The organism is Salinisphaera shabanensis E1L3A (assembly GCF_000215955.2).
Classification (GTDB): domain Bacteria; phylum Pseudomonadota; class Gammaproteobacteria; order Nevskiales; family Salinisphaeraceae; genus Salinisphaera; species Salinisphaera shabanensis.
In genome coordinates, this window is record NZ_AFNV02000010.1 from 57,672 (window position 1) to 115,342 (window position 57,671).

Below are 57,671 nucleotides of genomic sequence, written 5' to 3' on the forward strand. Positions count from 1 at the left end.
CACAGTGCGTCGCGACGACGACATCGACGAGGCCTGGACCTATTCCCAGTCCGGCGGGCGCGGCAAGCGTGGCGACAACTCGCGCGTGATCGTCGAGGGATTCATCCAATTCGACTACGAAATCACGTTGCTGACGGTACGGCATGTCGACGGTACGAGCTTCTGTGCACCAATCGGCCACCGCCAGGTCGGCGGCGATTACCACGAATCATGGCAGCCGCAGGCCATGGCCGATGCCGCGCTTGCCGAAGCACAGCGCCAGGCCCAGGCGATTACCGAAGCGCTGGGTGGATACGGGTTGTTCGGGGTCGAGTTTTTCGTCGCAGGCGAACAGGTATGGTTTTCGGAGGTCTCGCCGCGGCCGCACGACACCGGCCTGGTCACGCTGGTGGGCCAGAACCTGTCCGAATTCGCGTTGCATGCGCGGGCGATTCTCGGCTTGCCGGTCCCGCAGATCGAACAGCGCGGGGCATCTGCATCTGCAGTGATTATCGGCGAAGGCCAAAGCCAGAGAATGCGTTATCACGGGCTGCGTGAAGCATTGGCCGAGCCGGATACCGAACTGCGCCTGTTCGGCAAACCCGAGATCGACGGCGCCCGGCGGCTTGGCGTCGCCCTCGCCCGCGGCCAAACCATAGACGAAGCCCGCCATAAGGCCCGTAATAGCGCCGAATCCGTACGCATCGATTACTGATTCGGCACGCAGCGAATAAGAAAAAAATACTTTCCTCTTTGCTGCGATTCATATGCGGGAAAGCTGCGCGTGCTTTATACTTTGGTCCAAGTTCTGTCGGGGGCGCGGTTCTCGCGTACACAACGCAGAGCTTCACTTACCGAACTCAAGGAGTCGAATATGCAAAAGAAACTGACCACCCTGCTGCTGGCCATGATGTTGGGCCTTGGCACGCTGAGCCTGGCCGCCTGTGACAACGATGGCCCCGCCGAGAACGCTGGCGAGAACATCGACAACGCCACGGACAACGCTCAGGACAGCATGGAAGATGCTGGCGAAGACATGCAGGACTCCATGGAAGATGCCGGCGACTCGATGGAAGACACCGCCGACGACAACAGCTAAAGCTGAAGTTGCCGCAATCTCGTATTGCGAGAAGCCCGTCGCGTAACGCGACGGGCTTTTTTTATGGGCGCTATTCTTCGGCTTTAATCAGCACGCATACGCCATGTCTTACGAACACGAAACAAGCGACACACGCGTCGCACTCGTTACCGGTGCGGCGCGCGGTATCGGCCGTGCCGTCACCCGCCGGCTACTCGCCGAGGGCTTTCACGTCGGCGCACTGGATAACGACGCCAACGCCCTGACCGATCTGCATCAAGAACTGGGCAAACCGTCGCCGTCGGCAGCTCGCCGGCTAGAAACATTTGCGACGGATGTCACCGATGAACCATCGGTAGAAGACGCGGTAAAAGCGCTTGCCGACATGCATGGCCGTTTGGATGTTCTCGTGAACAATGCTGGTATTGCAGATCCATTCAACGGGCCGATCGAATCGCTCGCGCTGGAAGATTGGAATCGAGTCATCGGCGTCAATCTGACCGGCTATTTTCTTTGCACGAAACACTGCACCCCGTGGCTGCGCCGTAGTGCGGGCGCCATCGTCAACATGGCGTCCAGCCGCGCCTATCAGTCCGAAGCCCAGACAGAAGCGTACGCGGCCAGCAAGGGCGGAATTGTCGCGCTTACCCATGCCCTGTCGATAAGCCTTGGACCCGAGATTCGTGTGAACGCCGTCGCACCCGGCTGGATCGACGTGCGCAACGAACAACCCGAAACCGATTCACCGGGCGCACTACGCGCGGTCGATCACGAACAGCATCCGGGCGGGCGCGTCGGTCGCGGCGACGACATCGCGGCGGTCGTGGCTTTTCTCTGCGGCTCGGAATCGACCTTTATTACCGGCCAGACGCTGATCGCCGACGGCGGCATGACCCGCAAGATGATCTACACGCATTAGGGCCGTCCCAAGGTTGGCCGGGATGGTCGATTGTGCGCAATGCTTGTTTTCATCGGTTATCGCCCGTAACGTTCGGCAAGACACCAACACACTAGGAGTGCGGTATGCCCGTTCGCAAAGCTAATGCGCAATGGCAAGGTGATTTGAAATCCGGCAAGGGCGACATGTCGCTCGAAAGCGGTGCTTACGAAGGCCAGTTCTCGTTCAAGACGCGTTTCGAGGACGGCACGGGCACCAACCCTGAAGAGCTTATCGGAGCCGCGCATGCCGGCTGCTTTTCGATGCAGTTCTCGGCAATGCTCGCGGAAGCGGGGCATACGCCGGACTCAGTCAAGACCGAGGCGAAAGTGCATTTCTCGGTCGACGACACGCCCACGATCGAGCGTATCGAGCTGATCACCCGCGGCAAGGTGCCGGGCATGGACGACGCCGAGTTCAAGGATGTAGCAGCCAAGGCCAAGGACGCCTGTCCCGTGTCGCGACTGTACAAGGGCGCTGAAATCAGCCTGGACGCCGAACTGCAAGGCTGATCTCCCAGGTCTGCCTAAACGCTGTAAAGAGCCGGGCGATGCCCGGCTTTTTTTTGCGCCAACCACCGCTGCCAATAGATAACCTTCCTCGTGACGAGGCTCGACCCGGCACGCCACCGTGAAGCAATCGACTGGTTTACCCTCGACGAAGTCGTCGCGACGAAGGTTCGCCCTTAATTTCCGCGACTTAGCCGGCTTTAGCCGCGGCGACATCGCCAACCACGCGCGGGCGATGCAAACCAGCCGGAACACATTTTCACGCCCGCCCGGCCGCTCGCTAGACGCGATCCACGCCTGGGCATGAAGGCTTCGATCACAAATCGACCTCCGATTTTGTGGCGACAGGCATTGTTTTTTTCCAGATCGTCGCAAGGTCTGGTCGTTCATACGCGAAAAAAAGCAGAGCAAGCCAACATGGAAGCCAAGCAGGACAGCGTCGTAAGCATTCATTACGTGCTGCGCGACACGGACGGCGAAATCATCGATCAGTCGAGCGAAGGTCAGCCGCTGGCCTATCTCCACGGCCACGGCAACATCGTTCCGGGTCTGGAAAAAGCGATCGAAGGCCACGCCCAGGGCGAAGAGGTCAAGGCGACCGTCGACCCCGAAGAAGGCTACGGCCCCTATCGTGAAGAGCTGGTACAGAAGGTCAGCCGCGATGCATTCCAGGGCGTCGACGAACTGGCGCCGGGCATGAGCTTTCGTGCCGAATCGGACGCCGGCCCCATGATCGTGACGGTCAAGGAAGTCGAAGGCGAAGAAGTCACCGTCGACGGCAACCACGTGCTTGCCGGTCAGACGCTCGACTTCACCGTGAACATCGAAGAAGTTCGCGAAGCCAGCAGCGAAGAGATCGAGCACGGCCACGTGCACGACGGCTCGACCCACGGCTGATTGTCGCAACGGCGTGGACGCGCGAACGCAAGCCGCAAGGCCTGCGATACGTTTTTCAGTTAATACATAGGTGATGCCTTATGGCCGATCCCGTACTTCTGATAACCGGCGCCTCCAGCGGCATTGGCGCGGCCACCGCGCGTCACGCCGCGGCCAATGGCTATCGCGTAGCGTTGGCTGCGCGATCGGCCGACAAGCTGGACGCGCTGGTCGCCGAACTCGGCGCCGACTCGGCGCTGGCACTTGAGTGTGATGTGACCGACAAGGCCTCTCAGCAGGCCATGGTCGAACACACACTTGAACGCTTCGGTCGTATCGATGCGGTTTTTGCCAACGCCGGTATCGGCGGGCGGCCGGGCGGTTTTTGCGGCGCCGACAGCGATGTCTGGAAGGATATGATCCTGACCAACATCTACGGTGTGGGCCTGACCATTCAGGCCTGCGCTGACGCGCTCAAGGAAAGCCGTGGGCATCTGTTGATCACAGGTTCGGCCGCTGGCCGCACCACGATCCCCGGTTCCATGTACAGCGCGACGAAATGGGCGGTTTCCGCAATCGGCTACGGCGTGCGCGAAGAGCTGCGTGGCACGGGTATTCGGGTCACGCTCATCGAGCCCGGCATGGTGGATACACCGTTTTTCGACGAACAGCCGGATCACGCACTAACGGATCAGGATATCGCCGAGGCGGTGTTATTTTCGTTGTCGCGCCCGGCAAGCGTTGACGTTAACGAAATTCTCGTGCGTCCGACACCGCAAATCGATAATTGATCGGTTGAAGCATATCCACCAAACCGTAAAAAAACCGGCGCCCTCAGGCGCCGGTTTTTTTATGGGCAACAGCCCGCAGCCAAGTCAGACCGCTACTCGACCAGCAGGAATCCCGCAATCCAGCCCGTACGGCCATCGTCGAACCGAATACGCCGCCAGTCTTTTTCCCGGCCGGTGACCATCACGCGCTCGTTGCGCTTGGCCTGGAACTTGACGCCGTTTCCCGTTGACGGGCCCGAGCGGACGTTAACCACGTCGCCGCCGATATAACGTGTCGGCCCGGTTTCCGGCACGCCTTGCGGCAGCGCGGATTCCGACTCGTCGCCGCTGGGCGGTGCTTCGCTGGCCTGCGCCGGATCGTTATTGGCCATGGCGCTGTCGTTGGCCATGGGAGCGCTGCTGCCGGCCAGCAGGAAATCGGCTACCCAACCAACGGTATAATCGTCGCCGAAAACGACCTGCGCCCATTCGCTGCGCGTATCGAGCACGGCGACACGTGTATTGCGATCCGCCTGACGCAGAACCCGACCGCGTGTGCTCGGTTTGCTGCGGATATTGACGTTATCGCCATCGATTCGCGACTGCGGCAGGTTCTGCATGATCTGCGGCAGATTTTTCTGGGCAGAGCCGTTGCCGGCCTCGGCCGCTTTCGCTGCCCAGCGCGCGGCTTCGGCCAGATCCTGACGTACGCCATTGCCACGAACGTACAACACCGCGAGATTGTTCTGGGCCGCCGGCTCGCCATGCTCGGCTGCGCGCTTGAACCATTCCGCGGCCTTGGCGCTGTCCTGCGGTACGCCGTGGCCTTCCTGATACATGATGCCGAGATTATGCTCGGCCTTGGAATAATTCTGGGCCGCGGCCTTTTCATACCAGTCGCGCGCCTGGGCATAGTCCTGCTCTACGCCATAACCTTCATCGTAGAGCACGCCCATGTTGTATTGCGCATTGGCACTGCCATTTTCGGCGAGCGGCCGCGCGCTTTTGAGAACCTGCGCGGCCTCGGCATCGCTGGGCCCTTGCTGGGCGATAGCGCTCGTGGCACAGGCCAATGCGCTGATAGCTATAACGGCAAGCCGTGCGATCGCTTTGTTCTTCATGCTCAATCCTTCCATCGCGGCCGAAAGGTCGGCCGCCTACCCCTCATTCAGAAACGCTTTTTACCAGACCCTGAACCGCGATCAAACAGCGCGCGCCCGGCAAGGCTTCCCCCCTTGGTGTTAAGTGCTCGCCGGCCGATCCGGCGCATGCACGCCGTAGCGTACACGAGCCCAGACATACATCGCCCCACCGCCGAGCATCCATACCCCGAAAATCAACCACTCCACCGGCAATAAAGCCGAAGGACTGCCAGGCAGATAAAGCACGACCAGCGCGATCGAAAGCACGATTGCAACTATACCGACGACTTTACCCGCGGGCACAACAAACGGCCGTGGCATATCCGGCTCGCGGTAGCGCAGAACGACGAAAGACGCGGCCACGAACAAATAGGCCAACACGATACCGAGCCCGCCCGCGTCGACCAGCCAGACCATCGCACTGCGCCCGAGAAACGGCGCCAGCGAAGTGACCACACCGATCAGCAGAATCGCATTGGCCGGCGTGTTGTAGCGCGGGTGCAGCTTGGCGAACATGCGCGGCAACATATCGGCATTGGCCAGGGCATAGATCGCACGCGAGCCGCCGATATAAAAGGCGTTCCAGCTGGTGATAATGCCGGCCATGCCCGCCAGAACCATCAGCTTGCCCGCCCACACGCTCGAAAACGCCGCCTGCATGGCATCCGGCACTGCGAGCGAATCCAGATCGATGCCATCCGGTGACAGCACATACCCGGTCGCGAAGATAATCGCGGCGTACCAGAACACGGCGAGCAATACCGAAAACACCAGCAGCCGGCCGATATCCCGATGTGGCAGATCGATTTCCTCGGCCGCCTGCGGAATCACGTCGAACCCCACGAACATGAAAGGCACCATCACGAGTACGCTCATGATGCCACCGGCGACGCTCGTATCGCCGGTAAACAGGGGCGTGAGATTGGCGCCTTCGCCAGTGAACAAGGCACCGGTCAGAAACAACAGCCCGACCGCGACGATCATCAGCGTGACCAGTTTCTGCACCAGGGCTGCCGTGCGAATGCCGATATAGTTAACCCACATCATCAGCAGCGACCCGGCAACACCGACCGCGACCCAGGTCGCTTCGACATCCCAGCCGGCGATCGTCCAAAGATGGCCAACGCTGTAACCGGGCAGAATATTCTCGACCACCGTGGGCAAAGCCACCGCCTCGAAAGATACGACGGTCATGTAGCCCAGTACGATCGCCCAGGTGCACACGAACGAGGCCAGATGGCCGAGCCCGCGGTAACTGTAGACGTGCTCGCCGCCAGCCTGGGGCATGGCCGCCGCAAGCTCTGCATAGGTCAGTCCGACCAGCACGATCGCGACACCGCCAATCAAGAAAGCCGACACCGCGCCCAGACTGCCCGCCGACGTGATCCAGGTGCCGGTCATCACGATCCAGCCCCAGCCGATCATCGCGCCGAATGCCAGCGCCAGCACATCCTTGCGTGCCAGAACCCGTACGAATCGAGGTGTTTCGCCGCTCATGGTCATGATTCCCCCTGGCCCTCGGGCCGTTCGACCGTATACGACTCCCCTGACACGCAGATTGGCACCGACTGGCCCGATCGGGCATAACACGCGGAACACGACGCCCAAACAGGCACAGACCCCTTTCAGATATGACGTTTGCCGTGGCGGGTTCCAGCCGCCACGAGCAATCACCAAGTGGCGTAGCGCCCTGTAGCGACCTTGCCGGCAAGCGAACGGACTCGGAAACAGTGCATTCATGTATTTGACAGTTACTGGTCAATACACATAGATTGACGCGCTCGAACTGAGCCTTCTGGTTCAGGCGCCTCTCGATGATCGACTGCCAATGCCCCCGACCCCTATTCTCTGGATTGGCGCACGCGTATGGCGCGCGGGCGCTCTGGCAGGCCTTGCCGGTCTGCTCTTGATCGGCGGCTGCGCGGTCGGCCCGGACTACGCCCGTCCCGATGCGCCCGACGATCAAGCCTATAAAGTCGACGGCGTCACGGCGGGCTCGATCTCGGACGATGACGACACCCCGCTCGACGCGCAGATGTTCGAACGCGCAGGCGCGGTACGTGCTGACTGGTATCGCGTATTCGAGTCGGAGAGACTCGATGCGTTGATCAAGCGCGCGCTGACCGACAGCCCGACGCTCGCTGCAGGCCGTGCACGGCTCAAATCAGCCCAGGAGGCGGTCACAGCCGGCAAGGCCGCGCTGCTGCCTCAGGTCGATGCGTCGGCGGGCGTATCGCGGCAACGCGCCAGCGGCATCGAGCTGGGTATCGACGATCCCTCGTTCATCAATACCTTCAACCTTTATCAGGGCCGGGTAAGCGCAAGCTACGATCTCGATATTTTCGGCAAGACGCGCCGCCAGATCGAGCAAACTCAGGCACGCCTGGATTTCGCCCGCTTCGAAGTACTCAATACGTATGTCACGCTGATCAATAACATCGTGGCGACAGCGATCGCCGAAGCCGGCCTGAACGCCGCGATCGATACCACACAACAGATCATCGACAGCCAGCAGCGCACGCTGGATATCGTCGCCAAGCAGGTCGAATACGGGGTGGCTATCGATGCTGACGCTTCGCAGATTCGTACCCGCCTGGCGCGAACACGCGCTTCTCTCGAACCCCTGCGCAAACAGCGCACCATCGCGGTCAATCGGCTGGCCGTGCTGACCGGTGCCCCACCCGGCCAGTTCGAAGACCCGCAGTTTCATATAGACGAACTGACCCTGCCTGCCACCTTGCCGGTGAGCGTGCCCAGTGCGCTTGTGCGCCAACGGCCCGACATTCTCGCCGCCGAGGCGATGGTGCATGCTGCCAGCGCCCAAATCGGTATCGCCGACGCCAGCCTGCTACCGAATTTCTCGATCGGCGCCTCCTACAGCCGCGAAGGCCTGAGTCTGGGCGACCTGAGCGATCCGATAACCGCGCTCTGGCAGATCGGCGCTTCGGCCAGCGCCCCTCTGTTTGCCGGCGGGCGTCTGCGCGCCCGGAAGCGTGCCGCACGCGATGAGTATGTGGCCACGCTCGCCGACTATCGCGCGACCGCCCTGACCGCATTCGGTGAAGTATCCAACAGCCTGCGCTCGCTCGAATCCGACGCACGGGCACTGCACGCGCAACAGACCGCCGCCGCGCAGGCGCAGCGCAATCTCGACACCGTACGGGCGCGGGTACGCAATGGCTCGGCGAGCTATATCTCGCTGTACACCGCCGAAGAGCAATACCAGGACACCCTGCTCGACGTCACCGACGCGCGCGTGACCCGCTATCGCGACAGCGCCGAGCTGTTCCGGGCGCTTGGCGGCGGCTGGTGGAACGCCAACGACCCGCTTGCCATGACCGACGCTGCCCAGGCGGCGCTCAGCGACTGATAGGAATGCCCATGGCCAACGCGCCTTCTTCGACCGAACACAATCGCGAACTGCCGCGCCGTGGCAACAGCCGGCGCAAGTGGTATCTGCTGGGCCTGGCCGCCGTCTTCGTACTCATCGGCGCCGCCTACGCGGCATACTACTTCATGGTGGCGCAGTTCTATGCACAGACCGACGATGCGTATGTCCACGGCAACCGGGTCATGCTTGCGCCGCAACGCGCCGGTACCGTCACTGCGATTTATGCCGACGATACCGACCGCGTCCGCGCCGGCGATACCGTCATCGAACTCGACGACACCGATGTCGACAACGCACTCGAAAGCGCCAGTGCCGGTCTTGCTCAGGCGGTACGCCACGTCCATCAACTGTTTGCACAGACCGACGAGCAGCGTGCCACGGTCGACATGCGCGAGACGCAGTTGGAACAGGCGCGACGCGACTACGATCGCGATCAGCAGTTGCTCAAGGTCAACGGCGTTACCCGCAAGGCATTCGAGCACAGCCGGTCGGATTTTCAACAGGCGCGTGCCGCGCTCAGCGCTGCCCGGCATCGCTTGACCGAACTCGAGGCACAAACCCACGGCACGACACTGCGTGGCCACCCAGCCGTTCGCGAAGCCGCAGCCAAACTGCGAGACGCCTATCTCGATGTACGCCGCAGCCGCGTGCCGGCGCCGGTCGACGGTTATGTCGCCCAGCGCGACGTGCAGTTGGGCCAACGTGTCGACCCGGGCAAGCCGATGCTATCGATCGTGCCGATCGACCAGGCCTGGGTGAACGCCAACTTCAAGGAAACTCAGCTAGCGGCCATGCGTATCGGCCAACCGGCCACGGTCTATTCGGACTTCTACGGCGACGAGACGATCTATCACGGCCATGTAGCCGGCATCAGTCCGGGCACCGGCGCGGCGTTCGAACTGCTGCCGCCCCAGAATGCCTCGGGCAACTGGATCAAGATCGTACGACGTGTGCCGGTACGGATCGTGCTCGACGGTGACGACCTCAAGCACCACCCGCTACGGCTGGGTCTGTCGATGCATGTCAGCGTGGACCTGCACGACACCAGCGGCCAACCGCTGGCCGAAGCGGCACGCGAAAAAGCCCGCCTGCGTACGGATGTCTATCGCCAGCGCGACGACGGCGCCGCGCAGATCATCGATCGCATCATCGCCGTGAACGACGGCGACCCATCAACGACCGCCCGCGCGCCGGCCCATACCATCGGTCGTCTCACCACGAGTCCATGAGCGCCGCCGAAGAAGCGAACGCGCACCCGCCACTGCCTGCCGGTGCACTGTTCGTCGTAACCCTGAGCCTTGCGCTCGCGGTCTTCATGAACGTGCTGGATGTATCGATTGCGAATGTGTCGATCCCGACCATCGCCGGCAACCTGGGCGTCTCCACCAGCCAGGGCACCTGGGTGATCACCTCGTTCGCCGTCGCCAACGCGATTGCCGTGCCGGTGTCCGGCTGGATGGCCAAGCGCGTCGGCGAAGTGAAGCTGTTCGTGTGGTGCACGATGCTGTTCACGCTGTTTTCATTCCTGTGCGGCGTATCCGGCTCATTCGTGATGCTGCTGGTCATGCGCGCTGCGCAGGGCGTGGTCGCCGGGCCGATGATCCCGCTCTCGCAAAGCCTGCTGCTGGCCAACTATCCGGCCGACAAACGGGGCTTTGCCAACGGCATCTGGGGCATGACCGCGGTGGTCGGCCCGGTGGCCGGGCCGATTCTCGGCGGCTGGATCACCGACAACATCAGCTGGTCGTGGATTTTCTATATCAACGTCCCGGTCGGCGTTTTCGCGGCTGCCGGAACGTGGTTCGTATTGCGCAACCGCGAAACCGAAACCCAGCGCCTGCCGATCGATCTGGTCGGTCTCGGCCTGCTCATCGTGGGTGTCGGCGCGCTGCAGGTCATGCTCGACAAGGGCAATGACGAGGCCTGGTTCCAGTCCACGTTCATCGTCGTACTGGCGATCACCGCAACCGTATTTCTGGCGTTTTTCGTGGTATGGGAGCTCACAGACGACAACCCGGTGGTCGATCTCAAGCTGTTCGGCCGCCGTAACTTCACTGTCGCTACGCTGTGCGTGACGCTGGGCTTCATGACCTACTTCGCCGGCGTGGTGCTGCTGCCTCTGTGGTTGCAGAACGAACAGGGCTATACCCCGACCTGGGCCGGCATCACCACCGCTTCGCTCGGACTGATGGGCGCGATCTTCTCGCCTATTGTCGGACGGTTGACCGACAAGATCGATATCCGCCTCATCGTCACCTTCGGCATGCTGCTGTTCGCCGGCCTGTCCTTTCTCAAGGCGGATTCGAACACCCAGATCAGTTTCCAGCAGTTGTTCCTCACCCGCCTGCCCTGGGGCATCGGCCTGGCCTGTTTCTTCATTCCGCTGATCACACTGTCGCTGTCCGGGCTGCCGCCCAGCAAGGTCGCCAGCGCATCGGGCCTGTTCAACTTCATGCGTCTGATCGCGCTGAGTTTCGGTACGTCACTGTCGGTCACGATGTGGGATCGACGCCAGGCTTTTCACGATCATGTCCTGTCGGCCCATACCTCGGCGACCGATCCGCTCACCCAGCAATGGCTCGCCCAGGCGCAGGCACAGGGGATGAGCGAGCAGCAATCATATGGGGCACTGGCACAGACCATTTCGGAGCAGTCGTTCATGCTCGGCCTCAACGAGATGTACTATCTCGCCGGCATCATCTTCATCGCGCTGACCGTGCTCATCTGGCTGTCGCGGCCCAACGACTGAGGCCCGCCCCTCGCGCTTGCCTTTGCCTTGCACGGTTCGTTTGAAAGCGCAGGCAAGGCCGCTACCCACTCCGCCCGAAAACCTGCGCCAAGATCAGGTAATGCACCAGAAACAGCTCGTGAGCGGCTGTCCATAAAGAAAAAATGTAAAACCGCGCACCAGCTGACACGACGATAAGCACGGCTCATGTCGCGACGAGACTCGTCTTTTCCCCGATGTTACTGTATAACTCCCGCTCACGAGTGGTTTGGCAGGACGCTCTGGTGGGGACCGGGCGCACAATTATGCAACTGCGAAGAAACTTTTCGCCTTCATGACAGGTCGAAGACGACTGTCGGGCGATGATTTCATCGTGCAAAAGCGCGAGAGACCGAGGGTATTTGATGCGTTGGTCGAATTTTTTGCGTGCCGGTACGCACGGCGCGCTGGGTATGAGTTTGTTCGTATGCATGGGCGGCAGCGTCCACGCGAATCCGTTCTCGCATGGCGCCGAGGCCGGACTGCATTCCACTGCATTCGATAGCGGCTCGGCGCTGGGTGTACACGCTTCGCGTCCGCAGCTCACTGATGAACTCGGCCCCGACGAACGTCAGGCACTGCTGGCCAAAAGTGCGCCGGAAATCACCCCCTGGCGCGAAATCACGGTCGAGTCAGGCGACTCTCTTTCACGCATTTTTGCCCGCGTCGGCCTGCCGGCCCGCGAGTTGATGGCGCTGGTTGCGCTGGGAGATACGGTCGACCCGCTCAAGCGGCTGCGCCCCGGCAACATCCTGGAATTGCGCAAGACAACGGACGGGCGTCTCGCAGAATTGCGCTTCAAGCTGGACGCAATCGATACGCTTTCGGTTGCGCGTACCGGCATCGATAGCGACGGCGCGCCCGGCCCGTTGCAGGCCGAAGTCGTACACCTGGATACACAGACGCGCCGGCTGACCGCCCGCGGCACGGTGGACGGCTCGCTTGCGCATTCGCTGGCCGAGGCCGGCGTACCTTCGGGCGTGGCGACCCAGCTCGCCCATATCTATCGTTATCGCGCCAACCTGTCCCGCCACATGCACTCGGGCGATCGCTTCAGCGTTGTCTACGACGCCGAATACGCCAACGGCGAACGTGTCGCCACAGGCCCGGTCATTGCCGCCAACATCACCACCGGCGGCCGCAGCATGAAAGCCTTCCGTGCGATCAACGACGACGGCGAGGCACGCTACTACGATGCCCAGGGCCGAGCCTACGAACCGTCGCTATCGCGTCACCCGGTGAACTACTCCCGTATAAGCTCGCCGTTCAACCCCAATCGCCTGCACCCGATTCTGCATATCCGCCGCCCGCACTGGGGCGTGGATATGGCTGCACCGCGCGGTACACCGATTCATGCGGCAGGCGACGGCGTGGTCAAATTCGTCGGCCGGCGTCACGGCTACGGTCGTGTTGTTCAACTGACCCATTTCGATGGCTATTCGACCCGCTACGGGCATATGTACCAGTTTGCGGATGGCCTCAAGAAAGGCGATCACGTCAGCAAGGGACAGGTCATCGGCTATGTCGGCGCAACCGGCGAGGCCACCGGCCCGCACCTGCATTACGAAGTGCGTTTGAACGGACGCCCGCATAATCCCCTGACCATGAAGCTGCCGGACGGGCATCCCTTGTCCAAGGCACGGCTCGCGGCCTACACCAACCGTATCCAGCCCCTGATTGCAGCACTCGACAATGTGCCCGACATGCCGCATACGCTCATTGCCTCGAGCGCAAGCGCGGACGCGCGGCATGGCTGTACGCAGGCAAGCACGGTGAACGCGACGTTTGCGCTGGCGCCGGAGAATTCACGCCGTCGCCATTCACTGGCCGATCTGTTCTGCGTGGTCTCGACCGACACCAACGCCTAGCACCCGCCGGCTGCGGCGGGGTCTGACCGCGGATCAGACCGGCGCCAGCCCCCGAACGCGGCGTGCAGGCTTCACGCCCGCGCTAGCGCGTTGCGATCAGCGCGCGGTCCGGGGTGCTGAAAAACACAGCGCCGGTCGACCCTGTTCCTCGTATGGCACGCCCGCGCTTGCTGCAAGCGCCTGCCGACCGAGCGTAACCGGCTCGAACTCCGTTTGGCGCGGTGCGCTCGTTCGAACCATCTGCCCGCCGACCATCGCGATCGGGGTACGGCTCAGCGCCGGGCCACGACGGTACAAGCGGCGCGCTCACCCCCGCTGCTATAACGACAGGCTTTGCTGACAGTCGGCCCCTGGCGAGCCGCTATCACCGCCGCCAGACCCGATTGCCCGCGTGCAGTACGCCTGAACAACACCCGCGCGTACTGCCCCCACAAAAAAACGGCTGTGTCGGCATCTCGCCGGCACAGCCGTTCGCCCGCACTAGGAGGGTCGGTCAGCTTTCAGTCTGCGATCGATTGCCTTCATCGTCGGCGTCCTCGAGATCCTCTTCGTCCCAGACATCGTTGAGAATATCGCGCGCCTCGAAGGCATCGGCCCCGACCGGCATCGATTCATGCTTCTCGTAAAGATCGAGCAGCATGCGGCGACGATCATCACGCAGCTCCTTCGCGAGCACGAAGACCATGCAATAGAGCACGAACACGAACGGCAACGCGGCGAGCAGCGCGCCTGTCTGCAGGCCTTTCAAGCCACCGGCCACGATCAGCGTCAGACAGATGGCCGAAATCAGCAGACCCCAGGACAGACGCTTGTACAACGGCGGCTCGAGTGAACCTTCGTCCGTCATCTGCGCGACGATATAGGACGCCGAGTCGGCCGATGTCACCAGAAAGACGAAGATCAGGCACATCGCCAAAATGGACAACGCGTTACTGAACGGCATCATTTCGAAGAAGGTGAACAAGGCCGAGGTGATGTCCTTGTCGGCAGCGGCCGTCAGCGTACCCGCCGCATCGCCGAACAGTTCCATATGCAGGCCGGCACCGCCAAACACGCCGATGAAGCCACAGGCCAGAAGCGGCGGCACGATGAGTACGCCCATCACATACTCGCGAATCGTACGCCCCTTGGAGATACGAGCCACGAAGGTGCCCACGAACGGCGACCAGGCGATCACCCAGGCCCAATAGAACACCGTCCACGTCGAAATCCAGTCTTCGCCGGTATCCTCGAACGGATCCATGCGCAGACTCATGGCAATGAAGTTCTGGATATAGTCACCAATGCCCACGACGATCGTATTGAGAATGAAGATCGTCGGCCCGGTGAACAGCACCCAACCCATCAGGCCGAGGCACAGCGCCAGATTGATGTTCGAAAGCCACTGGATGCCCTTGTCCAGGCCCGAGTAGCTCGAGAGCGTGTAGCAGCCGCACATCACGGCCAGAATGATGAATTTCCAGAGCGTCGTATCGGGCACGCCGAACATCTGGTTCAGCCCGCCGTTGATCTGGAGCACACCCAGGCCCAGCGATGTGGCCACACCCATCACCGTGGCTACGACCGCCAGGATATTCAGGCCGTCGCTGGTAGGCTGGCGGGCGGCCTGGGGCAGCTTGTCGGTCAGCGGTTGCACCACCGTCGAGACCAGCCCGGACTTGTTCTTGCGAAACTGAAAGTAGGCGATGATCAGGCCGACGATGGAGAATCCGGCCCACTGGCTGATACCCCAGTGAAAGAAACTGTACTGAATGGCATAGCGCGCCGATTCCGGCGTCGAGCCCGGCATATCGTCGTACGGCGGATTCAGATAATGCAGTACCGGCTCGGCCAGACCATAGAACACCAGACCGACGCCAAAACCGGCCGCCAGCAGCATGCTCACCCAGGAAAAGAAGCTGTACTCAGGTTGGCTGTAGGGCTCGCCCAGTCGGATCTTGCCGTAGCGGCTGAACGCCAGCCCCACGAGAAAGATCACGAATCCGAATACCGATAGCAGATAGAGCCAACCGAAGACGTGCGATATCGAATTCAGCGCGCTGTTGGCGAAGTTGCCGAATGCCTTCGGGAAACTCGCACCCACGACCACAAGGGCCAGAATGATAAGCGCGGAACCGGTATACACACGCTGGCTGCGCGATAGCAATTTACTCAAGAGACCCCCAATGGTCCGGTGTGGTGGCGCCCCTCCTTGGCAAGGCGGGTAGCCGCAACCACGCCGTTTGTTATGCACGAGTTGTCGTTCATTACTAGCACTTCATCCCAGGCCTCGCAAACGCTTTTGAACCGGCGGTAAACGCCACATCCGCGTTCGTGTGCACGCTCGCCGTCATCCAGGCCACAACCCCATCGGGGTGGCGTAACCACTTGGCCCGTGTCTTGCACGGTTAGAGGTTGGTTCTATCGTTACGAGACTATCAATGAAATATCGATTCGCAGGCGCCCTGGCGCTGTGTTGCAGCGCCATCACCGTGCACGCTGCAACCGACGAATTCGACGTGCTGCAGCCGCTGGCCGACAAACCCCAGAAAATGTCCTCCGGGGACTATGCCGGCAATTACTACGTACCCTCGACCACCGAGACCGTACGCTGGGGTTATCTGCCCAACAAGAGTGCAAAGCCGGTGTTGACCGTGCCCTCGGGCAGTGCAGTGACATTCGATACGATTTCGCACGAAGGCATCCTCGAAGATCAGGGCCGAGATCCCGTGGCATACTTCGCCACCAAGGATGTGGCGGAAGACGACGTGCTCGACGACGCGATCGCGATCACGGCCTCCGATCTGAAGCACGATTTCTTCAAGGACGGCCCGCATATCGTGACCGGCCCGGTGGCCATCGAAGGCGCCGAACCCGGTGACGTGCTCAAGGTAGAGGTCGTCAAACTCGAGCCCCGCGTGCCGTACGGCGTCATTTCCAACCGTCATGGCAAGGGTGCGCTACCCGGCGAATACCCCAGGACCGAGCCGAAAGCCAACCCGAGCAGCGAATACCCGGAACGCTATGCCAACGTTTCCACATTCGCGCCCATCGAGAAGGATGGCGATCAGTGGTACGGCACCCTCGATGCCGGCAGCGATAAGACCATTCGATTCCCGCTACATCCGTTCATGGGCATCATGGGCGTCGCACCGGATACCGCAGAACCGGTCAACTCGGTGCCGCCGTCACGCATCGGCGGCAACGCGGATATCAATGACCTCGGCGTAGGCAGCACTGTCTACTACCCGATCGAGGTCGATGGTGGCCTGTTCTATACCGGCGATAGTCATTTCACCCAGGGCGACGGCGAAGTCGCACTGACGGCGCTTGAAGGATCGCTGCGTGCGACACTCAAGTTGACACTGCTCAAGAGCGGCAAGGCGCAGCTGCCGGGCCAGCAGATCGACAAACTGCTGGGTGAAACTAACGACTACTGGATCACCGTCGGCCTCGATGAAGATCTGGACCTGGCGATGAAGGATGCCGTGCGTGAATCGATCCGTTTCCTGCATCAGCAGTACGGCATCGATGAAGCCCTCGCACTTGCCTATCTGAGTGCGGCAACCGACTTCGAGGTGTCTCAGGTCGTCGACAAGACCAAAGGTATTCATGCGCTGATCCGCAAGTCCGACTTCGCGGAATTCGACACCAGCCAGTAACACCGGCGGGTTACAACCAAGCCGACCGCGATACGAGATCGCGGTCGGCTTTTTTGTTCAGGTGCCGGCCGACAGCCGCATTAACATGAATATCGGTCCACGGCAGAGACCTGTTCATGAAGGCAATTCCCGCCCTGGCCGGGCCGCTTCAACGCAAGTCTGACGCTGTACGGCATCATGCTACGCAGCAACATCATTCCTGAATATTGAACGGCCGGGACTGTAAAAATCCGCTTTCGTGCCCAGTTATATGACAGCTTCCTTATCGGCATGAGCCTTGTTCCATGAAAGCTGATCTATCCGTTCTCGATCTCGTACCCGTGCCCAGCGGCATCCCCGCCTCCGACGCAGTACGCGCAAGCATCGACCTCGCACGTCTGGCGGAGCGCTGCGGTTATACCCGCTACTGGGTATCCGAACATCACAGCATGCCGAGCATTGCCAGTTCGGCGCCGGAGGTGCTGCTGTCGCGCGCCGCGGCGTTGACCGAACGAATCCGCGTCGGCTCAGGCGGCATCATGCTGCCCAACCATGTGCCGTTGCGCGTCGCCGAAACCTTTCAGACGCTGGAAGCACTCTATCCGGGGCGTATCGACCTGGGGCTGGGACGGGCCCCGGGTTCGGATGCACGGGCCAGCCGCGCACTCAGAGCCGCATCGGGCGAACAGTTCGCCGACTTGCTCAACGAAATGCTCGCACTTTCTCGCGGCACCCTGCGCCGTGGACATCCCTACGAAGGCGTAACCGTAAGCCCCAGCGATGTCGAACTGCCGCCGATCTGGATCCTCGGATCGAGCGGCGCCAGTGCCCATGTCGCCGGGTCGGCTGGCATGGGCTACAGCTTCGCCAGCCATTTCAGCCCGGTTCCGGCGGAACCGGCACTTAGGCGCTATCGCGGGGCATTCTCGCCCTCGCCGGCATTTCCCGAACCGCATGCGATTCTCGGCGTCTCCGTGATCTGCGCCCCCACCGATGAAGAAGCCGAGTATCTCGCGGCCACGGTCGACCTGATGTGGCTACGATTGCGCAAGGGCGAATTCCTGCCCCTGCCCTCGCCCGAGGAAGCACTGGCCTATGAATATTCGGAGATGGAGCGCAACGCGATCCTCGAAAACCGCCAGCGACATGTGATCGGCGGACCGGAATCGGTACGTGAACAGCTCGAGGCTCTGTGTGCCGACGGTGAACCGGACGAAATCATGGTGGTTTCGAATATCCATGATCCGGCCAAGCGGCTGCACAGCTACGAACTTCTCGCCCGGGCAATGCAATAGTGCCTTGGGGTATAATTAAAAAAACGCAAAATATAGAACGATATATCGGGATTATTTCCCCAAATTGCATTTCAATTAGCGCTGGCCGTTCAAAAGCGTCACAATACGTTACTTACGTTTAAATGGACCCGAACTATGGGCGCTTCTCCCGCACAAAACGAAGACAACGAACAGGATCTGCGCTTACTGGATGAGCAGCTGTGTTTTTCGCTATACACAGCCACACATCGCATTATCCGCGCTTATCGCCCGCTGCTTGAACCGCTGGGCCTGACCTATGTTCAGTACCTCGTTATGCTCGTGCTCTGGGAAAAAGCGCCCCGCTCAGTCGGCGAGTTGGGCAGTGAGTTACATCTCGACAGCGGCACGCTCACGCCGTTGCTCAAACGTATGGAACAAGCCGGCCTAGTCGTACGTGAACGGGATAGCGAAGACGAGCGCCGGGTGCTTATCTCCGTCACCGACGAAGGGCTTGATCTGCAGCATAAGTCCAGCGAAATACATGAGGCCATGCTCTGTCAGGTTGAACTCACACGGCCTGAAGCACTCGCGCTACGTGAGCGCATCATGGCACTTGCAGATACGCTTCGTCAGGCCTGACCACAAGATTAGCGCAATAATGCGCGTCTCGCTTTAAGGATATCTACGCATAGTCTCGATGCGCGCGCTCGCGCAGAATTGCGCGCCGCTTATCGACACAAGGCCGCCCAACCATGTGGCAGTGGATTAACGACAATGCGCAGGCGCTGTCTTTTTTCGCCAGTATCGGCACGCTAGCCGTCTGGCTTTTCTATGCGCATTTGCTTTATGCCGGTTTTCGGCGACAACGCAAGGCGCGAATCCTGATCAACCAGGGCTGGGGCCAGCAGATCGATTCGGTTTGCCTGATCACGAATATGAGTCAGGAACCGATCTATATTCACAGCCTAGCGATGACGATCCGCACACACGACGACGAGTACAGCGAGTCGATCACCGATTTCGACAACGCTCAGCCTCGCGATAGCGAAGACCGCCCACAGAACGTCACACGACAGGGCCCGTTGAACGCCGGCGAGCAGATGAACCTGGGAACGTTCCGCTCCATCATTCGCCAGACCGCCAAGCGGCACGATAACCTCGAGCCCGATGACGATCGCCCGATTCGAACCCTAAAAATCGATAATTTCAAGATTACCGTGATCGCCAGTTATGGCCCGGAGGGCGGCATCATCGGCGCCCAGCGCAAGTTCATCGTGTCGGGCCAGGACAACGAGTTAATGCGCCCTGCCGCGACGACGACCAAGCGGATGACCAAGCGTCACGCGCGCACGAAGTTGCAAGACTGGCTGGAACAACAGCTTTAAGCAATACCATAAAAGCCCCGCAGATCGCAGGGCTCGCGAGGCAAATTAGCAGCGCCCTTTCTTGGCCTGCCCAGGCGGGCAATGTTGGCCGCGATACTCATGGCGGTGATCATAGCCTCTTCGGTCGTTATCCGTCGTGATCGCCGCCCCGCCCGCTGCACCCGCAGCGCCGCCAAGAATTGCACCGGTACGCCCGCCGACTTCGTTGCCAATCGCTGCGCCAGCGGCACCACCCAGCCCGCCGCCGACTGCGGCGTCTAGCGTATCGTCATCCAGCGCGAACGCGGGCGCACTCAGACTCAATGCCAAAAGGCTGGCAACCGTCCAACGTTGGATGGCTTGGGTTCGCATGATTGAATCTCCGCGCTCTCGTGTTTTTAGGTTGCGGGCTATTAAACCACTGCGCCCTGAATGCATTATGAACTCTGCTCGCCGGGTCTGAGCGACCGGGCACGCTCAAGTCATTCGTGGCGATGTGAATAACGGAAAAAAGCCCGTCTGACGCAACGCGTCAGACGGGCTCTATAACAGGCAGCTTTGCGCTCGCTCTCTAGCCGAAGGCCTGTATCCCGGTCTGGGCCCGGCCCAGAATCAACGCGTGCACGTCATGCGTGCCTTCGTAGGTGTTCACCGCTTCCAGATTCATCACGTGACGAATGACGTGATACTCGTCCGAGATACCGTTGCCGCCGTGCATGTCACGCGCCTGGCGGGCAATATCCAGCGCCTTGCCGCAGTTGTTGCGCTTCATCAGCGAGACCATCTCGGGCGCCCAGTTGCCTTCGTCCATCAACCGGCCGAGTCGTAGACAGCCCTGCAGGCCGAGCGTGATCTCGGTTTGCATGTCGGCGAGCTTTTTCTGGATCAGCTGGGTAGCGGCCAGCGGACGCTTGAACTGCTTGCGTTCGAGCGTATAGCTGCGCGCGGCATGCCAGCAGAATTCAGCCGCACCCATCGCACCCCAGGAAATGCCGTAGCGGGCCTTGTTCAAGCACGAAAACGGGCCCTTCAGGCCTTCGACGTCGAGGCGGTTTTCTTCCGGCACGAAACAGTCGGAGAGCATGATCTGACCGGTGGCCGAGGCACGCAGCGAGAACTTGCCTTCAAGCTTGGGTGTTTCCATGCCGCCGAAGTCGCGCTCGACCACGAAGCCGTTGATCTTGCCGTCGAGATTGGCCCAGACGACGGCCACATCGGCGATCGGGGAGTTGGTGATCCAGTTCTTGGCACCGTTCAAGACATAGCCGCCGTCGACTTTCTTGGCCTTGGTGCTCATGGAGCCAGGATCGGAGCCGTGGTCGGGTTCGGTGAGACCGAAACAGCCGACCCATTCGCCACTGGCGAGCTTGGGCAGGTATTTCTGTCGAACGTCTTCGCTGCCGAAGGTATAGATCGGAAACATGACCAGCGACGACTGCACGCTCATCGCCGAGCGATAGCCGGAATCCACGGATTCGACTTCGCGGGCCAACAGGCCGTAACAGACGTGGTTGAGGCCCGCGCCGCCGTATTCTTCGGGAATGGTGGCACCGAGCATGCCGAGTTCGCCGAGCTCGTTCATGATCTCGCGATGAAAGATCTCGTGGCGGTTGGCTTCGAGCACGCGCGGCATGAGGCTGTTCTGACAATAGTCATGACCCGCATCGCGGATCATGCGCTCGTCTTCGGTAAGCTGCGCATCGAGCAGCAGCGGATCGGACCAGGCGAAATCTTTCATGAAGAGGCTCCATTCTTTCGTTCGATAAGCATGGCCACACCCTGCCCGATGCCGATACACAGGCTGATCAAGGCATAGCGGCCGTTAATACGTTCGAGCTGACGCAGACCGGTGAGCGCCAGGCGCACACCCGAAGCACCCAGGGGATGACCCACCGCGATGGCGCCGCCGTTGGGATTGAGACGTTCGTCGTCGCCGGACAAGCCCAGTTCGTGACAGCAACCCAGAACCTGGGCCGCGAACGCTTCGTTGATTTCGATCACGTCCATGTCCTTGAGCGTGAGCCCCGCACGGTCGAGCACCTTCTGGCAGGCGCCGACCGGGCCCAGACCCATGACCCGCGGTGGCACGCCGATTACACCGCCGGCGATGATACGCGCCCGCGGCGTCAGGCCTGCGGCAACGCCCGCTTTTTTCGAGCCCAGAATCAACGCACCGGCGCCGTCATTCACGCCCGAGGCATTGCCGGCGGTAATAATGCCATTGGCCACGATCGGCGGCAGCTTGGCGAGTTTTTCTGCCGTACTGCCCGGCCGCGGATGTTCGTCGGCATCGACGGTCAATGGCGGCTGCTTGCGTCCCTGGGGCACATCCAGTGGCATGATCTCGTCGTCGAAAAACCCCTCGGCGCGGGCGGCTTCGTAGCGCGCCTGCGACTGGGCCGCATAGGCATCGGCGGCCTCGCGGCTGATGCCGAAGTCGTCGGCGACGTTCTGGGCCGTTTCCGGCATGGCATCGGCGCCGTACTCGTCGAGAATCTTCGGATTGGGAAAGCGCGCGCCGATCGTCGAATCGAATACCGAAACATTGCGCGAATAGGCCTTGTCGGCCTTGGCCATGACGAATGGCGCGCGGCTCATGGATTCCACCCCGCCGGCGATCACCAGTGCACCTTCATCGACCGTGATTGCACGGGCGGCATCGACAGTCGCAGCCAGTCCACTGCCGCATAACCGGTTGACGGTCTGACCCGCCACCGACACCGGCAAGCCAGCCAGCAGGCCTGCGTGACGCGCCACATTGCGCGCGTCCTCGCCTGCCTGGTTGGTACAACCGGCGATTACATCCTCGTAGTCGTTGCGATCGAACGGGTTGCGTTCGACAAGCTGGCGAATGACCGCCGCAAGCATATCGTCCGGGCGAACCGGAGCGAGCACGCCGCCATGGCGGCCGAACGCGGTTCGCAGACCGTCGTAGATATAAGCGTCGAGCATGCCATCTCCATCAGCAGTCGCGACCGATACCGCATCGACAGCCGTGCGCGCCATGCGTTCGGCCTGCGACATCGTCTTTTCTTGTCGTGTTCTTGTAGGTTGTCGGCCTCGGAAAAATGCCGACGCGCGCTGGTCTGAGACAGAACGCCTGCTATACCAGCAGCACCAGCCATCGTCGGCTTTCCAGCCACCGAAACGGTGTTTCGAAAACCGCGAACAAGAATAGGCGGTGGTCGGTTACAACGCAACCACAGTACGCTTGTCGCGCACGCTCGCAACGTGCGTACGGTGTGACGCCGCTTCCTTGAAGCCGCATGAATTGACCGGAACACGAGCAAGGTCTACTTTGCTCGCACAACGAAATCGTGTTTTACGAACAAGCTGCTACACAGGAGGAGACTCATGGCCAATGCCGCGACCGATCATCCGTCCCGGATGACGCAAGAGGAATGGGAGGTCCGCAAAGATCTCGCCGCTGCCTATCGCCTGGTATCACTCTATGGCTGGGATGATCTGGTATTCACCCACCTGTCGGCTCGGGTGCCGGGGCCAGAACACCATTTTCTGATCAATCCCTACGGCTGGCTGTTCGACGAAATTACAGCGTCGTCGCTGGTCAAGGTCGATGAAGACGGGCAGATCGTCGACCCCGGTGCAACCAACCGCGTCAACCCGGCCGGCTTCACCATTCATAGCGCGGTCCATATGGCGCGCGAAGAAGCCGGTGCTGTTCTGCACTTGCACGCAGCTGACGGTGTGGCGGTCAGCGCCCACCCCGATGGCCTGTTGCCGCTGAGCCAGACCGCCATGCTTTGCATACCGCATATCTGCTTTCACGAATACGAAGGCGTGGCGCTGAATCTGGACGAGCGTGAGCGCCTCGTCGCAGACCTCGGCGATCACGACATCATGCTGCTGCGTAACCACGGCACGCTCACCGTCGGCAAGAACGTCGGCGAAGCCTTTACTTATATGTATTTCCTGATGAAGGCCTGCCAGATCCAGGTACGCACGCTGGCCATGGGCCCCGGGCATACCCCGTCGCAGCAGGCGCTGGACACCACCGCCCAGCAGGCGCAGAGCCTGGGCGCCGGCCACAAGCTGGCCTGGCCGGCGCTGATTCGCAAGCTCGAGCGTATGGGCAGCGATTACGCCACCTGAACACCCAGAACGCCAGCGAAAGCACATACCCCGGTTCGGCGATGAACCGGGGTTTTTCGTTTATACGCCGATCGCGTTCGTATTCAGCGGCTGCCGCCGCGCACTTGGGCGCCGACGCGCTATGCCGGCTGGGCGAAAACGCGCTGCAAACGCATGCCGCAGGCTTCCAGGCATTCGTGCGCCGCGTCCAGAACGCCGGGCATGTTGATGAAACCGTGGATCATGCCCGGGTAATGCAGGTGCTCGGCGTCGTTGCCATGGGCGCGCAGTTGTTCGTAATAGGCGATATCTTCGTCGCGTAGCGGATCATAGCCGGCGGAAATCACCAGCGCCGGTGGAAGTCCGCCGAGGTCGTCGGCATGCAGCGGCGACGAGTACGGATCGTTCGCGTCCGCGGGTTCACCACTGAAATAATGGTTCATGAACCAGTCGAGCAGGGGACGCGTGAGTCGGTAACCTTCGGCAAGTTCGGTGTGCGAAGGCTGACTGCGCGTGCGATCGGTGCCCGGATATATCAGCAGCTGATAGACGAAATCCGGTCCGCCCTCGGCCTTGGCTTTCAAGCAGGTCACGGTGGCCAGATTGCCGCCGGCGCTATCACCACCGATAGCGATACGATCTCGCTGTGCACCCAAGGCCTCGGCATTGTCGACGATCCAGTTCACCGCGGCCCAGCAATCCTCGACCGGCTCCGGATACGGATATTCCGGTGCCATGCGGTAATCGATCGAAATCACCATACAATCACCGTTCAAGGCGAGATGACGGCAGGGAATATCGTGGCTATCGAGACTGCCGATGACATAGCCGCCGCCATGGATATAGATCAGTAGCGGCAGCGCTTCGCCGGCCGGGTCGCGCGGTGTATAGACGCGCAGGCCAATATCGCCGCGCGGACTGGGCGCTGCCATATCACGCACATCGAACAGCTCAGGCGCACGGCCGCCGACAACGGCACAGCCCTTCTCGTACTGTATGCGCGCCGCCTGCGGCGATAGCGTTTCAAGCAGGGGCAGCCCGCTCTGCTCGGCTGCCTCCAGAAAGCGTGCCGCCTGGGGATCCAGTGTCATGGGTAGTCTCGATAGTACGAATGTAGATTACAGCTGCGCGGTTCATAAAACGGGTATCGGCCCTAACCGTTGCGTCGCAGAAACGATTCAATTGCTTTGGTTACTGGTCCCGGGTGGGTCAGGTTCGCGGCATGGCCGCCCCCAGGTACAACGACCCGTTCCGCGTTGGGCAGATGCTCCGCCAGCTGCTCGGCCCGGGCCATGGGTATGGCCATATCCGCATCGCCATGCACGACCAGCGATGGCTGCTCGATCGCGCCGAGTTGATCGGTAACGTCATCGCGCGAAGTCAGCGTATGGAAAGCCGCGAGCAGATTGTGCGACTGCCAGCCGCGCCATTTATGCTGCCAGTACGCGGTTTCTCTCGAACCCGTACCCAAGATTATGCCGGCAATCGTATCGGCAATTTCATCGGGCAAACCATGCGTCGCCCAGGTGTCGATCATCTGTTTGTAGCCCGGAAGATTGTCGGGATTCTCGAGCCCGGCCTGGGTATCTAAAAGTATCAAGGCGCGCACACGCTGCGGGTGGATCAACGCACAACGTAGCGACAGGAAACCACCTTGACTCATACCGGCCAGAGTCGCCTGCTCAACCCCCAGATAATCCAGCAAGGCGACGAGATCGTCGGCCGAGTCGTAGTAGCTGAACGGCGCCGGCGTTTCGCCGGTGGCAGTACACCCATGGGCACGTTGGTCCCAGGCAATGCAACGATAGTTGTCCTCGAAAGCTGCCACCTGCGGCGCAAACATTTCGTGATCCATCAGCAGGCCGTGCGAGAACACGATCACCGGCCGATCACCACCGCTGTCCTGATAAAAAACATCCTGCCCATTGACCGAAGCGAAAGGCATCAGACTCTCCTCTTTATTATCGCTAATTATTTAGCGTAATCAGAGACTAGCATCGTGCCTGTAAACACGCTTGCAGGTCTGACTGCAAAATGCACCTATGCCCCGCCACGCAAAAGGACAGTTTAGACAGGTTTAGACGGCAGATCCGCCTTCTTGCGCATTCGGGCCATGCGCAAGAATCCGGCGCTTAGCTAAGCATCGACCAATCCCCGCGCGACAACATCATCGCGCGCATTTACGGGTAGCGAAGCACGTCCTCACCGTGAAAACGCTGGCCGGTATCGACAAAGCCATGACGCTCATAAAGCCCCCGCGCGGCGGCGTTGTCCGGCGTGAGGCTGATCAGGATCGGCGCCTCGGGGCGCTCTTCCTTGAGCGTGTCGATAATCGCCTGTAACGCCAGGCTACCGTAACCGACGCCCTGCCAGGCGATATCGATCATGAAACGGGGGATATTGTAGGCCTGCGGCGCAGCGAGATACTCAGCCATCGCGAAACCGATGAGCGTTTCGTTCGCATAGATCGCATAAGGCGTACAACTGGGCTGCACGTACGCCTCAGCTAACGAATAGAGGTTGGAGGCTACGCGTGTGGCCTGTTCCTGCGACAGGCGCAAATGAATAACCTGCTGCCAGTTGCGTAAATCGACCGGCCGCAAGGTGACGCTTGGCATGGATTCGTCTGTGCTCATGACGTGGTTATTCCATCTCGGCAAAAGCCGAGCGATGAAATTCGGCGATCTCCGCGACTTCTTCCACGCCGGGCTCACGCACGGTTGCCGGCGCGGCCCCCGCCATGACTTCGAGTACACGATGGGTACAACGGGCCAGCGTATCCGGGTTGTAGCCACCTTCCAGGGCCATCACCAGCCGGCCGTCGCAATACTGGTCAGCCAGACGCTGGACAATACCGGCCATCGCGCTATAGCCGTCGTAGCTCATGTTCAGGCACAACTCGGTGCGATGCGCGTCCATACCGGCCGACACCAGAATCAATTCCGGCTTGAACCACTCGACCGCGGGCACGAGGATATTCTCGAACGCGTTGATGATCGCCAGATCACCGGCGTCCTCGGGCAGCGGCACGTTGACTGTCGTACCTTCGCCCAGCCCTTCCCCGATCTCCTCCATATCGCCGGTGCCCGGGTAAAAGGGGGCAGCCCGATGGGTGTCGAAGAACATCACGCTCGGATCGGCATCGAAGATGTCCTGCGTGCCATTACCGTGGTGTGCATCCCAGTCGATGATCAGCACGCGCTCGATATCCCATTGGAATTGAGCATGAGCCGCAGCGACCGCAATGTTGTTGAACAGGCAGAAGCCACGAGCACGCACCGCGTTGGCGTGGTGGCCCGGCGGGCGACAGATCACGAACGCCGACTGGACTTTCTTTTCGAACACCGCGTCTACCGCGGCAATCGTCGAGCCCGCCGCAACCTCGGCCGCTTCCAGGCTACCCGCTGAGACCGCCGTAGTATCCACGTCGAGCCATGCCTGCTTGCCTTCCAACTCATGCAGGTTTTCCAGATACGAGGTCGTATGCACCCGGCTGAGCTGCTCGCGCGTCGCCGGCTGGCCCGTGGTGATACGGACACCGGCTATCGGCTCGGCCTCGAGCAACTCCCTGACCGCTATCACTCGACCCGGGTGCTCGGGATAACTCCACTTGGCCTCCACGCCGAGGCCGTCGAGAATGCCGCGGATACGCTTGTCCATGCGCCCCGGGAGGAACTCCTCTTCGGCCTCGGGCCGATGCGAAAGCACCCGTTCGTCATAAATCACCAACACGTCACGATCGCCCACCACGGCTAGCACTCCTTGGTAAACATCGCCTCAGCGTAGCAGCCGCCGGCGTCCGCCCGCTCAGTTCGACATGCAGGGCGAGAAATAATTCGCGCCGACTAGGCCTGTTTCTCGGCTAATACATCGCGCATGGAAAACGCCACACGCATGGTTTCCAGTCGAGGCACCTCGACGTTCAGATGGTGCGCGATATCCACCACATTACCCAGGATCGCTTCGATTTCCATGGGCCGACCGTTGAGATAGTCCAGCGCCATACTATTGCGATAGGCGGGCATCTTGCGGGTTCCGGCAATGTTCTTGTCGATCGCGCTTTCCGGCATCGGGTAGCCGTCGGCGGCGGCCACGGCACAGACTTCGGCCATCATTGCCCGGGCCAGATCCTCGCCGCCGGGCGTATCCAGCAGCGTCACCGTATCCGCACCGCCGGCAAGCACCGACAACGGGTTGAACGGCGTATTCCACAGGCTCTTGCGCCAGCGCTCACCCACCACCGCTTCAGACAGCTTGACGTCGATACCGCCGGCCTCGAAGCGCGCGGCGATATCGCGACAATCGTCGGTGATGCCTTCGGGCCAAGCGCCCATGGTGAGTGCACCGAACGCCTTGTGCTCGATCTTGCCCGGCGCGACCCGGCTCACGGCGATGAACGCCAGACAGCTGATAACGGGATTGTCGGGCAAGGCATCGGCGACTTCGCGTTCGATATCGATACCGTTTTCGATCAGCACGATACGTGTGTTTTCGCCAACCCATGGCTTGATCAACGCGGCCCGGTCGATTGACGGCAGCACCTTCACGCAGCAGATCACGTAATCGGCTTCGTGTTCGGGCGTATCGCCGTCGCGATAAACGCCATCCGGCCGGTACGACAGATCGCCCAGCGGGCTGTCGATCTGAAAACCCTCGGCCTTGACCGCCTCATATTCCGACCGCAGCACCACGCTCACATGACAGCCGGCCCGCTTGAGAATCGCGCCATAGAAACTGCCGATCGCCCCGGCACCGACCACGACAACGCGTGTGCTTTCACTCATCGCAAATTCCTTTTCAATAACCGCCCGGCAATATGCCGGTCATCGAACCTGCCCGTCACGCCCTGCGTTCGAACAGACCGAAAATCTAAAAAAAACGGGCTGCCAGCGCCAGCCGACAGCCCGTGTTTCGCTAGCGCAGCATGCGGATCACGCGGCCGCGTTCTCCTCGACCAGCAGGTCGATGAGACGGTCCGTGTGATAGTTGCCGTCGCCCAGATAGTGGTCGATCAGCACGATACGCTTGGCGTAATGGGAAATGGACGATTCGTCCATCATACCCATGCCGCCGAACAGCTGGATCGCCTCCTCGGCCACGTGACGCCCGGCCTTGCTGACCATGGCCTTGGCCGCGGCCAGACGCTGGCGGCGCTCCGCGTCGGGCGCATCCAGCGAACAGGCGGCCCATAGCGCCAGCGAACGCACCTTCTCGAGCGAAATACGCATATCGACCATGCGGTGCTGCAGGGCCTGGAAGCTGCCGATCGGCACGCCGAACTGCTTGCGCTCCTTGATGTAGTCCAGGGTCAGATCGCAGGCCACTTCCATGGCGCCGGCGGCTTCCGCGCACAGGGCGATAATGCCGCGATCCAGCGCATACTGAAGCGGTGCGGCCGCGCCGCCCTCTTCGCCCACCAGTGCATCGGCACCAACCTTGACGTTGTCGAGCACGATTTCGGCAGCGCGGTGGCCGTCGAAGGTGGTATAGCCATCACGCGAGACGCCGTCGGCGTTGCCGTCGACCAGGAAAGCGCTCAAGCCGTTCTTGCCCGGATTGTCGCCGCTGCTGCGGGCGATCACCAGCAGCCGGTCGGCGCTGTCGCCGCCGAGCACTACCGCCTTCTTGCCGGACAGCACGTAGCTGTCGCCGTCTTTCTTGGCCGTGGTCTCGATCCAGAAGGGATCGTAGCGGCCGTTCGGCTCGTAGCAGGCCAGCGCATACTTCTGCTCGCCGGAGATGATCGGCTCCAGCGCGTCGGCCTTGGCATCGTCGCCGAGTGCGGCGTCGAGGAAGGTACCGGCCAACACCACGGTGGACAGATAGGGCTCGACCACCAGGCCACGGCCGAAGCCTTCGGCCACCACCATCAGCTCGGCACCACCGCCGTTGAAACCGCCGGCGGCTTCCGAGAACGGTACCGCCAGCAGGCCGAGTTCGGCGAACTGCGACCATACCTCGGGCGAGTAGCCAGTGTCGGATTTGATGATCTTCTCGCGCTGCTCGAAGCTGTACTGGTCGGCCACCACGCGGTCGACCATGTCCTTGAGCATGCGCTGCTCGTCGCTATAGGAAAAATCCATTGTCTATTCCTTTTCCTGCGGGCCGGACTACAGTCCGAGGATCGCCTTGGAAATGATGTTCTTCTGAATCTCGTTCGAGCCACCGAAGATCGACAGCTTGCGCAGATTGAAGTACGTGGAGGAGGCCGAGGCCGAGAACTCGGGGCCGAAGGCGTCTTCGCCCACGTCGAGGTCGGGGAACGGCAGCGCATAGGGGCCGGCCAGCTCGCGATAGAGATCCGAGATCTTCTGGCGCACTTCCGTGCCCATGACCTTCAAAAACGAGCTTTCCGCACCCGGCACACCGCCGGCTTCGGCCGCGGAGACCACACGCAGGTTGGTCATTTCGACCGCCATGAGTTCGAGCTCGAGTTCGACCAGACGTTCGGCCACACGCGGGTGCTCGATCAGCGGCTTGCCTTCAGCCTGCTCGTTGCGCGCGATCTGCTTGAGGTGTTCCAGCGCAGCCTTGGAGATACCCACGCCGGCAATACCGGTACGCTCGAAGGTGAGCAGGTACTTGGCACAGGTCCAGCCCTTGTTCTCTTCGCCGACCAGGTTCTCGACCGGCACCTTCACGTTGTCGAAGAACACTTCGTTGACTTCGTGCGCACCGTCGAGGGTGATCAACGGACGCACGGTCACGCCGGGGGTGTTTTCCATGTCCACGAGCAAAAAGGAAATGCCTTCCTGCTTCTTGACCGTGGTATCGGTGCGCACCAGCACGAAGATCATGTTCGCGTGCTGGCCCAGCGTGGTCCAGGTCTTCTGACCGTTGACGATGTAATGATCGCCATCACGCTCGGCGCGGCACTTCAGACTCGCCAGGTCCGAACCGGCGCCCGGCTCGGAATAACCCTGGGCCCACCAGTCCTCGCTTTTGAGGATGCGCGGGAGGTAGTAGTCCTTTTGTTCCTGCGTGCCGAACTTGATGATCACCGGCGCGACCATGTTCAGGCCGAACGGCAGGATCCGCGGCGCGCCGGCTTCGGCAGTTTCTTCTTCGAAGATATGCTTCTGAATCGGACTCCAGCCCGGGCCACCATGTTTTTCCGGCCAGTTGATCGCCAGCCAGCCTTTTTCATACAGCGCGCGCTGCCAGGTGATCATATCCTCGGGCGAGACATGCTCGGACGACTTCACCTTGTCGGAAATTTCCTTGGGCAGCTTTTCTGCCACGAAGGCGCGGACCTCGTCGCGGAATGCGAGCTCGGCTTCGTTATATTGAATATCCATTGATTACTCCGTAATACCCAGCGTTACAGATCGCCGAACTTGCGGCCTTCGCTGGCGAGCTTTTCGAGCAGGGCCGACGGCTGCCAAACCGGATCGCCCGATTCGTCGTAGAACTGTTTGACCTTGGCGTGGATCTTGTCCAGACCGACCTGATCGGCCCAGAACATCAGGCCGCCCCGATACACCGGAAAGCCGTAGCCGTAAATCCATACGATATCTACGTCCAACGGACGCATGGCGATACCTTCCTCGAGGATCTTGGCACCTTCATTGACCATCACGTAGAGGCAGCGTTCCAGAATTTCCTGGTCGCTGACTTCGCGGGTCTCGATGCCTTTTTCCTTGCGGTATTTCTCGATCTCCGCCATTGCGGTATCGGACGGACGCGGTGTGCGATCGCCTTCGGCATAGTCGAACACGCCGCCGCCGGTTTTCTGGCCCCAGCGTTCCTGCTCGGCCAGGGCGTCCATCCAGTCGCGCTCGGGCGCGTTTTCGGGGTCGTCTTCACGCAGCCCTTCGCGAATACGCCAGCCCACGTCCAGACCGGCCAGGTCGGCCATCGCGAACGGCCCCATGGGCAGGCCGAAATCGAACAGCACCTTATCGACCTGCGACGGCGTCGCGCCTTCATTAACCAACTTGACGGCCTGGGCCTGACGCTTGTGCAGGATGCGGTTGCCAACAAACCCGTTGCAGACACCGACCAGCACGCCGACCTTGCCGATGCGCTTGGACAGATCCATCACCGTAGCGATGACTTCGTCGGACGTGGCTTCGCCGCGCACGTTCTCGAGCAGCTTCATCACGTTGGCCGGCGAGAAGAAGTGCATGCCGATCACGTCTTCCGGGCGATTGGTCGACTGCGCGATTTCGTTGACGTCGAGCGTCGAGGTGTTGGTAGCCAGAATCGCGCCGTCCTTGCACACGCGATCCAGCTCGCCGAAGACCTGCTTCTTGACCTTCATGTTTTCGAACACGGCCTCGATGACGAGATCCACGTCCGACAGATCGTCATAGGACAGCGAGGTGCTGATCAACGACATGCATTTTTCGACCTGGTCGCTGGTCATGCGGCCTTTCTTGGCCGTCGCTTCGTAGTTCTTGCGAATCAGCGCCACGCCCTTGTCGAGCGCTTCCTGCTTCATTTCCAGCATCTTCACGGGAATGCCGGCGGACAGGAAGTTCATGGCGATGCCGCCACCCATGGTGCCGGCACCGATAATGCCGACCTGCTTGATATCGCGCTTGGGCGTTTCCTTGGAAATGCCGGGCACCTTACCCACTTCGCGCTCGGCAAAGAACACGTGGCGCTGGGCCGCGGATTCCGGTGAGTTCAGCAGTTCCGTGAACAGCTCGCGCTCGCGCTTCATGCCAGCTGCGAAATCCAGCTCGGTGGCGGCCTGAACGGCCTTGATGCAGTGGAACGGCGCGAGGAAGCCGCGCTTCTTGCGCGCAATCGACTGTTCGAATTCGGAGAAGACGTTGTCGCTTTCCTTCTCGACGCTCAGCTCACTGACCTTGCGCCGCGGCGCGCCATCGGCGACGAGTTTTTCGGCATAGGCAATCGCTTCGGCTTTGAGATCGCCGGAGACGACCTCGTCGATCACGCCCATGTCCTTGAGCTTGGCGGCCTTCATCGGCTTACCTTCGACGATCGCCTGCATGGCCGCCTTGGCACCAATCAGACGCGGCAGGCGCTGAGTACCGCCGGCGCCCGGCAGCAGACCCAGATTGACTTCCGGCAGGCCCATCTTGGCCGAGTCCAGCGCCACGCGATAATCGCAGCCGAGGGTGATTTCCATGCCGCCGCCCAGGGCGGTGCCGTGAACCGCGGCAATCAGTAGCTTGTCACTGTTTTCGAGAACTTGAACCACGTCCGGCAGACTCGGTTCCTGCGGCGGCTTGCCGAATTCGCGAATATCGGCGCCGGCCGGAAAAGTACGGCCACCGCCGATGATCATCAGCGCCTTGGCGCCATCATCGGCCAGCCCCTTGTCCAATGCATCGACAATGCCCTGACGCACGGCATGACCCAGCGCGTTGACCGGCGGGTTATCGACAGTGATGACGCCAATATCGCCATCGCGTTCGTAGGAAACCACTTCACTCATAACTACTCCTTATCCAATCTGTTACCGCACGCTTACGCACACGATGTGTTTATTCGTTATCGAACTCGCCGCGGGCCGGCTTACTGGGCCTGCGGCCATTCCTGCTCCTGCAACGCACGCCACATCAGCTTGCCCGTAGGCGAGCGCGGCAGCGTCTCGCTAATCTCGATCACACGCGGCACTTTATACGCGGCCATATTTTCCCGACACCATTCACGAATCTCGTCAGCGCTGGCTTCACCAGCACTGTTGAGCACCACGCAGGCTTTTACGCTTTCACCGCGGCGCGGGTCGGGTGTGGAAATCACACAGGCTTCGCGAATCGCCGGGTGACGATACATCAGGCTTTCCACCTCGGCCGGCCATACTTTGTAGCCCGAAGCGTTGATCATGCGTTTTACGCGATCGACGATAAAGAAATAACCCTCGTCGTCGTAGTAGCCGATATCGCCGGTGCGAAAGAAGGATTTGCCACCGAGATCGATGAACGCGGCCTCGGTCTCCTCGGGCCGGCGCCAGTAGCCGGAAAACACCTGCGGACCGTTGGTCACGATCTCGCCGACTTCATTAGGCCCGAGTTCGGTCAGCGCTTCGGTATCGATGATCCGTGAATCCACGTCAAATACCGGAATGCCCAGGCATTGCGCCTTGGGCGCATCGAACGGGTTGATATGCGTGCCCGCGATGGTTTCCGACAGACCGTAGCCTTCGATGTAATGCAGGCCGGTCAGGTTGAACAGCTTGTCCGAAACCGCGGCCGGCATCGCGGCACCGCCGCCGCCAATATTCTCCAGGCTCGACAGATCGTAATTGTCGATCTCGGGATCGGAGAGCATGTCGATCGCCATGGTGACGATATTGGTCCAGCGGGTGATGCGATAACGCTCGATGAGCTTCGCGGCAGTACGCCGCTCCCAACGCGTCATCAGAACGACCGTGCCGCCTATGTAGATGGGCGCATTCATGCCGTTCTGCATGCCGGTGACATGAAAATACGGCAGCGTGGCCAGCGACTTGCCTTCCGAGGTACTACGGCTCCAGTAAACACTGTGTACAGCGGTCGCCATGACGGTGCGGTGTGTATGCACACAGCCCTTGGGCGCGCCGGTGGTACCCGAGCTGTAGGGCAATACGCACAGGTCGTCCGGGCCGGCTTCGTGGACGCCTGGCTTATGGCCGGCATTCAGCGCTTCGGACCAGAGATTGGCGTCGTCGCGGCCGGTGGGCTGCGTTTCGGCCTTCACTTCGGCCGGCAGACCAAGATCGGTCGGCTCGGTGACGTACTCGCCGTAGTTGGCCACGATCGCCTGCTCCAGCTTGCCACTGTCCAGCAGCGGCGCTACGGCTTCGTAACGTTCCTGGCCACAGATACAGATCGTAGCGTCGGTGTCCTCAACATAGTGCTCGAGTTCGACGCTGCGATTCATGGGGTTGACCGGCACCACGGCGGCATCGGCACGCAGAATCGCATAGTAGCCAATCACGAACTGCGGTGCGTTCTGCATGAACAGCAGTACGCGATCACCGCGCTTGACGCCTTGAGCCTGCAGATAACCGGCCAGCGCACAGACCTGGTCGTCGAGTTCACGATAGGTCAGCGGCGTGTCGTAATAGATGATCGCCGGGCGCTGGGGATAACGCCGCGCCGAGATTTCGAGGTTTGTATAAAGGCTGGTCTGCGGCAAGCCCAGGGAATGCGGCAGGTTGGCAGGCCATGCGGCGTAATGCCGATCGAACATAACGGTCATCTCCTCGCTTTCCAGCGTTCAGCACTGCCGCACTCTTGAACGGTGCTTGGCAGGCGATGGTTTTGGCTGCCACAGACCAACATTGCATGCCGCTCGAACGAGTGGGAACACACAGCGCAGGTACTGGGCATCTTACAATTGAAATACTATTTCGTTTTTCAGCGGCTTTTTTACTCTGCGCGTTCGCTGATGTCCAGTCGCCACACACCGCGATCGGCGCCGCGTTCGAGCAGCGCCTCATCACAACGGCTACCGTGCAGCGGCGTAGCCGATACATAGCCGTCACGCAGGGCAACGACATCGGATAGCGGATCGTCGATCGTAGTCGTATCGCGGTCGAAACTCAGCCAGTGATAAACCAGCCCACGGCCGTCGGTACCCGCGATCAGACGCGGCGCGACGATCGTGCCCGTTGACTGACGAGTAAAACGCAGACCCTGGATTGCGTCGGGCGCCGACATCGGAAAATTGAGGTTCCAGCAGCAGCTTTCGGTGTCGTCCCGCGCGTCCCAAAGCCGCCGTATGGCATCGACTGCGAAGGCTTCAGTGGCCGAAAAATCCAGTGCGCTTCGATCGTGAAACGCCTGGCTCAACGCAATGGCCGGCAGTCCAAGATGATCAGCAGCCAGCACGGCGCCAGCCGTACCCGAGTACATCACCGAGTCGGAAAGATTCGCGCCCCAGTTGACGCCGGACAACACCAGGTCTGGCGGATCGTCGCGCAGCCAGTCGGCCATGGCGACCATCACGCAGTCTGCCGGCGTACCGGTCAGCGCATAGCGCCGTGTGCCGTATTCGGTCACCCGTAGGGGGTGGTGCATCGATATGCCCTGCCCCACGCCGCTCTGGTCGGTCATGGGTGCGACCACCCAGACCTCTTCGGCGACGGCGGCCGCGATGCGCTCGGCAGCAGCCAGCCCCGGGGCATCGACGCCATCGTCGTTGGTCAACAGGATTCGGCGTATCGGTTTCATGGCGTTCGGTCGCTGTTGAATATCGGCGAGCGCAGTCTGGCATGCGCATGTGTCGATCGATCAATCATGGGCACGCGCGACCGCCCAGCCGCGTTCGGCGATCAGGCCGGCACGCCGGCCGACGTTCAACGCATCGCTGTTGCTGGCATTGCCCTGCACCGCGCGCGCATAAACGCCCTGCAGAATCGCGGCCGTGCGAAATAGCGAGAACGCCACAAATACGGGCCAGTCGTCGATCGGTGACAGCCCGCGGGCCTGGCGATAGCGCTCGAGCTGTTCGGCTTCGGTGGGAATGCCGTGCGCCGCCAGATCCAGACCTTCGATACCGCGGACCCCGGCCACGCCATGCGGCAGGTGATACGGCATGCAGGCATAGGCCAGATCGGCCAGCGGATGACCGATGGTGGCCAGCTCCCAATCGAGCACGGCGGACACGTCGGTCGAGTCCGGCGCGATCAACAGATTGCCGATCCGAAAATCGCCGTGCGCGATTGCCGGCGTGGTGTCCTCGGGAATATGGTCGGTCAGCCACTGGCCGAGCGCGTCCATGTTCGGGTCCGTCTCGGTCGCCGAGGCTTCGTACTGCCCGCGCCAGCGTTTGATCTGACGTTCGACATAACCGTTCGGGCGACCGAACTCCGACAGTCCCACCGCATCGACATCCACATCGTGCAGTGCGGCCAGCGCATCGATAAGCCCGCGATAAATATCGCCGCGCTCCTGCGCTTCGAGCTCTGGCATCGCCGGATCGCCGAAAACGCGGCCGGGTACATAATCCATCACATAAAACGGCGTACCGATAATATCGGCATCTTCGCAATGGACATGCATGCGCGGCACGGGCACGCCGGGCGCGTCGGCCAGCGCCGACATCACCTTGTATTCGCGGTCGATACGATGCGCCGACGGCAGGATCTTGCCCGGTGGCTGCTTGCGCAACACATAGTGGCGCGGTGCATCGGTGCTGCCGGTGGTTAGAAAATAGGTCGGATTCGACTGGCCGCCCTGGAACTGCCGAATCTCGAGCTCGCCCTCGACGAGGCCTTCGGCACGAAGATACTGTTCGAGCGCATTCTGATCGAAGCGGTGCGCATCACGCACCGCCACGATTTCCGGCGCTCCGGCCTGACTATTTTCTGCCATGTTCAGCTGATCGTCTCGCCGCCGTCGGCGACGAGCGTCTGCCCGGTGACATAGGCACTGGCATCGGTTGCCAGGAATATCGCCACGCCGGCGATATCCACCGGCTCACCGATACGCCGTACCGGCGTACGCTTTTCAGCCTGTTCGAGGCGTTTCGGATCTTCGACCAGCGCCTTGGCAAAATCAGTACGTACCAGCCCCGGCGCGATGGCGTTCACGCGAATATTGCGCGGGCCCCATTCGACCGCCAGGTTACGCACGAGCGCGGCTTCGGCCGCCTTGGAGACGCCATAGGCGCCGATGACGGTATTGCCGCGCAGGCTCGCAATCGACGACAGCACGATCACGTTGCCGCCGCCTTGCTCGGCCATATCGGGCAGCACCATGTTGCACAACCAGAACGTGCCGCGCACGTTGGTTTCCATGATCTTGTCCCAGGCCTCGTCGGAGAGTTCGGCCGTGGTGCCATAGACGGGGTTGGTGGCTGCATTGCAGACCAGCACGTCGATCTGGCCATAGGTTTGTTTCGTCTTATCGACGAGATTCTGCAAGTCTTCTTTCTTGCCCACATGACAGGCGATCGCGGTGGCATCGTGGCCGGCGTTTCGTAGCTCTTCGGCTACGGGCTCGCAGGCCTCGGTCTTGCGGCTGGAAATCACGACCTTGGCGCCGTGCTCGGCCATCTGCCAGGCAATCGCTTTACCGATACCGCGGCTCGAGCCGGTGATAACGGCAACCTTGCCGTTCAAATCAAACAAATTGGACATCAAATTCTCCTGGCGTTACGAAACGCGCACCGGCCGCCCGAGGGCGGCCGGTACGCTGTGACCGCGAAGGCTTAACCGCGGGCTGCGCGCTGACGACGCAACTCGAGCTTGGCGATGCTGTCCAGATGCACTTCGTCCGGGCCATCGGCCATACGCAGGGTGCGCACGTTCGCCCAGGCCGAGGCCAGGAAGGTGTCCTGACATACGCCCATCGCGCCGTGGGCCTGAATGGCGCGGTCGAGCACGTTGAGCGCCATCTCGGGGGCGATCACCTTGATCATGGCGATTTCCTGACGGGCTTCCTTGTTGCCCACCTCGTCCATCATCTTGGCGGCCTTGAGCGTGAGCAGGCGCGCCTGTTCGATTTCGATACGCGAACGGGCGATGTTCTTGCGAATGGAATCGAACTCGGAGATCTTGCGGCCGAAAGCTTCACGGTTTTCCACGCGTTCGCACATGGCTTCCAGTGCCCGCTCGGCGATGCCGATGGTGCGCATGCAATGGTGAATACGGCCCGGCCCGAGACGGCCCTGGGCAATCTCGAAGCCACGGCCTTCGCCAAGAATCAGATTCTCGGCCGGCACGCGTACGTTGTCGTAATGGATTTCGGCGTGGCCCTTGGGCGCGTGGTCATAGCCGAACACATGCAGCGGACGCTCGATGGTCACACCCGGCGCATCCAGCGGCACGAGAATCATCGACTGCTGACGATGCTTCTCAGCGTTCGGATCGTTCTTGCCCATGACGATGGCGATCTTGCAGTTGCGCGCCATCGCACCGGAGGACCACCACTTGCGGCCGTTGACGATGTACTCGTCGCCGTCGCGCTTGATTTCGGTGGCGATATTGGTGGCATCCGAAGAAGCCACCGCCGGCTCGGTCATCGAGAAGCAGGACTTGATCTTGCCTTCGAGCAACGGCTCCAGCCACTGCTTCTTCTGTGCCTCGCTGCCATAGCGCTCGAGCACTTCCATGTTGCCCGTATCCGGCGCGCTGCAGTTGAACACGATCGGCGCGATCGGCGAACGGCCCATGATTTCGCACAGATGCGCGTAATCGTAATTGGAAAGCCCGGCGCCGTAATCGCTTTCCGGCAGGAACAGGTTCCACAGGCCTTCGGCCTTGGCCTTGGCCTTGAGCTCTTCCATGATCGGCGGCCAGGCCCAGCGATCCTCGGCCTCCTCGTGCTGTTTTTCGTACACCGGTTCAGCCGGGTAGACGTGTTCATCCATGAACGCGAGCAGCCGGGCGTGCAGATCCTCGGCCTGCTTGGATAATGCAAGCATGGTCTCTCCTCATTGTTGCAGGCTGTTGTGCTCGTACTCGTCCACCGCGCGGTGAGCGAGTAAAAGCGTGTTCTTGTACCGACAGGAAACTGACACAGCCACGACAGACCGTCAATTTAATGAAACCCAGTTTCGAAATCGGCATGAACGATCGTTCGGTTTCGCCACGTAATTCGGCACGGCGAGGCGTTGCGATCCCGTGATCGACATCGCCAACGACAGACCGAACGATCGTTCACCGAGCTCGACCATACGCGCAGTCGTGCCAAAAATCGACTGTTAATTGGTCAGTATGGGTCCAATTTGCCGCTGCACCATATTCTCGCAACAACAAGCACAGCGCGGCCGCCAAACAACACGGGCCTGACCGGCCCGCGCTAGCGCAGCCGCATATTCGCGTGTGCGTTACAAACGGCGTGAAGCGCGGTCACGCATCGATCGGTACGCCTTCCGGACCTTCACACCCGCGGCGCAACCGGTAGGTGCCCTCGCCGATAGCAAGGAGGCGCTCGTCGGCGTCGACGATATCCACCGTCGAGTTGAAGATGCGGCGCCCGCCGGCACGCCGCCGACCGATCGCGCGTACCACTCCGGCGCTGGCCTGGCCGGTGAAGGTTGTGGTCATCGATAGCGTGATGGCTTTGCGAATCCGCCCTGGATAAGGGCAATAACTGCCGGCAGCAGCGCCGGCTATATCGAGCAGCGTTGCGATAATGCCGCCGTGCAGTACCCCCGCGAGATTCAGATGCCAGTCCTGAATCTCGAGCTCGAGTACTGCGCGATCGGCGACCCATTCGACGAACTCGAAACCCAGATGCGCCGCAAAGCCCCGGTCATAAAGGGCATTCGCATCAGATAGCGAGAAATCCTGCGCCTCGGCCTGCTTCATATCATTCATCAATCAGTCGCCGCCCACCACCAATTGCTTGACCTGCTCAACAACCTGTTTGAGGCGTGGGCCGAGATTCTCGACCATGACCTCGCGAGTCAGGCGCTGGGCCGCACCGCCACAGTTGAAAGAAACCACTCGTTGGCCGTTCTCCAACACCAGCGGTACACCGACGCCACTGATATCCCGACTCCAGGTACGGTCGGTCATGCAGAAACCATAGCGCTCATAGTCGGCATAGGCGCGCTCGAGCAACGGTTCGATCTCGGACCAGGGCATTGTGCTTTCGGCCCGAATACGCTCGTAGTAAGGCTCGCGCGCCTGCGGTTCGTGGGCGGCAAGAAACGCCAGCCCCATCGAAGACAGCCCCATGGGCACACGCGAACCAACCTGCAAGCGCAGAATCAGTGGCCCCTTGCCCTGGCAGGCATGGGTATAGGTCAGGTGCGCACCTTCGGGCACACCGAGCGCAACCATGCAATCGGTCGCGTCGGCGAGTTCCTGCATGAACGGGCGTGCAATATTGCCCACGCCTTCACTGGCCAGGTAACGGTAGCCCAGATCGAGTACGCGCGGCCCGAGTCGGTATTTCTCCAAGTGCGGCATATACAGCAAATAGCCGAGATGGGTCAGCGTGGACGTCAGTCGCGATACCGTCGGGCGGGGAATTTCAGTGCGTTTGGCCAATTCCGCGTTGCCGAGATATTCCGCCGCATCGCCGAAACAGCGCAACAGTTCCAGGCCCCGCGCAAGCGCGGTGACATAGTTATGGCCCTTGGTCTCCGGACTGTCCGGCGATATCGTTTTTCGCATGATCTATGTTCCCCAACCACGAATTGCTATCGCGGCGTCTGTATTCGAACCCGAAACATCGGTTTTCCGATTCCCGCCCCGACATCGCCGCTGTTCATCGACGTCGAATTAAAAGCCATTGCCCCGATCGACCGACGCCGCGACATGCCTGATCGATCGCTTCGCCCCTCGGCCGGATGACACGATAGACATAACCGAGCGCATATGCCATAAGGAAAAAGTCGCATAGCAACAATGCTCTGCCGGTAGGTCGTATCCTGCCCCTTACACGAATTCATACCGTCGCAGTGCCGATCGTCTTGAAAACAGGCGAATGGGTGACGAATCTGACTGTAAAACCCAGCGGCAATCGAGAAATTAATCTTTTCCTATTTGGCTGGCAATTCATATCGCCTCATTTTTGCATGCGTCGTCAGCCCACCTGACGCGCAATGGCACGCGACAATCGCTGCAACGGCCAGAATGCAAAGATGAACAATAAGGCCAGCGCCATGAAGGCATAGTCGAAACCCGCTTCGAAAACCCGCTCCACCGGCTCAGCCGGATGACGAAGGCGGTAGAAATCGCTTGCGTACTGGGCCAGAACCGCTGACAGATTCACGCCCAGCGCACCGCCGATCTGGCGACCGAAATTGATGATCCCCGAGGCCCGGTCGAGCTGGGCCTCAGGGAGCAGGCTCAAACTTGCCGTGGTGATCGGCGGCATCATCAAGCCGACCCCCAGACGGCCGAACAACGCCCATACCACCAGCCACGGCGCGGCCGTCGGAATTTCGGCGGCTGCCAGAAGCACCATGCTTGCGACAAAGAAAACCAGGCCCGCCGCCACGATCGAGCGTATTGGTACGCGGTCGGTGAGATGGCCGGCGATAGGAAAGACAAACGCCATGGCCAGCCCCGCCGGCACCAGCATCAAGCCGGAAGCCGAGGCACTCATGCCGGCTGATTGCTGAAAATACAACGGCGCGAGATAGGTACTCGCAAATAGACCCGCCCCCATGACCATCGACAATACGAAGCCGCTGGCAAAGCCGGGGCTCGCCAACACGCGCAGCTCGAGCAGCGGCTCGCGTACACGTCGCTCCCATGCAACGAATACCACGGCGAGCCCGATACCGCCTGCCAGCGCAAGGTCGACCATCGGGTCAAATACGCCGCGCCGGTGCAACGATGCGATGGACCACAAAAGCGCAAGCAGCGACGCGCTCAGCAGCCCCACCCCCAGCCAGTCCAGCGACGCGCGGCGCGTACCGCGGCCGGGCAGAAAACGCCAGGCCAGACCCGCCGCGGCTGCACAGGCGGGCAATACGACAATGAACGTCGCCCGCCAGGAGAAACTGTCGACCAGTACGCCGCCCAGCGCCGGCGCGATCGCCGGCCCGAGGATCACGCCCATGCCGTAAATGCCCATGGCCTGGCCGCGCCGGTGCACCGGGAACACCTGAAAAATGGCGACCAATGCATGCGGCTGGATCATGCCTGCGGTCAGCCCCTGCCCCACGCGCGCAGCCACCAGTACGGTGAAATCGCCGCTGAGACCGCCGATCAGTGAAGCGAGGATGAAACCGCCCATGGCCAGTACAAAAGCGCCGCGCGAGCCAAAGCGTGCGGCGGCCCATGCATTGAGCAGCATGCCCACGGTCATCGCCGCGAGAAAGCCGGTCGCCAGCCAATGCACCTGATCCTGGGCGACGTTGAAGCGCGTCATGATCGCCGGTACCGCGACGTTGATGATCGTCGCCGCCAGCACCACCGAAAATGTACCGAGCATCACCGTGGCCGATACATACCACTTGTAGCGCGGACCAAAGCGTTCGCCTAGGACGGCATAGGTTCGTGCTTGCGACGCCGCAGCCACCGCCTAGTTTCGAGTCGGGTCAGCCGCCACTTGCACTAGCAGCTTGCCGCGGTTGCGTCCTTGCAACAGCCCCTGAAAAGCCGTCACGGCATTTTCCAGTCCCTCGACGATATCTTCCTGATAGCGCACATCGCCATTACGCACCCAGGCGCTCATGTCGCGCTGAAAATCACTGTAACGATGGCGATAGTCGAACTGAATGAAGCCCTGGACACGCAGACGTTTGACCAGCACCTGCCCCATGAACGCCACCAGCCGATCCGGGCCAGGCGGTGCTTCGCTGTCGTTGTAATGCGCGATCCGCCCGCATACCGGCATGCGCGCAAAGTCGTTGAGCAGGCCGCGCACGGCATCGAACACCTTGCCGCCCACGTTTTCGAAATAGACGTCGATTCCTTCGGGACACGCATCGCTCAGCTGTGCCTCGAAATCGTCGTCCTTGTAATTCACGCAGGCGTCGAAGCCGTAGTTTTCGACGACATGTCGACATTTGTCCGGCGCGCCCGCCACGCCGACCACACGGCATCCTTTGATCTTCGCAATCTGGCCGACTACCTGCCCGACCGCGCCGGCAGCCGCAGACACCACGACAGTTTCGCCCGCCTGCGGCTGACCGATTTCGTCCAGGCCGACATACGCAGTAAACCCCGGCATGCCGAGCACGCCCACGGCCGTGCTGATCGGCGCCGCGGCCGGATCCAGCTTGCGTACAGCCTTGGCCGCTTGGACGGCGTATTCCTGCCAGCCGCCATGGGCAAGCACATAGTCGCCGACGGCGATGCTGTCGTCGTTGGACTCAACGACTTCGCCGACCGTCGCGCCTTCCATGACCGCACCTTCGGCCACGCTCGTCGCATAGGACTTGGCCGCGCTCATGCGGCCACGCATATACGGATCGAGAGACATATAAATGGTCTTGACGAGCACTTCGCCCGGACCGGGGCTGGGCATGTCGGTTTCCTGCATCTGCAGGTGGGTTTCATCCGGCATCCCCTGTGGACGCTGGGCGAGAATGATCTGGCGATTGAGGGTCATGACGAAAGCTCCTGTCTATACCGACGTGCCGTACAAACTACGGCAGATCGTTCGAAACACGGGACACAAAGAAAACAGGGGCACCAAGTGCCCCTGTTGTGCGCGAGTGTCCCATCTAGGACTTATTCGGCGCCGATCTCGGAGACCTTGCGCAGGTCGACCTTGCCATCGACCACTTCCGCGATTTCGACATCCACGGCCAGATTGCCGCTATCGGTGATGTTTTTGACTTCGTACGGGTTGTGGTTGGTCGACACTGCGGACAGTGCCTGCGGGATCGCCGCACGGATAGCTTTCGCATCCTCGACGGTGCCAGCCTCTTCCATGGCACGGGCGACCAGGAACATGGCGAAGTAGTTATAGGCGGTCTCGGAGGTCGGCACGCCGTCGTGATCCTTTTTGTAGAGCTTCACGAACTCGGCCGCACCCGGGTTATCGGAATAGACCAGCGGGGTGACACCCACGGCCCCTTCGACGGCCTCCAGGCCACCCGCTACGTTGGCGACTTCATCGATCTTGGCCTGGTCCATGACCACGAAGCCACCCTTGAAGCCCAGCTCGCGTGCCTGACGCACGACCAGGCCGGTCGGCTCCGAGGCTCCGCCCACGAACAGCACGTCCGGATTGGCCGACAGCACCTTGCTCACGCCGGTATAGAAATCGGCCGACTTGTTGTAGTCCATGGGGTTGCTGGCCACGACTTCGCCGCCGGCCGCCTCCCAGCCAGGCACGAAGGCCTTGGTCCAATACTTGGCATAGTCATGGGTGGCATTGGCCACGCCCAGCTTCTTGCCGAAACGATCCATGGTCAGCTTGGTGAAGGGTTTCACGTAGTCGGTGAAGTTCGGCGGGATCTTGACCGTGAGTTCGTTGCCCTTCTCGGTCACCGACGGAATCGAGGTATAGGACATCACCAGAAAGCCGTCGCGCTCGTTGAACGCCTGTAACGCGAACGTGCCGCCGGAATGCGGCGTGAACACGACGGGCGTGTTGGATTGCTGCACGAGACGCTTGCCGTTGACTGCCGCACGGCTGGGCGAATACATATCGTCGAGGCTGACGATGTTGATTTCGTACTGGGTACCATCGACATCGATGCCGCCGTTACCGTTGATCTCCTTGGCGGCCATGCGCAGGCCTTCCAGCGTGTTCTCACCATAGAGCGCAGCACCGCCCGACAGCGGGCCGGTAAAGCCGATGTTCACTTTCTCTGCTGCCTGTACTGCACCGGCCATGCCCATGGCCAAAGCCGTGGCGACCGCGACACGGCGAACCGTTTTCATGAATGTCATCTTCTATCTCCCCTCTTTATATTCGGGTTGGTTTGCTACCACTCGTGGGTCACGAGATTCTTAGAATGTCTAGGCGCCGATATACGCCTTGCGTACAGCTTCGTTGCCGAGCATCTCGTCACGATCGCCCTGCATGACCAGCTTGCCGTTTTCGATCACATACGCACGGTTGGCGATCTTGAGCGCAGCGTAGGCGTTCTGTTCGGCCAGCAGCACGGTCGTACCTTCGGCATTGATCGATTTCACCGTCTCGAAGACCTGCTTGACCACCAGCGGGGCAAGCCCGAGCGACGGTTCGTCGAGCATCAGCAGCTTCGGCCGCCCCATCAGCGCACGCCCGACCGCGACCATCTGTTGCTGGCCACCGGAGAGCGAGCCGGCCGGCTGATCCTTCTTTTCCTCGAGAATCGGAAACATGGCGAGAATATGTTCGAGCGTGCGATTCATGCCGGCACGATCGCGCCGGTGCACATAGCCGCCCAGACGCAGGTTCTTGAGCACCGACATGCCTGGAAAGAGCTTGCGGCCTTCCGGACACTGCACCACACCGGCCTGGACCAGCGCAGACGGCTTACGGCCGGTGACGTCCTTGCCGTCGATAGTGATACGTCCGGCGGCCGGCTTCATCAGCCCGCTGATGGTATTGAACAGCGTCGTCTTGCCCGCGCCGTTCGCACCCAGCAGTACCACCAGTTCGCCGGCATCGATTTCCAGCGATACGTCGTCCAGGGCCTTGAAACTGTCGTATTTGGCGTCGACGCCCTCAAGCTTCAGCATCTTCTTTCCCCAGATAGGCTTCGATGACGACCGGATCGTTCTTGACCTGTTCCGGCGTGCCTTCGGAAATTTTCTCGCCGTGATCGAGCACGATGATCTTGTCGGCGATACGCATGATCATGTCCATTTTGTGTTCGATCAGACAGACCGTGATGCCGTGGTCGACCATCTTGTGAATCAGGTCGACCAGCCCATCGGTTTCTTCGGGATTCACGCCACCAGCTGGCTCGTCGAGCAGCACCAGCTCCGGATCGGTCGCCAGCGCCAGCGCAAAAGCGATGCGCTTGCGTTCTTCCTGACTGGTGTCGGCGATATAGCGATGGCCGATATGGGAAAGCCCCACGAACTCGAGCGTCTCGGCCGCTTTTTCACGGCAGCGTTTTTCGTCCGCCTTGAGGCGCTTGGAGTTAATGAGCACGTCCCATAGACGTGACTCGGTGCGCAGGCGATGGCCGACAATCAGATTATCGAGCACCGTCGATTCCTCGAACAGCATCGTGGTCTGGAACGTACGCGCCACACCCAGACGCGCGATCGAATCCGGCGACTTGCCGGCCAGATCCTGGCCCTTGTATTCGATCACGCCTTCGGTGGGCGGCATCGCACCAGCGACGAGATTGAAGAACGTCGTCTTGCCGGCGCCGTTGGGGCCGATAATCGCGTTGATCTGGTTGGCGCCGAATTCGACGCTCACATCGTTGACCGCGGCCAGCCCGCCGAAGCGCTTGGTGAGATTGCGGATACTAAGCATTGTTACGCGCCTCCTTCGAATCCGCGCCGTGCGGATCGGACTGTTCGACTCGTGACTCGCGCGTCTTGCGCGGCGCCTGACGCGCCATACGTCGTCCGCGCCAGCCCAGGAACGTGCCGACGATGCCACGCGGGAAGAAGATCACCAGCAGCACCAGCATCGGCCCGAAGACGATCATTCGATACTCTTCGAGCGACTGCACCGCCTGGGTCAGCCAGGTGATGACCAGCGTGCCCAGCAGCGGGCCCATGAGCGTGCCGATACCGCCGACCAGCAGGTAGGCGATCATGTCGAAGGTATGGATGAAGTTTGCCTCTTCGGGACCGATGAAGCGCACCACGCCGGCATACAGGCCACCAGCGGCTGCGGCATAGACCGTGGAGATCACGAACGCCAGCACCTTGTTGCGCATCAGGTTGATGCCCAGCGACTGGGCCAGATCGTCACTGATACGAATCGCCCGAAACGTGCGCCCGAGCAGCGACTCGGAAATACGACGCGTCAGCCAGATCGCCAGCGCCAGAAAGGCCAGCACCAGGTAATAGAACGGAATGGTCTGGGTGAAATCGACCAGCCCGAAACCTTCCGGGGGCGCGATATTGATGATGCCCAGCGACCCGTGCGTCAACGCCTCCCACTTGTCGATCATCAGATAGATGATGTAGCCGACACACAGGGTGAAGATCGCGAAGTAGTGCTCCTTGAGCCGTAGCGACACGATACCGACCACGAACCCGAACACCGCGCCGAACAAACCCGCCGCCAGGAACGCCGGCCAGAACGGCCAGCCATGGTCGACGGTAAGAATCGCCACAACGTAGGCGCCGATCGCAAAGAAGCCACCGTGCGCGAGATTCAGCTGCCCGCAGTAACCGGTAATGATATTCATGCCATAGACGGCGATCGCCCAGATGAACGCCAGCGCCATCACATAGATGTGGTACTCGTTATCGGTGACCAGCGGAAAGATGACCGCCAGGGCCAGCAGCAGCCAGCGCATGGTCGAGCCGAGCAGAAAATCGATTGCGCGGTTCATTAGCGCACCCCCTTGGTGAACAGGCCGGTCGGCTTGATCGACAGGATCACGACCAGAAGCACGAAGGCGATGACGTCCTTATAGGTGCTCGACAGATAGAAGCCACCGAGCGCTTCCGAGAAGCCGATGATCAGGCCACCGATAATCGCGCCCGGAATACTGCCCATGCCGCCCAGAATGATGATCACGAAGGCCTTGAGCAGCACCAGATGCCCCATGGCCGGATAGACCAGATTGATCGGCGCGAACAGGCCTGCCGCGACGGCGGCCAATGCGCCGGCAATAGCAAAGGTCATCATCGCCACGCGGTTGGCATCGATACCGACCAGAAACGCGCCTTCCCGGTTCTGAGCCATGGCCACGATGGTCGCGCCGGTCATCGTCTTTTTCAGATACAGATGCAACGCGCCCATCAGCGAAAACGCACCGACGATGATCAACAGGCGTTGTGCCGGCAACGTCAGCCCACCCAATTGCAGGATCTGGTTATACGGCGAGGCGATACGACGGAAATCCGCCCCCCAGTACATCTGCACCACCGCTTCGAGAAACAACAGGATGCCGATCGCCGCGATCTTGTCGTGAATGGGCGGCGCATGGCGCAGCGGATGAAACACCAGCCGCTCGCAGATGACCGACATCGCGGCCACCACAACGGCCGCGGCGGCGATCGCGACCCAGTAATTCAGGCCCAGGTCCGCCATCGTGAAATAGCAGACATACGCACCCACCATATACAGCGCGCCGTGGGCGAAATTCGGCACGTGCAGGATGCCGTAAACCAGCGTCAGCCCCAGGGCGACGAGCCCATAGATGCTGCCGAGCGTCAGGCCGTTGAGAACCTGTTGAAGGAACAAATCCAAGACGGTCTCTCCCTATTGAGCGAACGGTGGTCAAAACCCGTGCGTTAGCCAGACGGCATGCACGACAGATAGAACAAGCCGGCGCACATCACGACGGCCGAACCGAATCAACAAAACAAAGGGAAGGATTGAGGGCCACGCACAGGTTTGCCGGCAGCGGCAGAAAGCCAAACAAGGGCAAGGCGTGCATAGCCCGCCGACGCGAATGCGTCAGCGACCGCGTATCGACCTGACGATCGGTCATGCGGTGATCTCCTCCGATTGTAAGCGCCGAACTTCCGGTGACGTTTGTTTTTGCGATCTTGGTCGCACGCCCCGGCGGCATTTTTTGTTTTCTCGAAGTCAAAGCTGCCACGGCCTTACACCGCCGTCAACAGGAAAATGAAACTTCATTTCACTTGGCTGGTGCAGCGATCCAGCCAATCCAAGCTTCTGAAAAAGACGGCAAAATCGACAAGCGCTTTAATCACGTGGCCTTGGCGATCGAACGTTCGTCCGGTGGCTTCAGACACCGAGTCCGGCAACACTTAGACCAAAGCACAACAGCCAGCTATCAGGCGCTGGTCGACCGGCCCCTGATCAAGCGACGGCCGCGCAAGAGCACCCGTAATACGCAGCGTACGGCGCTCAAGCCGTGACCAGCTGTACGCTCGAATCCGTCCCACCGGCGCGAGAGTTTTTGCGGTGCCGGATCGTTCAAATCAAACCTCGAGCCATTCGCGCCGGACAGCGTCATCGGCCTCGAGATCGGCCGGCGTACCTTCGAACACGATCCGACCGTGGCCCATGACATGGACCCGATGGGATACCCGCATGGCAATACTCAACCGCTGCTCGACAAGTAATACCGATATGCCCTGCTCGGCAATCTTGAGCAGAAAGTCGCCGACCTGCGACACGATCTGTGGCGCGAGCCCTTCCGTGGGCTCGTCGATCATGATCAGTTTGGGATCGCCCATGAGCGTGCGACACATCGTCAGCATCTGCTGCTCGCCACCCGAGAGCAGATTGGCTTTCACATCGGCACGCTCGGCCAGGCGCGGAAACAAGCGATAAGCGTCGTCGAGCGTCCAGCGCGCCTGGGCACCGACTTTCTTGACGCCCATCTCGAGATTTTCCTTCGTGGTCAGCCCGGAAAAGATCAGCCGGTCCTCCGGCACGTAACCAATACCACGGCGCGCGACCTGATGGCTTTTAAGCCCGGCAACGGACTCCCCGTCGAAATGAATCGTGCCATGCGGCGCGACCAACCCCATGATCGCCTTGCAGGTGGTCGAACGGCCCACGCCGTTACGCCCAAGCAGGCTCACGATCTCGCCGCGGCCCACATTGAAATCCACCCCTTGCAGGACATGACTCTTGCCGTAGTAAGCGTGCAGATCTTTGACTTCCAGCATATTAGCGTTCACCACTAGTGCGCCTCGCCCAGATAGGCTTCCTGAACCGCCGCATTGGCACGGATGGCTTCCGGCGTATCGCTTGCGATGATCTGCCCGTAAACGAGCACACTGATACGATCGGCCAGTTCGAATACCACGCCCATATCGTGTTCTACCATCAGCAGTGTCTTGTCTCGGGTGACTTCGCTGATCATCGCCATCGTATGGTCGCGTTCGGCCAGCCCCATACCGGCGGTGGGCTCATCGAGCAGAATCACGTCCGCGCCACCGGCAATGGTGGTACCGATTTCTAGCGTGCGCTGCTCGGCATAGGTGAGCAGCGAGGCGAGCACGTCGCGACGTGCGGTCAGACCCAGCCGCTCCAGCCATTGTTCGGCGGCCTCGTTAAGCGCCGCTTGACGGCCGACCAGATGCCAAAACGAATACTTGTAGCCGTGCGCCCAGAGAAGCGAACAACGCAGATTCTCGAACACCGTCATGTTCTGGAACAGATTGGTGATCTGGAAACTGCGGCTGAGCCCGCGCCGGTTGATCTGATGCGGCGCCAGCCCGCTGATTCGCTTGCCATGCAGCGCGATCTCGCCTTCGCTGGGCGTATAGCGGCCGCTGATCAGGTTAAACAACGTCGACTTGCCGGCCCCGTTGGGGCCGATGATGGCATGCCGTTCTCCGGGTGCGACCGCCAGATCCACGCCGCGGATGATGGGCGTTTCGCCAAAGCGCTTGTGCACGCCTGCCAGTCTGAGTGCATCGCTCATGTCTTCGCTCCCGACGCCTGCATCGATCGGTTCACCTCGGCCCAGCGGGCTCGCACCACGCGGGCGGCGCCGAGCACACCGGCGATACCGACCGCCAGAACCAGCAGCGCCACCAGCCACGACAGGAGGCTCGTGGCGTTGACCTCCATGTAGAACAGATCGATCGGGCTCGACGGGTCATACGCCAGCGACAGCTGATACCCCATTTCGACAACCGCCACGAGCCCCGCGATCGCCAGCAGCGCGGGTACTAGCGCCAGCAGATACCCCGGCAACAGTCGCCAGAGGTGTCCAGCGCGCCAGGGGGCGGCATGCACACAAAGCACGCCGGCGATGCCGCCCGGCGCATACATGACCATGAACACGAACAGCAGCCCAAAGTACAGAATCCAGCCTTCGGAAAAACCGCTGAGCGCGGTATGCATGTACGTAACAAGCACCGCGCCGATAATCGGTCCGAAGAACACGCCGACGCCGCCGATGAAGGTCATCAACAACACCGCACCGGACTGTACGAGCCCCACGTTGGGCGCCGTCATGATCTCGAACATGATCGCAAACAGCCCACCCGCTATACCGGCAAAGAAGCCAGACAGCGAAAACTGGATAAAGCGCGCGATGGTGGTGTTGTAGCCCACGAACTGAGCCCGTTCGGGGTTGTCACGCACCGCATTGGAGATTCGACCCAACGGCGTTTTCGTGAGCAGATACATCGCCACCGCGGCAATCACTGTCCAGGCGCCGATCAGGTAATACACCTCGACCGACGGCCCATAGCTGAAGCCGAATAACGTCACATCGGTCACACGATTGCCGGATATGCCGCTTTCACCGCCAAAGAAATCGGTGAACATGTTGGCGCTGGACTCAACCATCGAGCCAATGCCCAGGGTGATCATCGCAAAGGTCACGCCGGCACGACGCGTGGATATCGAGCCAAAAATGATGCCGAACGCGAGACCTCCCGCACCGCCGACCAAGGGCATCAACTCCAGCGGAAAACTCCAGACGCCGTCGTTGACCGCCCGTATGGCATGCAGCGTAAAGAAACCGCCCAGCCCGAAATAAACCGCATGGCCGAACGAGAGCATGCCGGCCTCGCCCAGCAGCATGTTGTAGGACAACGCGAAAATGATGAATACGCCCATCTGGCTCATCATCGAAATCGAGCTGCTCGAGGTGAAGATATAGGGCAATACCGCAATCACCAGCGCAAACAGCGCCCAGATGCCGATGTGCCAGAGCAATGCGCCGCGCGCAGTTTGGGATTGGCTCATGATTCGCGCGCCCCCATCAGCCCACGCGGGCGGAAAATCAGAATCAACACCATCATCAGATACGGCAACATCTGACCGATACGCGACAGATCGATATGGGCCAGCCCGCCCACGATACTTTCGTTACCGAGCGTCAGGCCGATGCCGGCCAGCAGATCGGCGATCGAGTAATTCAAGCTGACCGCAAACGTCGTCACCAGGCCGATAATCAGCGACGCCGCGAGCGCCCCGCCAAGCGAGCCAAGCCCGCCAAAGACCACAACAACGAATACGATCGGGCCCATGGAAAACGCCATGCCCGGTTCGGTGATGTAATAGTTGCCCGCCATGACCCCGGCCAGGCCGGCCAGACCGGTACCAAAGGCGAATACAAGCGTGAAGATTCGCGGCACGTCGTGCCCCAGCGCACCCACCATCTCCGGATGCGAAAGCGCCGCGCGAATGATCATGCCCACGCGTGTACGTACCAGCAGACCGTATATCGCAACGAACATAAGAATCGCCACGCACAGAATAAAGCCGCGATACGCCGGGAAACTGGTGCCGAACAAGGTGAACAGGGTGAAGTCCAGCGACGGCGGTATCGCATAGTCGACCGGAATCTGGCCCCAGATCAGCACCACCAGCTCGTCGATCACGTAGACCAGGCCGAATGTCAGCAGCAGCTCTGCGACATGGCCATGCTTATGGACATTGCGTAGCCCGAAGCGCTCGGTCAGCGCACCGAGAAAACCCACGAACAACGGCGCAACGATCAGCGCCACCCAGAAATTGGTATACGAACTGATCGTATAGGCGCAATAAGCGCCGAGCATGTAAAAGCTGGCATGGGCGAAATTGAGTACGCCCATCATGCCGAAAATCAGCGTGAGACCGCTGGCCAGCATGAACAAGAGCATGCCGTACAACAGCCCATTCAAGACTGAAAAGACAATCGATTCGAGCATCACCGTGCAACCCGCGATGGCGAAATGGGAAAGCGTCGGGCACACGAGGCGCCCGACGCTCGCGCCGGGGCCTCGCTACCGTCATACCGGCATGCGCAGGCATGCCGGCCACCGATCAGGCGAGATCGTTTTTCGATCAGCTCGACGGGCGCTTCATTTCGCAAACGCTGTCGACCGCGGTATCCGCAGCCTCGAGCTTGGCGTCCATCACCCAGCCGATTCCCGTGCCTTCGGAGTCGTACTTCGGATAATCTTCCGAGAAGGTCGAGATAAACAGCGGCTGCAGCAGCTGGTGATCCTGCTCACGCATGGTCACGGTGCCGAACGGCGTTTCCATGGTCATGCCTTCCAGCGCCTGGGCGACGGCCAACGGCTCGGTCGATCCCGCCTCTTCCATGGCTTTTTGCAGCATGTCCATTTCGGTCTTGATACGCAGGTAGTAGAACTCGATGCCGTCGTAGCGCTGTTCGAATTCCTCGAGGATTTCACGCAGCTCAGGCGCGTCGTAGTCCTCGACCAGATTTTCCTGCCACTCGGTAACCATCTTCACGTGGCCCGCACCGGCCTTGCCCAACGCTGTCGGCGTACCCAGGCCGCCGGCATAGTAGGTGTACCAATCGGTGTCCAGACCCGCCTGCGAGCCGGCCTTGACCAGCAGGGACAGATCGTTGCCCCAGTTACCGCTGATCACCGTATCCGCGCCCGACGACTGGATCTGGGAAACGTAGGGCGAAAAGTCCTTTACCTTGCCGACCGGATGCAGCACATCGCCGACGATTTCGATATCGGGGCGTTTTTCCTTGAGCATTTCCTTGGCGATACGCGAAATCGCCTGGCCATGCGAATAGTCCATGTTGATCAGGAAGACTTTCTTGATGTCTTCCTGTTCGGCCACGTAGTCGGTAATGGCCTGGAGCTTCATCGCACTATTGGCGTCGAAACGGAAGTGCCAGAACGAGCATTTTTCACCGGTCAATGCCGGATCGACCGCTGCATAGTTCAAAAAAACCATACGGTTGTCGGGGTTGCGCCGATTATGCTTTTCCACACCGTCGACCAGCGCGCCACCGACATGCGAACCGTTACCCTGGGTGACGTAGTGCACGCCTTCGTCGGCCGCTTCACGCAGAATCTGCAACGACTCCTGTGCACTGGACTTGTTGTCGTAACCGATGATCTCGACGTCCTTGCCCAGAATGCCGCCATCGGCATTGATGCGCTCGGCGAGATATTTGAAATGCTTGAGCCCGGCATCGCCAACATTGGCAAACGGGCCTGATAGCGGATCGATATAGCCGATCTTGATCGTGTCATCGGCCGCACTGCCGATCGCGGGTACCGCCAGTGCGGCAGCAATGCCCACCGCGGCAACGGCTCGTCGCACGAGCCCCTTGTAGTGCTTCATTGCGTCTCCTCCGGTTTGTTTTAGCGTGGCTTTTTGCCACTTGTTATCGATGCCTCGCACATCGTTGGATTGAACCTAGCACCCTCCGATCAGCAGCGCCAGAACTGTGTGTTGCATACCACTATCAATAGCGCGCCCAGAGATCCGAACCATATGAACGATCGTTCATGAGACTATGAAACACAGTTTCACCGACATTGACGCCCCCCGGGCCTTGTGTAGAATTCCACGCGCGATTAAAGGAGATAATAATGACGGCGGCGATGATGAAACGATTCGAAAACCGGACAGTAATCGTTACCGGTGCGGCAAGTGGCATCGGCCGCGCTAGCGCTATCCGTTTTGCGCAAGAAGGCGCGCGCGTCGTACTCGTCGACCGCGAGCAAAGCGCTCTGCAAGCCGTTTTGAACGAACTCTCCGGCAGCGGCCACGAAATCGCGGCGCTGGATGTGCGCGACGAACCGAACGTGACGGCTCTGGTCGATCGTGTTGCGGCCGACCATGGTGCCATCCACGTACTCTGCAACAATGCTGGCATCGCTGGCGGCGACTATGCGCCGGTAACCGACAACGACCTGGATACCTGGCGCGATGTCGTGGACGTGAACCTGTTTGGCACCATGCATTTCACGCGTGCCGTCAGCCGGCATATGCGTGACGCCGGCGCCGGCGCGATCGTGAACACGGCCTCGGTGGCCGGCGTGCGCTCCGGCGCGGGCGGCAACGCCTACAGCGCCTCGAAAGCTGCCGTGATCAATCTCACTCAGACCAGTGCCTGCGATCTCGGCCAGTACAATGTGCGCGTGAACGCGGTTTGCCCGGGCCTGGTCAAAACCGGCATGACGAAGCCGGTCTTCGACTATGCCGAAGCCAACGACAAGACCCACAAGCTCGGCACGCGCTGCGAACTGCGCCGCTATGGTCGGCCCGAAGAACTGGCCGCCGCGATTACGTTTCTGGCCAGCGATGATGCCAGTTTCATCACCGGCCAGGCCCTGCCGGTCGACGGCGGCAATACCGCATCGCTGAACATGCCGGGCATGAAGGTCTGATCATGTCGCAAGTGGGGTCCTATTTCGCAAAACCGGCGCGCAGCGTCGGTCAACGCGCGGGATGGCGACTCGTAAACAACGGTGCCATCATGGCGCCCTTCGCTCGTTGCCGAGCGCTTACGGCCGTTTCCACCGACGGTTCCGCGCTCCTCGTGGTGTGACGAGCCAGTCAAGAGCAAAAACTATATGAGTGAAGAAACCGAACGCGACGTCATGGAATACGACGTGCTCATCGTGGGCGCGGGCCCCGCGGGCCTGTCGGCTGCGTGTCGTCTCAAGCAGAAAAGCCCCGAACTCGAGGTCTGTATCGTCGAAAAGGGCTCGGAGGTTGGCGCCCATCTGCTCTCCGGCGCGGTGTTCGAACCGCGTGCGCTGAACGAACTCTTCCCCGACTGGAAAGAAAACGGTGCGCCGCTGAACGTGCCGGTCACACGTGACGAAATCTATTTCTTCACCAGCGAAAGCAAGGCTTCGAAGATGCCCAATGCTTTCGTGCCGGCGCCGATGCATAACGAAGGCAATTACATCATCTCCCTCGGCCAGCTTGGCCGCTGGCTCGGCGAACAGGCCGAATCGCTAGGCGTGGAAATCTATCCCGGTTTTGCCGCTCAGAGCCCCATCGTCGAAGACGGCGTGGTCAAGGGCATCATTACCGGCGAAATGGGTGTCAGCAAGAACGGCGAACCCAAGGACAGTCATGTCCCCGGTATGGAACTGCGCGCCAAGTACACCCTCTTCGGCGAAGGCTGCCGCGGCCATCTCGGCAAGCAGCTGATTCGCGAATTCGAACTCGATAAAGACGTCGACCCGCAGCATTACGGGATCGGCCTCAAGGAAATCTGGGAGATCGATCCGGAGAAACACGAGCCGGGCCTGGTGATCCACGGTGCAGGCTGGCCGCTCCACCTTTCCGGTAGTGGCGGTTCGTTCCTGTATCACCTGGAAGACAACCGCGTGGCAGTCGGGCTGATCGTGGACCTGAACTACGAAAACCCATATCTGTCGCCGTTCAAGGAATTCCAGCGCTTCAAGCATCACCCGAAGATCGCCCAGTATCTTGAAGGCGGCAAACGCGTATCCTACGGCTCGCGCGCGATTACCAAGGGCGGGCTGAACTCGCTGCCGAAGATGACCATGCCGGGCGCGGTACTGATCGGCTGTGATGCCGGCACGCTGAACTTTGCCAAGATCAAGGGCAACCACACCGCCATGAAGTCGGGCATGCTCGCAGCAGAAGCGGCGGCTGATGCGCTGGCAAACGGCGGTGAAGGCGGCGACGAGCTGACCGGCTATACCGAGGCGTTCAAGAACAGCTGGGTGTACGAAGAGCTGTACGCCAGCCGCAACTTCGGCGCCTCACTGCACAAGTTCGGCACCTTCAAGGGCGGCGCGCTCAACTATATCGAGCAGAACTGGTTCAAGGGCAAGGCGCCGTGGAATTTCCACGACACCACGCCCGACTATGCGGCCACCAAACCGGCCGAGCAGTGCACCGAGATCGAATATCCCAAGCCCGACGGCAAGCTATCGTTCGATATCCTGTCGTCGGTGCACCTGTCGAACACCGGCCATGAGGAAGACCAGCCCTGTCACCTCAAGCTGACCGATCCGTCGATTCCGATCGAGCACAATCTCCCCAAGTACGCCGAACCCGCGCAGCGCTACTGCCCGGCGGGCGTGTACGAAGTGGTCGAGGACAACGACGGCAAGCCGCGATTCCAGATCAACTTTGCCAACTGCGTGCATTGCAAGACCTGCGATATCAAGGATCCGTCCCAGAACATTACCTGGGTACCGCCGGAGGGCGGCGGCGGACCGAAATACTCGGCAATGTAGCCACGGGCGCTGCGGAGCGCGCTAGAAGCGAGTCGCGGCGACCGGGTATTTTTAAAAGACATAGCGACAAGAGAACCGACACATGAAAGTACTGGTGAGCGTCAAGCGCGCGATCGACTACAACGTGCGCATCCAGATCAAGCCGGATGGCTCCGGCGTCGTCGAGAACGGCGTCAAGCACAGCATGAACCCGTTCGACGAAATCGCCGTCGAGCAGGCCATGCGCTGGAAAGAAGCCGGCAGCGCGGACGAAGTCGTGGCCGTAACCATTGGCCCGGAAGCCGCCAAGGAACAGCTACGCTCCGCGCTGGCCTTCGGCTGCGACCGTGCGATCCACGTCAAGACCGACGAGCCGGTCCAGCCGCTGACTGCCGCCCGTGTGTTCGAAGCGCTGGCCAAGAAGGAAGAGCCCAAGGTCTTTCTCATGGGCAAACAGGCGATCGACGACGACTCCAACCAGACCGGCCAGATGACGGCGGCCCTGCTGGAATGGCCACAGGCGACGTTCGCTTCTGAAATCGAACTCGACGGCGAGACCGCCAAGGTCACCCGCGAGATCGACGCCGGCCTGGAAACGCTGGATATCGACCTGCCCGGCGTGATCACCGCTGACCTGCGTCTGAACGAGCCGCGCTATCTCAAGCTGCCGGACATCATGAAGGCGAAGAAGAAACCGATCGAAGACACCAGTCTCGACGATCTCGGC

The 57,671-nt window shown here is 60.9% G+C and carries 53 protein-coding genes (2 of these 53 cut by a window edge); 19 read left to right on the plus strand and 34 right to left on the minus strand.

Translation table 11 applies throughout. The features are described 5' to 3' along the window. The 6 genes from purT to SSPSH_RS07940 all read left to right on the plus strand — a co-directional run. On the plus strand, nt 1-694 hold the 3' portion of the coding sequence (gene purT, locus SSPSH_RS07915; RefSeq protein ID WP_006913967.1) for a formate-dependent phosphoribosylglycinamide formyltransferase. Its footprint begins 497 nt before the window's first position; only the last 694 of its 1,191 coding nucleotides appear in the window; its start codon lies beyond the left edge, outside the window; it ends in the stop codon at nt 692-694. A gap of 159 nt (nt 695-853) precedes the next feature. Continuing rightward, nucleotides 854-1,078: a hypothetical protein gene (locus tag SSPSH_RS07920; protein WP_006913968.1), complete on the plus strand. Its 225-nt coding sequence runs from the start codon at nt 854-856 to the stop codon at nt 1,076-1,078. Nucleotides 1,079-1,181: 103 nt separating this feature from the next. Then, a complete protein-coding gene (locus tag SSPSH_RS07925; protein WP_006913969.1) occupies nt 1,182-1,976 on the plus strand; it encodes an SDR family oxidoreductase in 795 nt (264 codons plus the stop codon). A gap of 104 nt (nt 1,977-2,080) precedes the next feature. Then, on the plus strand, nt 2,081-2,506 hold the full coding sequence (locus SSPSH_RS07930) for an OsmC family protein (protein ID WP_006913970.1): 426 nt from the start codon (nt 2,081-2,083) through the stop codon (nt 2,504-2,506). Between the two features lie 414 nt (nt 2,507-2,920). After that, entirely contained in the window at nt 2,921-3,400 is a 480-nt protein-coding gene (locus SSPSH_RS07935) for an FKBP-type peptidyl-prolyl cis-trans isomerase (RefSeq protein WP_006913971.1), read from the plus strand. 80 nt (nt 3,401-3,480) lie between these two features. Further along, nucleotides 3,481-4,170 (plus strand): SDR family oxidoreductase, encoded by a 690-nt coding sequence (locus tag SSPSH_RS07940; RefSeq protein ID WP_006913972.1) that lies wholly within the window; start codon nt 3,481-3,483, stop codon nt 4,168-4,170. Between the two features lie 92 nt (nt 4,171-4,262). Here the strand turns inward: SSPSH_RS07940 and SSPSH_RS17885 are convergent, their stop codons facing one another. Beyond that, nucleotides 4,263-5,270 carry an SH3 domain-containing protein gene (locus SSPSH_RS17885; protein ID WP_006913973.1) on the minus strand — a complete coding sequence of 336 codons (1,008 nt, stop codon included), beginning with the start codon at nt 5,268-5,270 and terminating at the stop codon, nt 4,263-4,265. Nucleotides 5,271-5,390: 120 nt separating this feature from the next. Beyond that, nucleotides 5,391-6,794: an APC family permease gene (locus SSPSH_RS07950; RefSeq protein WP_006913974.1), complete on the minus strand. Its 1,404-nt coding sequence runs from the start codon at nt 6,792-6,794 to the stop codon at nt 5,391-5,393. A 325-nt stretch (nt 6,795-7,119) separates the two neighbouring features. On the opposite strand from SSPSH_RS07950, the gene SSPSH_RS07955 reads away from it, so the two are divergent. From SSPSH_RS07955 to SSPSH_RS07970, 4 genes are all read left to right on the plus strand, one after another. Next, nucleotides 7,120-8,661 (plus strand): efflux transporter outer membrane subunit, encoded by a 1,542-nt coding sequence (locus tag SSPSH_RS07955; protein ID WP_006913975.1) that lies wholly within the window; start codon nt 7,120-7,122, stop codon nt 8,659-8,661. Between the two features lie 11 nt (nt 8,662-8,672). Continuing rightward, entirely contained in the window at nt 8,673-9,911 is a 1,239-nt protein-coding gene (locus SSPSH_RS07960; protein ID WP_021031581.1) for an HlyD/EmrA/EmrK family protein, read from the plus strand. Next, entirely contained in the window at nt 9,908-11,431 is a 1,524-nt protein-coding gene (locus SSPSH_RS07965; protein WP_006913977.1) for a DHA2 family efflux MFS transporter permease subunit, read from the plus strand. The genes SSPSH_RS07960 and SSPSH_RS07965 overlap by 4 nt, the downstream gene beginning before the upstream one ends. A 383-nt stretch (nt 11,432-11,814) precedes the next feature. After that, a complete protein-coding gene (locus tag SSPSH_RS07970; protein ID WP_006913978.1) occupies nt 11,815-13,317 on the plus strand; it encodes a M23 family metallopeptidase in 1,503 nt (500 codons plus the stop codon). A 493-nt stretch (nt 13,318-13,810) separates the two neighbouring features. Here SSPSH_RS07970 and SSPSH_RS07975 read toward each other — a convergent pair whose 3' ends face one another. Continuing rightward, the gene (locus tag SSPSH_RS07975; protein ID WP_021031582.1) at nt 13,811-15,472 is read right to left on the minus strand and encodes a BCCT family transporter; all 1,662 of its coding nucleotides are present in this window, start codon (nt 15,470-15,472) and stop codon (nt 13,811-13,813) included. A 265-nt stretch (nt 15,473-15,737) separates the two neighbouring features. On the opposite strand from SSPSH_RS07975, the gene SSPSH_RS07980 reads away from it, so the two are divergent. The 4 genes from SSPSH_RS07980 (at nt 15,738) to SSPSH_RS07995 (ending at nt 19,578) form a co-directional block, all read left to right on the plus strand. Continuing rightward, the gene (locus SSPSH_RS07980; protein WP_006913980.1) at nt 15,738-16,958 is read left to right on the plus strand and encodes an acetamidase/formamidase family protein; all 1,221 of its coding nucleotides are present in this window, start codon (nt 15,738-15,740) and stop codon (nt 16,956-16,958) included. A 284-nt stretch (nt 16,959-17,242) separates the two neighbouring features. Next, nucleotides 17,243-18,232, plus strand: coding sequence for an LLM class flavin-dependent oxidoreductase (locus SSPSH_RS07985; RefSeq protein WP_006913981.1), 990 nt, complete (start codon nt 17,243-17,245; stop codon nt 18,230-18,232). Nucleotides 18,233-18,367: 135 nt separating this feature from the next. Then, nucleotides 18,368-18,832, plus strand: coding sequence for a MarR family winged helix-turn-helix transcriptional regulator (locus tag SSPSH_RS07990; protein WP_006913982.1), 465 nt, complete (start codon nt 18,368-18,370; stop codon nt 18,830-18,832). A 113-nt stretch (nt 18,833-18,945) separates the two neighbouring features. Then, complete coding sequence (locus tag SSPSH_RS07995) at nt 18,946-19,578, plus strand: hypothetical protein (RefSeq protein WP_006913983.1); 633 nt, start codon at nt 18,946-18,948, stop codon at nt 19,576-19,578. A gap of 45 nt (nt 19,579-19,623) precedes the next feature. Here SSPSH_RS07995 and SSPSH_RS19100 read toward each other — a convergent pair whose 3' ends face one another. From SSPSH_RS19100 to SSPSH_RS08010, 3 genes are all read right to left on the minus strand, one after another. Then, entirely contained in the window at nt 19,624-19,929 is a 306-nt protein-coding gene (locus SSPSH_RS19100; protein ID WP_006913984.1) for a glycine zipper domain-containing protein, read from the minus strand. Between the two features lie 199 nt (nt 19,930-20,128). Then, nucleotides 20,129-21,295: an acyl-CoA dehydrogenase gene (locus SSPSH_RS08005; RefSeq protein ID WP_021031583.1), complete on the minus strand. Its 1,167-nt coding sequence runs from the start codon at nt 21,293-21,295 to the stop codon at nt 20,129-20,131. Then, nucleotides 21,292-22,509, minus strand: coding sequence for a 3-oxoadipyl-CoA thiolase (locus tag SSPSH_RS08010; RefSeq protein WP_021031584.1), 1,218 nt, complete (start codon nt 22,507-22,509; stop codon nt 21,292-21,294). The genes SSPSH_RS08005 and SSPSH_RS08010 overlap by 4 nt, the downstream gene beginning before the upstream one ends. 402 nt (nt 22,510-22,911) lie before the next feature. Between SSPSH_RS08010 and SSPSH_RS08015 the strand changes: the two genes are divergently transcribed. Next, nucleotides 22,912-23,670: a class II aldolase/adducin family protein gene (locus SSPSH_RS08015; RefSeq protein ID WP_006913987.1), complete on the plus strand. Its 759-nt coding sequence runs from the start codon at nt 22,912-22,914 to the stop codon at nt 23,668-23,670. A gap of 119 nt (nt 23,671-23,789) precedes the next feature. On the opposite strand, the gene SSPSH_RS08020 is transcribed toward SSPSH_RS08015, so the two are convergent. The 23 genes from SSPSH_RS08020 to SSPSH_RS18850 form a co-directional block, all read right to left on the minus strand. Continuing rightward, nucleotides 23,790-24,740, minus strand: a complete 951-nt coding sequence (locus SSPSH_RS08020) for an alpha/beta hydrolase (RefSeq protein WP_006913988.1) — start codon at nt 24,738-24,740, stop codon at nt 23,790-23,792. A 62-nt stretch (nt 24,741-24,802) separates the two neighbouring features. Further along, nucleotides 24,803-25,594 carry an alpha/beta fold hydrolase gene (locus SSPSH_RS08025; protein WP_006913989.1) on the minus strand — a complete coding sequence of 264 codons (792 nt, stop codon included), beginning with the start codon at nt 25,592-25,594 and terminating at the stop codon, nt 24,803-24,805. Nucleotides 25,595-25,829: 235 nt separating this feature from the next. Then, entirely contained in the window at nt 25,830-26,285 is a 456-nt protein-coding gene (locus tag SSPSH_RS08030; RefSeq protein ID WP_006913990.1) for a GNAT family N-acetyltransferase, read from the minus strand. A gap of 7 nt (nt 26,286-26,292) precedes the next feature. Beyond that, nucleotides 26,293-27,399 (minus strand): histone deacetylase family protein, encoded by a 1,107-nt coding sequence (locus SSPSH_RS08035; RefSeq protein WP_006913991.1) that lies wholly within the window; start codon nt 27,397-27,399, stop codon nt 26,293-26,295. A gap of 95 nt (nt 27,400-27,494) precedes the next feature. Then, nucleotides 27,495-28,433: a ketopantoate reductase family protein gene (locus tag SSPSH_RS08040; protein ID WP_006913992.1), complete on the minus strand. Its 939-nt coding sequence runs from the start codon at nt 28,431-28,433 to the stop codon at nt 27,495-27,497. A 147-nt stretch (nt 28,434-28,580) separates the two neighbouring features. Beyond that, entirely contained in the window at nt 28,581-29,732 is a 1,152-nt protein-coding gene (locus SSPSH_RS08045) for an acyl-CoA dehydrogenase family protein (protein ID WP_006913993.1), read from the minus strand. A 27-nt stretch (nt 29,733-29,759) separates the two neighbouring features. Continuing rightward, nucleotides 29,760-30,947, minus strand: coding sequence for an acyl-CoA dehydrogenase family protein (locus SSPSH_RS08050; RefSeq protein ID WP_006913994.1), 1,188 nt, complete (start codon nt 30,945-30,947; stop codon nt 29,760-29,762). Between the two features lie 23 nt (nt 30,948-30,970). Beyond that, a complete protein-coding gene (locus SSPSH_RS08055) occupies nt 30,971-33,058 on the minus strand; it encodes a 3-hydroxyacyl-CoA dehydrogenase NAD-binding domain-containing protein (RefSeq protein ID WP_006913995.1) in 2,088 nt (695 codons plus the stop codon). 80 nt (nt 33,059-33,138) lie between these two features. Then, nucleotides 33,139-34,797 carry a long-chain fatty acid--CoA ligase gene (locus SSPSH_RS08060; RefSeq protein ID WP_021031585.1) on the minus strand — a complete coding sequence of 553 codons (1,659 nt, stop codon included), beginning with the start codon at nt 34,795-34,797 and terminating at the stop codon, nt 33,139-33,141. A gap of 179 nt (nt 34,798-34,976) precedes the next feature. Continuing rightward, complete coding sequence (surE, locus tag SSPSH_RS08065; RefSeq protein WP_006913997.1) at nt 34,977-35,780, minus strand: 5'/3'-nucleotidase SurE; 804 nt, start codon at nt 35,778-35,780, stop codon at nt 34,977-34,979. Nucleotides 35,781-35,840: 60 nt separating this feature from the next. After that, nucleotides 35,841-36,923, minus strand: a complete 1,083-nt coding sequence (locus tag SSPSH_RS08070) for a phosphotransferase family protein (RefSeq protein WP_006913998.1) — start codon at nt 36,921-36,923, stop codon at nt 35,841-35,843. Nucleotides 36,924-36,925: 2 nt separating this feature from the next. After that, on the minus strand, nt 36,926-37,690 hold the full coding sequence (locus tag SSPSH_RS08075) for an SDR family NAD(P)-dependent oxidoreductase (protein WP_006913999.1): 765 nt from the start codon (nt 37,688-37,690) through the stop codon (nt 36,926-36,928). 71 nt (nt 37,691-37,761) lie between these two features. Beyond that, nucleotides 37,762-38,976: an acyl-CoA dehydrogenase family protein gene (locus tag SSPSH_RS08080; RefSeq protein WP_006914000.1), complete on the minus strand. Its 1,215-nt coding sequence runs from the start codon at nt 38,974-38,976 to the stop codon at nt 37,762-37,764. A gap of 427 nt (nt 38,977-39,403) precedes the next feature. Next, nucleotides 39,404-39,865 (minus strand): PaaI family thioesterase, encoded by a 462-nt coding sequence (locus SSPSH_RS08085; protein ID WP_040607787.1) that lies wholly within the window; start codon nt 39,863-39,865, stop codon nt 39,404-39,406. Between the two features lie 12 nt (nt 39,866-39,877). After that, complete coding sequence (locus SSPSH_RS08090) at nt 39,878-40,678, minus strand: IclR family transcriptional regulator (protein ID WP_006914002.1); 801 nt, start codon at nt 40,676-40,678, stop codon at nt 39,878-39,880. 412 nt (nt 40,679-41,090) lie between these two features. Further along, nucleotides 41,091-42,536, minus strand: coding sequence for a DHA2 family efflux MFS transporter permease subunit (locus SSPSH_RS08095; protein ID WP_006914003.1), 1,446 nt, complete (start codon nt 42,534-42,536; stop codon nt 41,091-41,093). Nucleotides 42,537-42,539: 3 nt separating this feature from the next. Further along, complete coding sequence (locus tag SSPSH_RS08100) at nt 42,540-43,571, minus strand: NADP-dependent oxidoreductase (protein ID WP_006914004.1); 1,032 nt, start codon at nt 43,569-43,571, stop codon at nt 42,540-42,542. A gap of 122 nt (nt 43,572-43,693) precedes the next feature. Beyond that, nucleotides 43,694-44,863, minus strand: coding sequence for an ABC transporter substrate-binding protein (locus SSPSH_RS08105; protein WP_006914005.1), 1,170 nt, complete (start codon nt 44,861-44,863; stop codon nt 43,694-43,696). Nucleotides 44,864-44,932: 69 nt separating this feature from the next. Further along, the gene (locus SSPSH_RS08110) at nt 44,933-45,640 is read right to left on the minus strand and encodes an ABC transporter ATP-binding protein (protein ID WP_006914006.1); all 708 of its coding nucleotides are present in this window, start codon (nt 45,638-45,640) and stop codon (nt 44,933-44,935) included. Next, on the minus strand, nt 45,627-46,391 hold the full coding sequence (locus SSPSH_RS08115) for an ABC transporter ATP-binding protein (protein WP_006914007.1): 765 nt from the start codon (nt 46,389-46,391) through the stop codon (nt 45,627-45,629). The genes SSPSH_RS08110 and SSPSH_RS08115 overlap by 14 nt, the downstream gene beginning before the upstream one ends. Beyond that, nucleotides 46,384-47,427: a branched-chain amino acid ABC transporter permease gene (locus SSPSH_RS08120; protein ID WP_006914008.1), complete on the minus strand. Its 1,044-nt coding sequence runs from the start codon at nt 47,425-47,427 to the stop codon at nt 46,384-46,386. The genes SSPSH_RS08115 and SSPSH_RS08120 overlap by 8 nt, the downstream gene beginning before the upstream one ends. Further along, nucleotides 47,427-48,290 carry a branched-chain amino acid ABC transporter permease gene (locus SSPSH_RS08125; RefSeq protein ID WP_006914009.1) on the minus strand — a complete coding sequence of 288 codons (864 nt, stop codon included), beginning with the start codon at nt 48,288-48,290 and terminating at the stop codon, nt 47,427-47,429. Before SSPSH_RS08125 ends, SSPSH_RS08120 begins: the two co-directional genes overlap by 1 nt. An 88-nt stretch (nt 48,291-48,378) precedes the next feature. Then, entirely contained in the window at nt 48,379-48,534 is a 156-nt protein-coding gene (locus SSPSH_RS18850) for a hypothetical protein (RefSeq protein WP_021031586.1), read from the minus strand. Nucleotides 48,535-48,571: 37 nt separating this feature from the next. On the opposite strand from SSPSH_RS18850, the gene SSPSH_RS08130 reads away from it, so the two are divergent. Next, entirely contained in the window at nt 48,572-48,928 is a 357-nt protein-coding gene (locus tag SSPSH_RS08130; protein WP_006914010.1) for a hypothetical protein, read from the plus strand. A gap of 63 nt (nt 48,929-48,991) precedes the next feature. Here SSPSH_RS08130 and SSPSH_RS08135 read toward each other — a convergent pair whose 3' ends face one another. The 5 genes from SSPSH_RS08135 to SSPSH_RS08155 all read right to left on the minus strand — a co-directional run bounded on the left by SSPSH_RS08135 (nt 48,992) and on the right by SSPSH_RS08155 (nt 54,077). Beyond that, nucleotides 48,992-49,687, minus strand: a complete 696-nt coding sequence (locus tag SSPSH_RS08135; protein WP_006914011.1) for an ABC transporter ATP-binding protein — start codon at nt 49,685-49,687, stop codon at nt 48,992-48,994. A gap of 14 nt (nt 49,688-49,701) precedes the next feature. Beyond that, nucleotides 49,702-50,448 carry an ABC transporter ATP-binding protein gene (locus tag SSPSH_RS08140; RefSeq protein ID WP_006914012.1) on the minus strand — a complete coding sequence of 249 codons (747 nt, stop codon included), beginning with the start codon at nt 50,446-50,448 and terminating at the stop codon, nt 49,702-49,704. Further along, nucleotides 50,445-51,725: a branched-chain amino acid ABC transporter permease gene (locus tag SSPSH_RS08145; RefSeq protein WP_006914013.1), complete on the minus strand. Its 1,281-nt coding sequence runs from the start codon at nt 51,723-51,725 to the stop codon at nt 50,445-50,447. Before SSPSH_RS08145 ends, SSPSH_RS08140 begins: the two co-directional genes overlap by 4 nt. Continuing rightward, on the minus strand, nt 51,722-52,672 hold the full coding sequence (locus SSPSH_RS08150) for a branched-chain amino acid ABC transporter permease (RefSeq protein WP_006914014.1): 951 nt from the start codon (nt 52,670-52,672) through the stop codon (nt 51,722-51,724). Before SSPSH_RS08150 ends, SSPSH_RS08145 begins: the two co-directional genes overlap by 4 nt. 136 nt (nt 52,673-52,808) lie before the next feature. Then, nucleotides 52,809-54,077, minus strand: coding sequence for a branched-chain amino acid ABC transporter substrate-binding protein (locus SSPSH_RS08155; RefSeq protein ID WP_006914015.1), 1,269 nt, complete (start codon nt 54,075-54,077; stop codon nt 52,809-52,811). A gap of 266 nt (nt 54,078-54,343) precedes the next feature. Here SSPSH_RS08155 and SSPSH_RS08160 point away from each other — a divergent pair, with 266 nt between their 5' ends. The 3 genes from SSPSH_RS08160 to SSPSH_RS08170 form a co-directional block, all read left to right on the plus strand. Further along, the gene (locus tag SSPSH_RS08160) at nt 54,344-55,129 is read left to right on the plus strand and encodes an SDR family NAD(P)-dependent oxidoreductase (RefSeq protein ID WP_040607790.1); all 786 of its coding nucleotides are present in this window, start codon (nt 54,344-54,346) and stop codon (nt 55,127-55,129) included. 186 nt (nt 55,130-55,315) lie between these two features. Continuing rightward, nucleotides 55,316-56,965, plus strand: a complete 1,650-nt coding sequence (locus SSPSH_RS08165; protein ID WP_006914017.1) for an electron transfer flavoprotein-ubiquinone oxidoreductase — start codon at nt 55,316-55,318, stop codon at nt 56,963-56,965. Between the two features lie 82 nt (nt 56,966-57,047). Further along, a protein-coding gene (locus SSPSH_RS08170; RefSeq protein WP_006914018.1) for an electron transfer flavoprotein subunit beta/FixA family protein crosses the window boundary here: on the plus strand, nt 57,048-57,671 show its 5' portion. Its footprint extends 123 nt past the window's final position; the window shows 624 of its 747 coding nt (coding positions 1-624); the start codon lies at nt 57,048-57,050; its stop codon lies off the right edge, out of view.

What these genes read in the sequence shown, in the direction of transcription:
- SSPSH_RS19100 (WP_006913984.1), bottom strand. Translation starts at nt 19,929, where the DNA reads ATGCGAACCCAAGCCATCCAACGTTGGACGGTTGCCAGCCTTTTGGCA.
- SSPSH_RS07940 (WP_006913972.1), top strand. Translation starts at nt 3,481, where the DNA reads ATGGCCGATCCCGTACTTCTGATAACCGGCGCCTCCAGCGGCATTGGC.
- SSPSH_RS08155 (WP_006914015.1), bottom strand. Translation starts at nt 54,077, where the DNA reads ATGAAGCACTACAAGGGGCTCGTGCGACGAGCCGTTGCCGCGGTGGGC.
- SSPSH_RS08160 (WP_040607790.1), top strand. Translation starts at nt 54,344, where the DNA reads ATGAAACGATTCGAAAACCGGACAGTAATCGTTACCGGTGCGGCAAGT.
- SSPSH_RS17885 (WP_006913973.1), bottom strand. Translation starts at nt 5,270, where the DNA reads ATGAAGAACAAAGCGATCGCACGGCTTGCCGTTATAGCTATCAGCGCA.
- SSPSH_RS08085 (WP_040607787.1), bottom strand. Translation starts at nt 39,865, where the DNA reads ATGAAGCAGGCCGAGGCGCAGGATTTCTCGCTATCTGATGCGAATGCC.
- SSPSH_RS08135 (WP_006914011.1), bottom strand. Translation starts at nt 49,687, where the DNA reads ATGCTGGAAGTCAAAGATCTGCACGCTTACTACGGCAAGAGTCATGTC.
- SSPSH_RS08080 (WP_006914000.1), bottom strand. Translation starts at nt 38,976, where the DNA reads ATGCTTGCATTATCCAAGCAGGCCGAGGATCTGCACGCCCGGCTGCTC.
- SSPSH_RS08050 (WP_006913994.1), bottom strand. Translation starts at nt 30,947, where the DNA reads ATGGATATTCAATATAACGAAGCCGAGCTCGCATTCCGCGACGAGGTC.
- SSPSH_RS08055 (WP_006913995.1), bottom strand. Translation starts at nt 33,058, where the DNA reads ATGAGTGAAGTGGTTTCCTACGAACGCGATGGCGATATTGGCGTCATC.
- SSPSH_RS08150 (WP_006914014.1), bottom strand. Translation starts at nt 52,672, where the DNA reads ATGCTCGAATCGATTGTCTTTTCAGTCTTGAATGGGCTGTTGTACGGC.
- SSPSH_RS07955 (WP_006913975.1), top strand. Translation starts at nt 7,120, where the DNA reads ATGCCCCCGACCCCTATTCTCTGGATTGGCGCACGCGTATGGCGCGCG.
- SSPSH_RS08140 (WP_006914012.1), bottom strand. Translation starts at nt 50,448, where the DNA reads ATGAGCGATGCACTCAGACTGGCAGGCGTGCACAAGCGCTTTGGCGAA.
- SSPSH_RS08010 (WP_021031584.1), bottom strand. Translation starts at nt 22,509, where the DNA reads ATGCTCGACGCTTATATCTACGACGGTCTGCGAACCGCGTTCGGCCGC.
- SSPSH_RS07985 (WP_006913981.1), top strand. Translation starts at nt 17,243, where the DNA reads ATGAAAGCTGATCTATCCGTTCTCGATCTCGTACCCGTGCCCAGCGGC.
- SSPSH_RS08090 (WP_006914002.1), bottom strand. Translation starts at nt 40,678, where the DNA reads ATGCGAAAAACGATATCGCCGGACAGTCCGGAGACCAAGGGCCATAAC.
- SSPSH_RS07925 (WP_006913969.1), top strand. Translation starts at nt 1,182, where the DNA reads ATGTCTTACGAACACGAAACAAGCGACACACGCGTCGCACTCGTTACC.
- SSPSH_RS08075 (WP_006913999.1), bottom strand. Translation starts at nt 37,690, where the DNA reads ATGTCCAATTTGTTTGATTTGAACGGCAAGGTTGCCGTTATCACCGGC.
- SSPSH_RS08025 (WP_006913989.1), bottom strand. Translation starts at nt 25,594, where the DNA reads ATGCCTTTCGCTTCGGTCAATGGGCAGGATGTTTTTTATCAGGACAGC.
- SSPSH_RS08110 (WP_006914006.1), bottom strand. Translation starts at nt 45,640, where the DNA reads ATGCTGAAGCTTGAGGGCGTCGACGCCAAATACGACAGTTTCAAGGCC.
- SSPSH_RS08165 (WP_006914017.1), top strand. Translation starts at nt 55,316, where the DNA reads ATGAGTGAAGAAACCGAACGCGACGTCATGGAATACGACGTGCTCATC.
- SSPSH_RS08040 (WP_006913992.1), bottom strand. Translation starts at nt 28,433, where the DNA reads ATGAGTGAAAGCACACGCGTTGTCGTGGTCGGTGCCGGGGCGATCGGC.
- SSPSH_RS08105 (WP_006914005.1), bottom strand. Translation starts at nt 44,863, where the DNA reads ATGACATTCATGAAAACGGTTCGCCGTGTCGCGGTCGCCACGGCTTTG.
- SSPSH_RS07935 (WP_006913971.1), top strand. Translation starts at nt 2,921, where the DNA reads ATGGAAGCCAAGCAGGACAGCGTCGTAAGCATTCATTACGTGCTGCGC.
- SSPSH_RS07980 (WP_006913980.1), top strand. Translation starts at nt 15,738, where the DNA reads ATGAAATATCGATTCGCAGGCGCCCTGGCGCTGTGTTGCAGCGCCATC.
- SSPSH_RS08070 (WP_006913998.1), bottom strand. Translation starts at nt 36,923, where the DNA reads ATGGCAGAAAATAGTCAGGCCGGAGCGCCGGAAATCGTGGCGGTGCGT.
- SSPSH_RS07920 (WP_006913968.1), top strand. Translation starts at nt 854, where the DNA reads ATGCAAAAGAAACTGACCACCCTGCTGCTGGCCATGATGTTGGGCCTT.
- SSPSH_RS08015 (WP_006913987.1), top strand. Translation starts at nt 22,912, where the DNA reads ATGGCCAATGCCGCGACCGATCATCCGTCCCGGATGACGCAAGAGGAA.
- surE (WP_006913997.1), bottom strand. Translation starts at nt 35,780, where the DNA reads ATGAAACCGATACGCCGAATCCTGTTGACCAACGACGATGGCGTCGAT.
- SSPSH_RS07960 (WP_021031581.1), top strand. Translation starts at nt 8,673, where the DNA reads ATGGCCAACGCGCCTTCTTCGACCGAACACAATCGCGAACTGCCGCGC.
- SSPSH_RS08120 (WP_006914008.1), bottom strand. Translation starts at nt 47,427, where the DNA reads ATGAACCGCGCAATCGATTTTCTGCTCGGCTCGACCATGCGCTGGCTG.
- SSPSH_RS07970 (WP_006913978.1), top strand. Translation starts at nt 11,815, where the DNA reads ATGCGTTGGTCGAATTTTTTGCGTGCCGGTACGCACGGCGCGCTGGGT.
- SSPSH_RS08145 (WP_006914013.1), bottom strand. Translation starts at nt 51,725, where the DNA reads ATGAGCCAATCCCAAACTGCGCGCGGCGCATTGCTCTGGCACATCGGC.
- SSPSH_RS08020 (WP_006913988.1), bottom strand. Translation starts at nt 24,740, where the DNA reads ATGACACTGGATCCCCAGGCGGCACGCTTTCTGGAGGCAGCCGAGCAG.
- SSPSH_RS08115 (WP_006914007.1), bottom strand. Translation starts at nt 46,391, where the DNA reads ATGCTTAGTATCCGCAATCTCACCAAGCGCTTCGGCGGGCTGGCCGCG.
- SSPSH_RS07965 (WP_006913977.1), top strand. Translation starts at nt 9,908, where the DNA reads ATGAGCGCCGCCGAAGAAGCGAACGCGCACCCGCCACTGCCTGCCGGT.
- SSPSH_RS08030 (WP_006913990.1), bottom strand. Translation starts at nt 26,285, where the DNA reads ATGAGCACAGACGAATCCATGCCAAGCGTCACCTTGCGGCCGGTCGAT.
- SSPSH_RS07930 (WP_006913970.1), top strand. Translation starts at nt 2,081, where the DNA reads ATGCCCGTTCGCAAAGCTAATGCGCAATGGCAAGGTGATTTGAAATCC.
- SSPSH_RS07950 (WP_006913974.1), bottom strand. Translation starts at nt 6,794, where the DNA reads ATGACCATGAGCGGCGAAACACCTCGATTCGTACGGGTTCTGGCACGC.
- SSPSH_RS08005 (WP_021031583.1), bottom strand. Translation starts at nt 21,295, where the DNA reads ATGAAAGATTTCGCCTGGTCCGATCCGCTGCTGCTCGATGCGCAGCTT.
- SSPSH_RS18850 (WP_021031586.1), bottom strand. Translation starts at nt 48,534, where the DNA reads ATGACCGATCGTCAGGTCGATACGCGGTCGCTGACGCATTCGCGTCGG.
- SSPSH_RS07990 (WP_006913982.1), top strand. Translation starts at nt 18,368, where the DNA reads ATGGGCGCTTCTCCCGCACAAAACGAAGACAACGAACAGGATCTGCGC.
- SSPSH_RS07995 (WP_006913983.1), top strand. Translation starts at nt 18,946, where the DNA reads ATGTGGCAGTGGATTAACGACAATGCGCAGGCGCTGTCTTTTTTCGCC.
- SSPSH_RS08100 (WP_006914004.1), bottom strand. Translation starts at nt 43,571, where the DNA reads ATGACCCTCAATCGCCAGATCATTCTCGCCCAGCGTCCACAGGGGATG.
- SSPSH_RS08060 (WP_021031585.1), bottom strand. Translation starts at nt 34,797, where the DNA reads ATGTTCGATCGGCATTACGCCGCATGGCCTGCCAACCTGCCGCATTCC.
- SSPSH_RS08045 (WP_006913993.1), bottom strand. Translation starts at nt 29,732, where the DNA reads ATGGATTTTTCCTATAGCGACGAGCAGCGCATGCTCAAGGACATGGTC.